The 57,671-nt window shown below is 37.7% G+C and carries 60 protein-coding genes and 2 pseudogenes (2 of these 62 only partly in view); 36 read left to right on the top strand and 26 right to left on the bottom strand.

Going from position 1 to position 57,671, the window contains the following annotated elements:
- The 16 genes and pseudogenes from nuoF to ACQ86H_RS26465 form a co-directional block, all read left to right on the top strand.
- Positions 1–809, top strand: the 3' portion of a protein-coding gene (gene nuoF / locus ACQ86H_RS26540; protein WP_138819659.1) for an NADH-quinone oxidoreductase subunit NuoF. 559 nt of this gene lie to the left of the window's left edge; only the last 809 of its 1,368 coding nucleotides appear in the window; the start codon falls outside the window, past its left edge; the stop codon is at positions 807–809.
- Between the two features lie 88 nt (positions 810–897).
- Positions 898–1,437 carry an ORF6N domain-containing protein gene (locus ACQ86H_RS26535; protein WP_138819660.1) on the top strand — a complete coding sequence of 180 codons (540 nt, stop codon included), beginning with the start codon at positions 898–900 and terminating at the stop codon, positions 1,435–1,437.
- Positions 1,438–1,503: 66 nt separating this feature from the next.
- Positions 1,504–2,514, top strand: a complete 1,011-nt coding sequence (locus ACQ86H_RS26530) for a 2Fe-2S iron-sulfur cluster-binding protein (protein WP_025146330.1) — start codon at positions 1,504–1,506, stop codon at positions 2,512–2,514.
- A complete protein-coding gene (gene nuoH / locus ACQ86H_RS26525; protein ID WP_138819661.1) occupies positions 2,514–3,551 on the top strand; it encodes an NADH-quinone oxidoreductase subunit NuoH in 1,038 nt (345 codons plus the stop codon). The genes ACQ86H_RS26530 and nuoH overlap by 1 nt, the downstream gene beginning before the upstream one ends.
- Before the next feature lie 2 nt (positions 3,552–3,553).
- Entirely contained in the window at positions 3,554–4,057 is a 504-nt protein-coding gene (locus tag ACQ86H_RS26520) for a NuoI/complex I 23 kDa subunit family protein (RefSeq protein ID WP_025146332.1), read from the top strand.
- A gap of 162 nt (positions 4,058–4,219) precedes the next feature.
- The gene (locus tag ACQ86H_RS26515; protein WP_138819662.1) at positions 4,220–4,723 is read left to right on the top strand and encodes an NADH-quinone oxidoreductase subunit J family protein; all 504 of its coding nucleotides are present in this window, start codon (positions 4,220–4,222) and stop codon (positions 4,721–4,723) included.
- Positions 4,723–5,052 carry an NADH-quinone oxidoreductase subunit NuoK gene (gene nuoK / locus ACQ86H_RS26510; RefSeq protein WP_055908793.1) on the top strand — a complete coding sequence of 110 codons (330 nt, stop codon included), beginning with the start codon at positions 4,723–4,725 and terminating at the stop codon, positions 5,050–5,052. Before ACQ86H_RS26515 ends, nuoK begins: the two co-directional genes overlap by 1 nt.
- A 13-nt stretch (positions 5,053–5,065) precedes the next feature.
- Positions 5,066–6,966, top strand: a pseudogene (gene nuoL, locus ACQ86H_RS26505) (NADH-quinone oxidoreductase subunit L).
- A 20-nt stretch (positions 6,967–6,986) separates the two neighbouring features.
- Positions 6,987–8,450, top strand: coding sequence for a complex I subunit 4 family protein (locus ACQ86H_RS26500; protein WP_138819663.1), 1,464 nt, complete (start codon positions 6,987–6,989; stop codon positions 8,448–8,450).
- A 3-nt stretch (positions 8,451–8,453) separates the two neighbouring features.
- Positions 8,454–9,827 carry an NADH-quinone oxidoreductase subunit N gene (locus ACQ86H_RS26495; protein WP_138819664.1) on the top strand — a complete coding sequence of 458 codons (1,374 nt, stop codon included), beginning with the start codon at positions 8,454–8,456 and terminating at the stop codon, positions 9,825–9,827.
- 47 nt (positions 9,828–9,874) lie between these two features.
- Entirely contained in the window at positions 9,875–10,534 is a 660-nt protein-coding gene (locus tag ACQ86H_RS26490; protein WP_138819665.1) for a DedA family protein, read from the top strand.
- A 2-nt stretch (positions 10,535–10,536) separates the two neighbouring features.
- A complete protein-coding gene (locus ACQ86H_RS26485) occupies positions 10,537–11,088 on the top strand; it encodes an inorganic diphosphatase (RefSeq protein ID WP_055908779.1) in 552 nt (183 codons plus the stop codon).
- Positions 11,088–12,512, top strand: coding sequence for a hemolysin family protein (locus ACQ86H_RS26480; protein ID WP_138819666.1), 1,425 nt, complete (start codon positions 11,088–11,090; stop codon positions 12,510–12,512). The genes ACQ86H_RS26485 and ACQ86H_RS26480 overlap by 1 nt, the downstream gene beginning before the upstream one ends.
- 8 nt (positions 12,513–12,520) lie before the next feature.
- The gene (locus tag ACQ86H_RS26475; protein WP_431293032.1) at positions 12,521–13,225 is read left to right on the top strand and encodes a 16S rRNA (uracil(1498)-N(3))-methyltransferase; all 705 of its coding nucleotides are present in this window, start codon (positions 12,521–12,523) and stop codon (positions 13,223–13,225) included.
- Between the two features lie 89 nt (positions 13,226–13,314).
- Positions 13,315–13,932 carry a DUF4159 domain-containing protein gene (locus ACQ86H_RS26470; protein ID WP_138820798.1) on the top strand — a complete coding sequence of 206 codons (618 nt, stop codon included), beginning with the start codon at positions 13,315–13,317 and terminating at the stop codon, positions 13,930–13,932.
- Between the two features lie 3 nt (positions 13,933–13,935).
- Entirely contained in the window at positions 13,936–14,436 is a 501-nt protein-coding gene (locus tag ACQ86H_RS26465) for an acetyl-CoA carboxylase biotin carboxyl carrier protein subunit (RefSeq protein WP_138819668.1), read from the top strand.
- Between the two features lie 272 nt (positions 14,437–14,708).
- Here ACQ86H_RS26465 and ACQ86H_RS26460 read toward each other — a convergent pair whose 3' ends face one another.
- A complete protein-coding gene (locus tag ACQ86H_RS26460) occupies positions 14,709–16,385 on the bottom strand; it encodes an SUMF1/EgtB/PvdO family nonheme iron enzyme (protein ID WP_138819669.1) in 1,677 nt (558 codons plus the stop codon).
- Positions 16,386–17,045: 660 nt separating this feature from the next.
- Between ACQ86H_RS26460 and porV the strand changes: the two genes are divergently transcribed.
- The 3 genes from porV to ispF are packed head-to-tail and all read left to right on the top strand — an operon-like array spanning position 17,046 to position 18,730.
- Positions 17,046–17,810 carry a type IX secretion system outer membrane channel protein PorV gene (gene porV / locus ACQ86H_RS26455; RefSeq protein ID WP_431293031.1) on the top strand — a complete coding sequence of 255 codons (765 nt, stop codon included), beginning with the start codon at positions 17,046–17,048 and terminating at the stop codon, positions 17,808–17,810.
- Positions 17,783–18,232 carry a PorV/PorQ family protein gene (locus ACQ86H_RS26450; protein ID WP_431295482.1) on the top strand — a complete coding sequence of 150 codons (450 nt, stop codon included), beginning with the start codon at positions 17,783–17,785 and terminating at the stop codon, positions 18,230–18,232. Before porV ends, ACQ86H_RS26450 begins: the two co-directional genes overlap by 28 nt.
- A 21-nt stretch (positions 18,233–18,253) precedes the next feature.
- Positions 18,254–18,730, top strand: a complete 477-nt coding sequence (ispF, locus tag ACQ86H_RS26445) for a 2-C-methyl-D-erythritol 2,4-cyclodiphosphate synthase (protein WP_138819671.1) — start codon at positions 18,254–18,256, stop codon at positions 18,728–18,730.
- Between the two features lie 155 nt (positions 18,731–18,885).
- On the opposite strand, the gene ACQ86H_RS26440 is transcribed toward ispF, so the two are convergent.
- The 12 genes from ACQ86H_RS26440 to ACQ86H_RS26385 form a co-directional block, all read right to left on the bottom strand.
- A complete protein-coding gene (locus ACQ86H_RS26440; protein ID WP_431293030.1) occupies positions 18,886–22,149 on the bottom strand; it encodes a glycosyltransferase in 3,264 nt (1,087 codons plus the stop codon).
- A gap of 1,380 nt (positions 22,150–23,529) precedes the next feature.
- Positions 23,530–24,399: a pirin family protein gene (locus ACQ86H_RS26435; RefSeq protein ID WP_431293029.1), complete on the bottom strand. Its 870-nt coding sequence runs from the start codon at positions 24,397–24,399 to the stop codon at positions 23,530–23,532.
- Positions 24,400–24,470: 71 nt separating this feature from the next.
- Positions 24,471–25,001, bottom strand: coding sequence for a YceI family protein (locus ACQ86H_RS26430; protein ID WP_431293028.1), 531 nt, complete (start codon positions 24,999–25,001; stop codon positions 24,471–24,473).
- 218 nt (positions 25,002–25,219) lie between these two features.
- Positions 25,220–25,729: a Crp/Fnr family transcriptional regulator gene (locus tag ACQ86H_RS26425; protein WP_431293027.1), complete on the bottom strand. Its 510-nt coding sequence runs from the start codon at positions 25,727–25,729 to the stop codon at positions 25,220–25,222.
- Between the two features lie 75 nt (positions 25,730–25,804).
- Positions 25,805–26,047, bottom strand: a complete 243-nt coding sequence (locus tag ACQ86H_RS26420; protein ID WP_431293026.1) for a FeoB-associated Cys-rich membrane protein — start codon at positions 26,045–26,047, stop codon at positions 25,805–25,807.
- A 413-nt stretch (positions 26,048–26,460) separates the two neighbouring features.
- On the bottom strand, positions 26,461–27,645 hold the full coding sequence (locus ACQ86H_RS26415; protein ID WP_431293025.1) for a hypothetical protein: 1,185 nt from the start codon (positions 27,643–27,645) through the stop codon (positions 26,461–26,463).
- 300 nt (positions 27,646–27,945) lie between these two features.
- Positions 27,946–28,344 (bottom strand): glutamine amidotransferase-related protein, encoded by a 399-nt coding sequence (locus tag ACQ86H_RS26410; RefSeq protein ID WP_431293024.1) that lies wholly within the window; start codon positions 28,342–28,344, stop codon positions 27,946–27,948.
- A gap of 17 nt (positions 28,345–28,361) precedes the next feature.
- On the bottom strand, positions 28,362–28,673 hold the full coding sequence (locus ACQ86H_RS26405; RefSeq protein WP_431293023.1) for a hypothetical protein: 312 nt from the start codon (positions 28,671–28,673) through the stop codon (positions 28,362–28,364).
- A gap of 5 nt (positions 28,674–28,678) precedes the next feature.
- A complete protein-coding gene (locus ACQ86H_RS26400) occupies positions 28,679–29,779 on the bottom strand; it encodes a carboxylate-amine ligase (protein ID WP_431293022.1) in 1,101 nt (366 codons plus the stop codon).
- A gap of 29 nt (positions 29,780–29,808) precedes the next feature.
- Positions 29,809–30,363: a hypothetical protein gene (locus ACQ86H_RS26395; protein ID WP_431293021.1), complete on the bottom strand. Its 555-nt coding sequence runs from the start codon at positions 30,361–30,363 to the stop codon at positions 29,809–29,811.
- Complete coding sequence (locus tag ACQ86H_RS26390; protein ID WP_431293020.1) at positions 30,363–30,887, bottom strand: ATP-grasp domain-containing protein; 525 nt, start codon at positions 30,885–30,887, stop codon at positions 30,363–30,365. Before ACQ86H_RS26390 ends, ACQ86H_RS26395 begins: the two co-directional genes overlap by 1 nt.
- A gap of 124 nt (positions 30,888–31,011) precedes the next feature.
- A complete protein-coding gene (locus ACQ86H_RS26385; protein WP_431293019.1) occupies positions 31,012–31,719 on the bottom strand; it encodes an esterase family protein in 708 nt (235 codons plus the stop codon).
- 182 nt (positions 31,720–31,901) lie between these two features.
- Between ACQ86H_RS26385 and ACQ86H_RS26380 the strand changes: the two genes are divergently transcribed.
- Both ACQ86H_RS26380 and ACQ86H_RS26375 read left to right on the top strand, forming a co-directional pair.
- A complete protein-coding gene (locus ACQ86H_RS26380) occupies positions 31,902–32,417 on the top strand; it encodes an alpha/beta hydrolase (protein WP_431293018.1) in 516 nt (171 codons plus the stop codon).
- The gene (locus tag ACQ86H_RS26375; protein WP_431293017.1) at positions 32,414–32,713 is read left to right on the top strand and encodes a hypothetical protein; all 300 of its coding nucleotides are present in this window, start codon (positions 32,414–32,416) and stop codon (positions 32,711–32,713) included. The genes ACQ86H_RS26380 and ACQ86H_RS26375 overlap by 4 nt, the downstream gene beginning before the upstream one ends.
- 104 nt (positions 32,714–32,817) lie before the next feature.
- Here the strand turns inward: ACQ86H_RS26375 and ACQ86H_RS26370 are convergent, their stop codons facing one another.
- Positions 32,818–33,495, bottom strand: coding sequence for a TIGR02117 family protein (locus ACQ86H_RS26370; protein WP_431293016.1), 678 nt, complete (start codon positions 33,493–33,495; stop codon positions 32,818–32,820).
- Positions 33,496–33,636: 141 nt separating this feature from the next.
- Here ACQ86H_RS26370 and ACQ86H_RS26365 point away from each other — a divergent pair, with 141 nt between their 5' ends.
- On the top strand, positions 33,637–34,083 hold the full coding sequence (locus ACQ86H_RS26365; RefSeq protein WP_138819683.1) for a VOC family protein: 447 nt from the start codon (positions 33,637–33,639) through the stop codon (positions 34,081–34,083).
- Positions 34,084–34,089: 6 nt separating this feature from the next.
- Here the strand turns inward: ACQ86H_RS26365 and ACQ86H_RS26360 are convergent, their stop codons facing one another.
- Positions 34,090–34,449: a DUF4180 domain-containing protein gene (locus ACQ86H_RS26360; RefSeq protein WP_431293015.1), complete on the bottom strand. Its 360-nt coding sequence runs from the start codon at positions 34,447–34,449 to the stop codon at positions 34,090–34,092.
- 225 nt (positions 34,450–34,674) lie between these two features.
- Here ACQ86H_RS26360 and typA point away from each other — a divergent pair, with 225 nt between their 5' ends.
- From typA to ACQ86H_RS26325, 7 genes are all read left to right on the top strand, one after another.
- The gene (typA, locus tag ACQ86H_RS26355; protein ID WP_138819685.1) at positions 34,675–36,480 is read left to right on the top strand and encodes a translational GTPase TypA; all 1,806 of its coding nucleotides are present in this window, start codon (positions 34,675–34,677) and stop codon (positions 36,478–36,480) included.
- 368 nt (positions 36,481–36,848) lie between these two features.
- Positions 36,849–37,409 (top strand): Crp/Fnr family transcriptional regulator, encoded by a 561-nt coding sequence (locus tag ACQ86H_RS26350; RefSeq protein WP_431293014.1) that lies wholly within the window; start codon positions 36,849–36,851, stop codon positions 37,407–37,409.
- A 63-nt stretch (positions 37,410–37,472) separates the two neighbouring features.
- On the top strand, positions 37,473–38,051 hold the full coding sequence (locus ACQ86H_RS26345; protein WP_431293013.1) for an NAD(P)H-dependent oxidoreductase: 579 nt from the start codon (positions 37,473–37,475) through the stop codon (positions 38,049–38,051).
- A 158-nt stretch (positions 38,052–38,209) separates the two neighbouring features.
- Entirely contained in the window at positions 38,210–38,899 is a 690-nt protein-coding gene (locus ACQ86H_RS26340; protein WP_431293012.1) for a lysophospholipid acyltransferase family protein, read from the top strand.
- Complete coding sequence (locus ACQ86H_RS26335) at positions 38,803–39,135, top strand: hypothetical protein (RefSeq protein ID WP_431295481.1); 333 nt, start codon at positions 38,803–38,805, stop codon at positions 39,133–39,135. The genes ACQ86H_RS26340 and ACQ86H_RS26335 overlap by 97 nt, the downstream gene beginning before the upstream one ends.
- A 168-nt stretch (positions 39,136–39,303) precedes the next feature.
- Positions 39,304–39,699 (top strand): lysophospholipid acyltransferase family protein, encoded by a 396-nt coding sequence (locus tag ACQ86H_RS26330; RefSeq protein WP_431293011.1) that lies wholly within the window; start codon positions 39,304–39,306, stop codon positions 39,697–39,699.
- Positions 39,696–40,139 (top strand): lysophospholipid acyltransferase family protein, encoded by a 444-nt coding sequence (locus ACQ86H_RS26325; protein ID WP_431293010.1) that lies wholly within the window; start codon positions 39,696–39,698, stop codon positions 40,137–40,139. The genes ACQ86H_RS26330 and ACQ86H_RS26325 overlap by 4 nt, the downstream gene beginning before the upstream one ends.
- Here the strand turns inward: ACQ86H_RS26325 and ACQ86H_RS26320 are convergent.
- Both ACQ86H_RS26320 and ACQ86H_RS26315 read right to left on the bottom strand, forming a co-directional pair.
- Entirely contained in the window at positions 40,125–40,622 is a 498-nt protein-coding gene (locus ACQ86H_RS26320) for a hypothetical protein (protein WP_431293009.1), read from the bottom strand. The two genes, ACQ86H_RS26325 and ACQ86H_RS26320, sit on opposite strands and share 15 nt — an antisense overlap.
- Before the next feature lie 193 nt (positions 40,623–40,815).
- The gene (locus ACQ86H_RS26315; RefSeq protein WP_431293008.1) at positions 40,816–41,016 is read right to left on the bottom strand and encodes a hypothetical protein; all 201 of its coding nucleotides are present in this window, start codon (positions 41,014–41,016) and stop codon (positions 40,816–40,818) included.
- 119 nt (positions 41,017–41,135) lie between these two features.
- Between ACQ86H_RS26315 and ACQ86H_RS26310 the strand changes: the two genes are divergently transcribed.
- On the top strand, positions 41,136–42,326 hold the full coding sequence (locus ACQ86H_RS26310; RefSeq protein ID WP_431293007.1) for a serine hydrolase domain-containing protein: 1,191 nt from the start codon (positions 41,136–41,138) through the stop codon (positions 42,324–42,326).
- A 119-nt stretch (positions 42,327–42,445) separates the two neighbouring features.
- Positions 42,446–43,489, top strand: a complete 1,044-nt coding sequence (locus ACQ86H_RS26305; RefSeq protein WP_138819692.1) for a hypothetical protein — start codon at positions 42,446–42,448, stop codon at positions 43,487–43,489.
- Positions 43,490–43,646: 157 nt separating this feature from the next.
- Here ACQ86H_RS26305 and ACQ86H_RS26300 read toward each other — a convergent pair.
- The 5 genes and pseudogenes from ACQ86H_RS26300 to ACQ86H_RS26280 all read right to left on the bottom strand — a co-directional run bounded on the left by ACQ86H_RS26300 (position 43,647) and on the right by ACQ86H_RS26280 (position 48,216).
- A pseudogene (locus ACQ86H_RS26300) lies at positions 43,647–44,206 on the bottom strand (type 1 glutamine amidotransferase domain-containing protein).
- Positions 44,207–44,280: 74 nt separating this feature from the next.
- A complete protein-coding gene (locus ACQ86H_RS26295) occupies positions 44,281–44,970 on the bottom strand; it encodes a hypothetical protein (protein WP_431293006.1) in 690 nt (229 codons plus the stop codon).
- Between the two features lie 3 nt (positions 44,971–44,973).
- Positions 44,974–45,720: a glycosyltransferase family 2 protein gene (locus tag ACQ86H_RS26290; protein ID WP_431293005.1), complete on the bottom strand. Its 747-nt coding sequence runs from the start codon at positions 45,718–45,720 to the stop codon at positions 44,974–44,976.
- A 3-nt stretch (positions 45,721–45,723) separates the two neighbouring features.
- Positions 45,724–46,815 (bottom strand): PDDEXK nuclease domain-containing protein, encoded by a 1,092-nt coding sequence (locus tag ACQ86H_RS26285; protein ID WP_431293004.1) that lies wholly within the window; start codon positions 46,813–46,815, stop codon positions 45,724–45,726.
- A 120-nt stretch (positions 46,816–46,935) separates the two neighbouring features.
- The gene (locus ACQ86H_RS26280; protein WP_138819696.1) at positions 46,936–48,216 is read right to left on the bottom strand and encodes a glycosyltransferase family 4 protein; all 1,281 of its coding nucleotides are present in this window, start codon (positions 48,214–48,216) and stop codon (positions 46,936–46,938) included.
- A gap of 169 nt (positions 48,217–48,385) precedes the next feature.
- Here ACQ86H_RS26280 and ACQ86H_RS26275 point away from each other — a divergent pair, with 169 nt between their 5' ends.
- From ACQ86H_RS26275 to ACQ86H_RS26260, 4 genes are all read left to right on the top strand, one after another.
- Positions 48,386–51,583 (top strand): S41 family peptidase, encoded by a 3,198-nt coding sequence (locus tag ACQ86H_RS26275; RefSeq protein WP_431293003.1) that lies wholly within the window; start codon positions 48,386–48,388, stop codon positions 51,581–51,583.
- Positions 51,584–51,767: 184 nt separating this feature from the next.
- Positions 51,768–52,517, top strand: coding sequence for a class I SAM-dependent methyltransferase (locus ACQ86H_RS26270; RefSeq protein ID WP_431293002.1), 750 nt, complete (start codon positions 51,768–51,770; stop codon positions 52,515–52,517).
- Positions 52,518–52,524: 7 nt separating this feature from the next.
- Positions 52,525–52,995 (top strand): hypothetical protein, encoded by a 471-nt coding sequence (locus ACQ86H_RS26265; RefSeq protein ID WP_431293001.1) that lies wholly within the window; start codon positions 52,525–52,527, stop codon positions 52,993–52,995.
- A 65-nt stretch (positions 52,996–53,060) separates the two neighbouring features.
- Positions 53,061–54,044 (top strand): rhomboid family intramembrane serine protease, encoded by a 984-nt coding sequence (locus ACQ86H_RS26260; protein WP_431293000.1) that lies wholly within the window; start codon positions 53,061–53,063, stop codon positions 54,042–54,044.
- On the opposite strand, the gene ACQ86H_RS26255 is transcribed toward ACQ86H_RS26260, so the two are convergent.
- Positions 54,045–55,538, bottom strand: coding sequence for an alpha-L-fucosidase (locus tag ACQ86H_RS26255; RefSeq protein WP_431292999.1), 1,494 nt, complete (start codon positions 55,536–55,538; stop codon positions 54,045–54,047).
- A 120-nt stretch (positions 55,539–55,658) separates the two neighbouring features.
- Between ACQ86H_RS26255 and ACQ86H_RS26250 the strand changes: the two genes are divergently transcribed.
- Entirely contained in the window at positions 55,659–56,219 is a 561-nt protein-coding gene (locus ACQ86H_RS26250; protein ID WP_431292998.1) for a hypothetical protein, read from the top strand.
- Positions 56,220–56,405: 186 nt separating this feature from the next.
- Here the strand turns inward: ACQ86H_RS26250 and ACQ86H_RS26245 are convergent, their stop codons facing one another.
- The 3 genes in view from ACQ86H_RS26245 to ACQ86H_RS26235 are tightly spaced (at most 39 nt apart) and all read right to left on the bottom strand, a layout consistent with a single transcriptional unit that may run on beyond the window.
- Positions 56,406–57,173 (bottom strand): ThuA domain-containing protein, encoded by a 768-nt coding sequence (locus ACQ86H_RS26245; RefSeq protein WP_138819702.1) that lies wholly within the window; start codon positions 57,171–57,173, stop codon positions 56,406–56,408.
- Positions 57,174–57,212: 39 nt separating this feature from the next.
- Entirely contained in the window at positions 57,213–57,647 is a 435-nt protein-coding gene (locus tag ACQ86H_RS26240) for a low molecular weight protein-tyrosine-phosphatase (protein ID WP_138819703.1), read from the bottom strand.
- 2 nt (positions 57,648–57,649) lie between these two features.
- Positions 57,650–57,671, bottom strand: the final stretch of a protein-coding gene (locus ACQ86H_RS26235) for a hypothetical protein (RefSeq protein ID WP_431292997.1). It continues 419 nt past the right edge of the window; 22 of the gene's 441 nt are visible here — the last part of the coding sequence; its start codon lies beyond the right edge, outside the window; it ends in the stop codon at positions 57,650–57,652.

Below are 57,671 nucleotides of genomic sequence, written 5' to 3'. Positions count from 1 at the left end.
ACCCACGTATTAAACCACCATTCCCGGCGATTGCTGGTTTGTATGGTTGCCCTACAGTGGTGAACAATGTTGAATCGATTGCTGCTGTTGTTCCGATTATCAATGATGGTGGCGATGAATATGCAAAAATTGGCATCGGTAGAAGTACAGGTACAAAATTAATATCCGCATCAGGTAATCTAGTAAAACCAGGCGTTTACGAAATCGAATTGGGTTTGCCGGTAGAAGAATTTATCTATTCTGATGAATATTGTGGTGGTATCGCTAATGGTAAACGTTTAAAGGCAACAGTTGCAGGTGGATCATCTGTGCCTATTTTACCTGCTAATTTAACCTTAAAATACGCTAATGGCGAGCCCCGTTTAATGAGTTACGAATCATTATCAGAAGGTGGCTTTGCTACTGGTACCATGATGGGATCGGGTGGTTTTATTGCTTTTGACGAAGATCAGTGTATTGTTAGAAATACCTGGAATTTTGCGCGTTTTTATCACCACGAAAGTTGTGGACAGTGTTCACCTTGTCGCGAGGGTACCGGGTGGATGGAAAAAGTGCTGCATAAAATCGAACATGGTCATGGCAGCATGGAAGATGTTGATTTATTGTGGGATATCCAACGCAAAATTGAGGGTAATACCATTTGTCCGTTGGGTGATGCAGCAGCCTGGCCGGTAGCCAGTGCAATCCGTCACTTCAGAGATGAATTTGAATGGCACATTAAAGAACCGGTTAAAAGCCAGAGTCAAAATTACGGTATTGCTAATTATGCAACACCGATTGAAAAAGCTCCGGTAGCGGAAGAGAAATAAATATTTAGGTATTACGGTTTGTGATACTAAAATTCTAAAGCCGCAATTTGCGATCTTAGAAAAGGAACTTAAGGCAATGAATATGTAAATGAAAGAAGAAATATCACCAGCGATCATCCCCAACGAAGTAATAGTTAATAAAATATATCTTTTTAGAGGAGTTAAGGTGATGTTAGATTCTGATTTGGCAGAACTCTTTGGTGTTGATACTAAGCGATTAAAAGAACAGGTTCGAAGAAACATAGAAAGGTTCCCTGAACATTTTATGTTCGAATTAACAAAAGAAGAAAATGAAGTCTTAAGGTCGCAATTTGCGACCTTAAGACACGGACAACACTCAAAGTATCTTCCGTTTGCATTTAGCGAGCATGGTATTTTGCAACTATCGAACGTTTTAAAAAGTAAACAGGCGGTAGAAGTAAGTATTAAAATTATTGATGTTTTTGTACAGCTTAGAACGATGGTTTTAAGCAATACAGAAATAAGATTAGAAGTAGAAAAAATAAAAAAGAAGGTAGATAATCAAGATAAAAATATTGAAGTCATATTCAGGTATTTTGATGAGTTACTAGAACAGAAAGAAAAGCCAAGAAAAGAAATTGGTTATAAGATCCCGAAAGGGAAATAATATAAAATTGGTTCGTAGAGACACGAACCAGGGCGAGATAAAGAAATAAAAAGAATATCATTAACCATGAGTGAAAAAGTTAAGGTTACGATAGATGGGATAACAGTAGAGGTTGATAACGGAACAACCATTCTGAATGCTGCAAGGCAGATCGGAGGAGATATTGTTCCGCCAGCAATGTGCTATTATTCTAAGTTGCAAGGCAGTGGCGGTAAATGCCGTACCTGTATTGTAAAGGTGACTAAAGGTTCGGAAAAAGATCCTCGCCCTATGCCAAAGTTGGTGGCTTCTTGCCGTACAACGGTAATGGACGGAATGGAAGTGCTTAATATTACTTCTCCAGAAGTTTTGGAAGCACGTGCTGGAGTTGTGGAAATTTTGTTGATTAACCATCCCTTAGACTGCCCTGTTTGTGATCAGGCAGGTGAATGTGATCTTCAGAATTTAGGTTATGAACACGGTTTGCAAAAAACACGTTATGAGTTTGAACGCCGTACTTTTGAACGTATCGATATAGGCGATAAGATCCAGTTGCACATGAACCGTTGTATCTTGTGTTACCGTTGTGTTTTTACTGCAGATCAGATTACTAATAAACGTGTTCATGGTATCCTAAACCGTGGCGATCATTCTGAAATTTCTACTTATATCCAACAAGCTGTTGATAACGATTTCTCAGGAAACGTAATTGATGTTTGTCCTGTTGGGGCTTTAACCGATAAAACTTTCCGTTTTAAAAACCGTGTTTGGTTTACCAAACCAGTTGATGCACACCGGGATTGCGATCACGAAAAATGCAATGGTAAAGTAACCCTTTGGTACAAGGGAGCAGATGTTTTACGTGTTACGGCCCGTAAAGACCAGTTTGGTGAAGTAGAAGAGTTTATCTGTAATACTTGCCGCTTTGATAAAAAAGCAACTGCTGATTGGGTGATCGAACACCCAACTCATATTGATGATACTTCGGTAATTGCATCAAACCACTACGAAACATTAAAACCTTTGCACGTAATTCAGCCAAATGAGGCTTTACAGGCTGCAAATGAAATTGAATTACATAAAACAGTTAAATACTAATGGATAGCGCTTTTGTTATAGAAAAATTTATCCTGGTAGCTGTAATTTTCGGCATCAGTTTAGTTATTGCCATGTATTCTACTTATGCAGAACGTAAGGTTGCTGCGTATTTACAAGATCGTTTAGGACCGGATAGAGCTGGTCCCTTTGGTATTTTACAGCCTTTGGCCGATGGTATCAAAATGTTTATGAAAGAGGAAATTATTCCGACAACATCAAGCAGGTTTTTATTTATCGCCGGTCCGGGTTTAGCTTTGCTTTGTGCCTGTATCGGTACAGCCGTTATTCCATGGGGTAGCCCTGTTTTAATCGCTGGCAAAACTATTTCCTTACAGGTTTCAGATATCAATGTTGGTGTTTTATACATTTTCGGTGTGGTATCTTTAGGTGTTTATGGTGTAATGATTGGTGGGTGGGCCTCAAATAACAAATATTCTTTGTTGAGTGCTATCCGCGCAGCTTCGCAAAACATCAGTTATGAAATTGCAATGGGATTATCGATTATCGCTTTGCTTTTAATGACAAATACCTTAAGCTTAAAAGAAATTGTTGGTCAACAGCATGGATTAAACTGGAATGTTTGGTATCAGCCGCTTGGATTTTTAATCTTTATGGTTTGCTCTTTTGCAGAAACCAACCGTGCACCTTTCGACCTACCTGAATGTGAAACCGAGTTGATCGGTGGTTATCATACCGAATATTCATCAATGAAATTAGGTTTTTACCTTTTTGCAGAATATATCAACATGTTCGTATCATCGGCAGTAATGGCAGCCTTATATTGGGGCGGTTATAACTATCCTGGAATGGATTACGTTGCTGCACATTTAGGTCCAACCTGGGCTCCACTTATTGGTACGGCTGTTTTCTTCGGAAAAATTGTAATGTTCATCTTTTTCTTTATGTGGGTACGTTGGACAATCCCTCGTTTCCGTTATGATCAATTGATGAATTTAGGTTGGAAAGGTTTAATACCTTTGGCGATTGCCAATATTATAATAACAGGTGTTGTGATTGCTATTATTGAGAAGTTTTAATTATGGAATCATTAAGTAATAAGAAAAAAGTACTGGAACAAAAGCCGTTGAGCTTTATGGAGCGAATGTACCTGCCGGCAATTGCCAAGGGTATGGGCATTACCATCAGTCACTTATTTAAAAAAGAGGCTACAATAAGATATCCTGAAGTGGAACGCGAATTCTCGACCAACTTCAGAGGGATGCACTCGCTAAAACGCGATGAGAATGGTAAAGAACGCTGTACTGCATGTGGTTTATGTGCTTTATCTTGTCCTGCTGAAGCCATTACTATGATCGCTGCAGAGCGCAAGCCGGAAGAGAAAGATTTATATCGCGAAGAAAAATATGCAGCAACTTACGAAATCAATATGTTACGCTGCATTTTCTGTGGATTATGTGAAGAAGCTTGCCCTAAAGAGGCGATTTATTTAGATGGGCCGATTGTACCTGCTGACTATTTACGTAAGGATTTCATTTACGGGAAAGACAAGTTGGTAGAGGCTCCATTGGAAATGAAAAAATAATTAGATAGAATCATCATGCTGAACTCGTTCAGTATCTATCAAACCAGATCCTGAAATAAATTCAGGATGAAGAAAGCATAATAAAATTGCACCCCCAATAAAATGGGATAACAGTACCACGATAATGATGGTACAGAAAACAAATAAATAAACAATTAATTAATGAGTACACAAGTATTCTATTTCGTAGCCACATTAAGTATCATCTTTTCGCTGCTGGTGATTTTTGCAAAAAATCCGATCCACAGTGTATTGTACTTAATCCTTACCTTTTTTACCTTCACTGTTCACTATGTGTTGTTAAACGCACAGTTTTTAGCGGTGGTAAACTTTATTGTTTACATGGGCGCAATAATGGTACTCTTCCTTTTTGTACTGATGTTGCTTAACCTGAACAAAGAAACCGAACCAAGTAAATCTCCATTGATCAAAATCGTAGGCGTAATTGCCGGAGGCTGTTTGGTGATAACCTTAATCGGTTCTTTAAAATCAGCTAGTATTACAAGCCCGTTGATCTTGAAAAACCCGGGATTGGGATTGGTAGAAAATTTAGGTAAGGAGCTTTTTGGCCCATTTTTATTACCATTCGAATTATCATCTCTATTACTGTTGGCAGCAATGGTTGGAGCCGTTTTATTATCTAAAAGAGATGAGGTAGAAGCATAATGGAAAATTTAACATCACAACTTCAGGGCGTTCCGCTAAATCACTACATCTATTTAAGTGCCATTATTTTCTCTATCGGCGTAATCGGTGTACTTACCCGCAGAAATGCCATCGTAATCTTTATGTCGGTTGAGCTGATGCTTAATGCAGTTAACTTACTTTTAACTGCGTTTTCGGTTCACAGTAACGATCCATCAGGACAGGTTTTCGTATTCTTCATTATGGCTTTGGCAGCAGCAGAGGTTGCAGTTGGTTTAGCTATTATCGTAATGGTTTACCGCAATACGAAATCGATAGATATTAATGTTTTAAATCGCCTTAAGTGGTAAATATATAATAAGAATGACAATAGAACAATTGATTTGGTTGGTTCCTTTACTTCCTTTTTTAGGATTTGTAATTAACGGACTAGGCAGAAACTCTTTATCTAAAGGACTAGTTGGCATCATTGGAAGCGGAGTAATCCTGGCATCCTTTATCATCAGCGTAGTTATTTTCTTTAGTTTACAAGGCGATACACAAAAAGCTCACGAAGTATTTTTATTCGATTGGATTACTGCAGGTGCATTGCACATTCCTTTATCTTTCCTGGTTGATCCTTTAAGCTCAATCATGCTTTTGATCATTACCGGGATCGGTTTCCTGATCCACCTGTATTCTACCAGCTATATGCACGATGATGCTGGTTTTGGTAAGTTTTTCGCTTACCTAAATCTGTTTGTGTTCTTCATGCTTTTATTGGTATTGGGTTCAAACTATATCGTGATGTTTATCGGTTGGGAAGGCGTTGGTTTATGCTCATACCTGTTAATCGGATTCTGGTATACCAATAATGCTTATGCATCGGCAGCAAAAAAGCTTTCGTGATGAACCGCATCGGTGATTTAGGTTTTTTATTAGGTATATTCTTAATTTTCAACACTTTTGGCAGTGTAGAATTTGCTAAAGTTTTCCCTCAGGCAGCTAATATGTTGCCAGGTAATGATACTTTGGTTTTAATCACCATTTTATTGTTTATCGGTGCCTGCGGTAAATCGGCACAATTACCATTGTTTACCTGGTTACCTGATGCGATGGCCGGACCAACACCAGTTTCAGCTTTAATCCACGCAGCAACCATGGTTACCGCTGGTATTTATATGATTGCGCGTTCTAGCGTATTGTTTGATTTGGCACCACTTACCCAGCACATTATTGCCATTGTAGGTGCAGCGACTGCTTTAGTAGCTGCAATTATTGCCTTAACACAAACAGATATCAAAAAAGTATTGGCTTACTCCACCGTGTCTCAACTGGGATATATGTTTTTAGGGCTTGGCGTTGGTGCTTATACAGGTTCATTTTTCCATGTATTAACTCACGCATTCTTTAAAGCATTATTGTTCCTGGGAGCAGGGTCGGTTATACATGCCATGCATCATGAGCAAGATATGCGCCAGATGGGCGGATTGAGAAAAAGACTTCCGGTTACTTTTTTAACCATGTTGATCGGGACCATTGCTATTTCAGGTTTACCACCGTTCTCTGGTTTCTTCTCTAAGGATGAAATTTTAGCACATGCTTTCCAGGCTAGTCCAATTTTATGGGGAGTGGGGGTATTGACTGCATTCTTGACCGCATTTTACATGTTCAGAATGATGTTTTTAACTTTCTCTGGTAAATATCGTGGAACACACCATGAAGAAAGCCATGTACACGAATCTCCTACAGCGATGACTTTCCCTTTAATCATTTTAGCTGTTCTTGCAGCAATTGGTGGAGTAATCAACTGGCCTCACGTTTTTGGTGGTAACGAGTGGTTGGCACATTGGTTATCAGGAGCAGGTGTTGCACAGCATGAGTTGGAATTAAGTCACTCAACTGAATATTCGTTAATGGGTGTTTCGGTAGCAGCGGCTGTTATAGCTTTATTATATGCTTACACCAGGTATGTAAAGGGAGCACGCGTTCCTGTTGCTGATGAAGCACCGCGTTCACCATTGGCAAAATTATCATATCATAAATTCTACCTTGATGAAATTTATGATTTCATCATCACAAAACCTTTGGATGCATTATCGAAATTCTTCTATAGGATTGTCGATAATAAATTGATTGATGGAATTGTGAACGGATTAGGATGGAGCACCAACGAAGCCAGTAAAGGTGTACGTTTGTTACAGAGTGGAAACGTAGGTTTCTATATATTTATGATGGTATTTGGTATCATCGCATTGCTTGCATATACATTTTATTACATATAAAAAGGGTTCAAAATTAAATAATGGAACAACTTTTACTACTTATATTTCTTCCGCTTGTAGGTGCAATGATCACTGCACTTGCTGGTAAGTCGGCTAAAATCGTTTCTACCGTATTTTCGGTGGCTTCTTTGGTGCTGGCTTTGGTTATCGCCTGTAATTTCATTCCAAATGCAAGTACCCAGTTTGAGGTTAACCTGCCATGGATTGCTGATTTGGGTATTAATTTCCATGCGGGCATTGATGGCATTAGCCTGTTGGTGGTATTGCTTACCAACTTACTGGTACCGGTTATCATCTTATCGAGCTATAACCATGAATATAAAAATCCTGCTGCATTTTATGCATTGATTTTGTTCATGCAATGTGGCTTATTACTGGTATTTACAGCATTGGATGCTTTCCTGTTTTATATTGGATGGGAAGCCGCATTAATCCCGATTTATTTTATTTGTGCCGTTTGGGGAGGGAAAGACCGCATCCGCATCAATATGAAATTTTTTGTGTACACCATTGCAGGTTCACTATTTATGTTGATGGGTATTATCTATCTATATCTTCAAAACCCGGCACACAATTTTGATATTCATGCATTTTATGCTTTAAACTTAGATAGTGCACAACAGGGATGGATTTTCTGGGCTTTCTTTATCGCTTTTGCCATTAAGATGCCGATTTTCCCTTTCCACACCTGGCAGCCCGATACCTATACAGCAGCGCCAGCACAGGGAACGATGTTGTTATCAGGTATCATGTTAAAAATGGGTATTTATGGTGTCATCAGGTGGTTATTGCCAATTGTACCAGCAGGCATTCACGATTGGGGCCAAGTGGCTATTATTTTATCGATAATTGGTATTGTTTATGCTTCGCTGATTGCTTTTACACAAAAGGATGCTAAACGTTTAGTCGCCTATTCATCCATCGCTCACGTTGGATTAATATCGGCTGGTATCTTCGCTTTCAACCAGCAAGGTATGCAAGGTGCGATGGTACAGATGTTAAGCCACGGTATTAATGTGGTTGGTTTATTTTTTGTTTTAGATATCATCTTTTCTCGTGTTAAAACCAATAAAATTGAAGAGTTGGGTGGGATAGCAAAAGTAGCACCACAGCTGGCGCTTACTTTTCTGATCATTGTTTTAGGTACCGTAGCTTTACCGGGAACAAACGGATTTATTGGGGAATTTTTATTACTGATGGGTGTTTACAATTATGGCATCTGGGCAGCTGCAATCGCCGGTTTAACCATCATCTTTGGTGCCGTATATATGTTGCGCATGTACCAGAATGTAATGCTTGGCGAAACCAACAGTTTAACCATCACTTTCACTGATATTAAAGGAACTGAAAAATTGGTTCTTTATATTATATGTGCATTAATTATTGTTTTGGGAGTTTATCCGAAACCAATTTTGCACTTAACAGAGGCATCTGTACAACATTTATTAGAACAGGTAAATCAAAAATTAAACACAGTAAATTAAGCAATGAATATTATTATAACCATTAGTATAACAGCTTTTATAGTGCTTTATGCAGGTTTGTTTAAAGCAAATAAAGCATTACTACCACTTACCGTTGTTGGCTTACTTACTGCATTAGGATTTACTTTCTGCGCATGGAACGGCAATGCCGTTCATTTCGGAATGATGCAGACTGATAATTTTGCCCTCGCATTCTCAGGTGTTTGCATTGTGGGTACACTTTTAATCTTCTTATTAACACAGAACTATTTCCATTCTAAAAGCGATAATATAGCTGAATATTATACCCTCATTCTTTTCGCACTTGCCGGAATGATCATGATGGTGTCGTATAAAAATATGGCCATGTTGTTTGTAGGCTTAGAAATCATGTCGGTGAGTTTGTACATTTTGGCAGGTATCCGTAAAAAGGATTTTGCCTCTAATGAAGCTTCTTTAAAATATTTCTTAATGGGTGCTTTTTCAACAGGATTTTTGTTGTTCGGTATTACCTTGATTTATGGTGCAACAGGCTCATTCGATTTAGATAAGATCCAGGCTTACCTGGTTGACCATACCACCTCGGTTTCGCCGATATTTTATCCAGGTGTTATCTTGATGATGATTGGTCTTTGCTTTAAAGTTGGTGCCGCGCCTTTTCACTTCTGGACACCAGATGTATACGAAGGTTCGCCAACATTGATCACTACTTTTATGAGTACAGTGGTTAAAACTGCTGGTTTTGCTGCTTTTTTAAGATTATTTGCGGGTTCACTTGCCCCACTTCACGATTTTTGGGTTGCCCCGCTATTGGTTATCGTTTGTTTGACCTTATTTATCGGTAACGTAACGGCCTTGTTCCAAAAAAACTTCAAAAGGATGCTGGCCTATTCCAGTATCTCACACGCGGGTTACCTGTTGTTTTCATTAATTGTTTTAACCAAAAGTTCTGGAAACAATGTGTTGGTTTATGCAGCGGCTTATACCTTTGCATCAATTATCGCTTTTGCGGTATTAATATTAGTGAAACAAAAAACAGGTAGCGATAGCTTCGAAAGTTTTAATGGTTTAGGTAAGAAAAATCCTTTAGTAGCTTTATCACTTACTATTGCCATGCTATCTTTAGCCGGTATTCCATTAACTGCGGGTTTTATTGGAAAGTACCTGATGTTCCTTAATGTAATGACCCAGTATAAAACTTTGCTGGTTGCATTTGCTATTTTAAACGCACTGGTAGGCTTTTATTATTATTTTAAAGTAATTGTGGCTATTTGGTTTAAAGATGGAGCAGAAACAGAGCTTTCTACTCCTTTACAATATAAAGTTGTATTGTTGGTATCAGTAGTAATCACACTTATTTTGGGTATTTATCCTGCAATTATTTTAAACCTGATATAGGTATGCTGTTGTTTAATAATTATTTGTAGTTTTACGAATAATTGAATATGCACGATTTTTGGAATAACCTGCATCAACTACTTGACCCCGAAAAATTATTGAGGGAGGGCGGATTCTATCTAGTCGTATTTGTTATCTATGCAGAAACAGGCCTGTTTTTTGGTTTTTTTCTTCCCGGAGATTATTTATTGTTTTTAGCGGGAATGTTTGTGGCAACAGGCAAGCTTGATGTGAACATTGCGGTTCTCTTAGCTGGTTTATGTGTAGCGGCCATTTCCGGGAATTTTACCGGCTATTGGTTCGGGCGCAAAACTGGCCCGGTATTATACACCAGAAAAGACAGTTTCTTTTTTAAGAAGAGATATTTAAAAGCTGCAAAGGAGTATTATCATAAACAAGGTGCCTTTGCATTAATAATGGGCAGATTTGTACCTATTGTTAGAACTTTTGCACCGATTTTTGCAGGCGTTGTAAAACTAGACTTTAAAAAATTTGCTTTATATAATATCCTGGGTGGAGTACTTTGGATCTGTTCCTTAACTTTGCTGGGTTATTTTTTAGGCAGAAGATTTGAAAAAGAAATAAACGATTATTTATTATATATTATTATTGGCTTTATCCTTATTACAACTATCCCATTATTAATTACCTTTGTAAAAGGTAAAGTAGTGAGTAGCCCTGAAGAGGATAAAACAGATTTAAATTAAAAATGGCAAAAGACGATCATCACGCGTGGCATAGCGTATCTCCTGGTTCAAACCTTCCAGAGGTTGTAAATGCAATTATTGAAATTCCAAAAGGTTCAAAAGCAAAATACGAAATAGATAAAGAATCAGGTCTGATTAAATTGGATAGGGTTCTTTTTTCGTCAGTAATGTATCCGGCAAACTATGGTTTTATTCCACAAACTTATTGTGATGATAAAGATCCATTAGATATTTTGGTACTTTGTTCAGTAGATGTTTATCCAATGACATTGATTGAAGCTAAAGTAGTTGGTGTGATGCATATGGTTGATAATGGAGAACAGGATGATAAAATCATTGCTGTAGCTGCTCACGATATGTCGGTAAACTATATCAACGATTTAGATGAGTTACCTCCACACCAAATGAAAGAGATTGTTCGTTTCTTTCAGGATTATAAAGCATTAGAAGATAAAAATGTAACTATCGAACATTTACTTGGTGTTCGCTATGCGCATAAAGTAATAAAAGAAAGCATAGAACTTTATAACACAACATTTAGAGAATTGGCTTAATGGATTTACCCACGGTATGTTTGTTTTTAAATTTTGAGTTAAGTGCAATCCTGCCCACAAACGTAGTTTTGGCTGCTTTACAAGAACCTGATACAGGTTCCGTTGGCTGGCGATTATTCTTTGCATTATTTTTGGTGTTGCTTAATGGTTTTTTTGTTGCTGCAGAGTTTGCAATTGTAAAGGTTCGCGCATCACAAATCGAGATTAAGGCAAAAACAGGCAGCCGTGTTGGCAAAATGGCCAAAGGCATTATTCACAACCTTGACGGATATTTGGCCGCCACACAGCTAGGTATAACGCTTGCATCTCTTGGCCTTGGCTGGGTAGGTGAAGGCGTTATGCATACCATCTTTAAAAATCTTTTTGATAGCTTACAATGGGGGTTAAGCGATGCTTCAATCCATACTGCATCTACAATCGTTGCTTTTTCGCTCATTACCATTATGCACATTGTATTTGGTGAGCTTGCTCCGAAATCGTTCGCTATCCAAAGACCTGTAGCTACAACGCTTTTCGTTTCCATCCCACTTCAATTATTCTATGTAGTGTTTAAGCCATTTATCTGGACACTAAATAGTCTTGCAGCCATTATTCTTAAGCCATTTGGTATTGATACCTCTGCTGGGCATGAATCTATCCACAGTACTGAAGAGTTACAATATCTGCTTGATCAGGGAAAGGAAAGTGGTGCACTAGACAATAATGAACATGAACTGATTAAAAACGTATTCGATTTTAACGAGCGCGTGGTTAAGAATATCATGGTGCCGAGAACCAAAATTTCCGGTATTGAGCTTACTTCTCCTAAAGAGGAAGTAATTGATACCATTATTAAGGAAGGTTATTCGCGTTTACCTGTTTATGATGAGATCATGGATAAAATTGTAGGGATTATTCATGCTAAAGACATTTTACCACTAGTTGCTGCAGGCAACCAGCATTGGACATTAAATGATATCATCAGAAAACCATATTTCGTTACCGAAACTAAAAAGATTAATGATCTGATGAGCGAACTGCAAAGTAATCGCATACAGATTGCCATTGTATTAGATGAGTTTGGTGGTACAGCGGGTATGGTTACCTTAGAAGACATTGTAGAAGAGCTTGTAGGAGAAATACAGGATGAATACGATGAAGAAAAACCACTGGTAGAAAAGGTTTCTGATAATGAGTTTATCGTAAATGCTTTTGCTACAGTATATGATGTGAATGAACATCTGCCTCATGATTTGCCGGAGGATGAAGATTTTGATACGGTTGGAGGATTGGTTTCTCATGTTTTTGAACGTATTCCCGAGGTAGGCGAAAGCAACGAATCTTATGGTTACCTGTTTACCATCCTTAAAAAGACAGAACAGAACATAGAAACCATTAAATTAGAATTGGTAATCAATAAAGCAGATATGGTTGATAATCATTAATTTCAACTATGCATATTTTTTATACACCAGATATAACCCAAAATACTTACACACTAAACGAAGAAGAGAGCAAACATTGCGTTAGGGTGCTTCGGCTTACTACCGGCTCAATTGTTAATTTAGTTGATGGTAAAGGTGGCTTTTACACTGCTGAAATCACTTCCGATAATCCAAAAAAGGTTTCTTTAACCATTTTAAAAATAGAAACGGAGTTTCATAAAAGAAATCATTACTTACACATTGCTGTTGCACCGACTAAAAATATCGACCGTATCGAATGGTTTTTAGAAAAAGCTACAGAATTGGGCATTGATGAGATTACTCCAATAATTACCGATCGATCGGAACGTAGGGTGGTTAAAGAAGACCGTCTTAATAAAGTAATCACTTCTGCCGTAAAACAGTCCATTAAAGCTTATCACCCCAAATTAAATGACGCCATTGCTTTTGATGCTTTTTTAAAAGAACCATTTGAAGGCAATAAATTAATTGCACATTGTATCGATAACGGAGAAAAACAATATATTTCCAAACTTGTAGCTCCATATCAAAAATATTTAGTTCTTATTGGTCCCGAAGGAGATTTCACGCCGGATGAAGTTAATTTAGCTTTGAACAAAGGTTTTAAAGTATTAACTTTAGGTGATAACAGATTACGCACAGAAACTGCTGCTTTATCTGTTTGTTTTGAAATCAATTACCTTAACCGTTAGGAAGCTTGAAGTTTTCAATTCCCAGTTTTCAGTTTTCAAAAAAGGCGAGGCTTTTATTTTTCTCCTTTGGTCTTTCGGTTTTAAGCTTTATGCTTTTCGCTTTCATTCCACCTACTTACCGCATGGCCAAATTAAAATACAGCGGTGGTGGCGATTGGTATGCAGACAGAACAGCTTTACCTAATTTAATTGCATACTGCAATGCCAATCTGAAGACTAATTTTTATGCTGACGAAAGCATAGTAGAAGTAGGCTCAAAAGAGATTTTCAATTTTCCCTTTATTTATATGACTGGCCATGGAAACGTCGTTTTTAGTGATCAGGAAATTAAAAATTTAAGGCAATACCTTACCGGCGGAGGATTTCTTCATATAGACGATAACTATGGTTTAGATAAATTTATCAGGCCACAAATGAAAAAAGTATTTCCAGAGCTTAGTTTTGTTGAATTGCCAGCGAACCACGCAATCTATAATCAGAAGTTTAAGTTTCCTGGAGGCTTGCCAAAAATCCACGAGCATGATAATAAACGTCCGCAGGGATTTGCTTTGATTTACAAGGGAAGAGTAGTTTGTTATTACACCTACGAGTGCGATTTGGGCAACGGTTGGGAAGATTTTGGTACTTATCCTGAAGATACTCAGGAAACGAGGACAAAAGCACTTAAAATGGGCGCTAATTTAGTTCAGTATGCTTTAACTCAATAAGCTATGTATAAAATAAAGGTAAACGATCAGTTTTTATTTGAGGTTGAGAATAAGGATTCAGCTTTTTTAGTAAATGGAGAGCAGGTTCAACTCGATCTAAGTACGCTTGGACATAACAATATGCATGTGTTATACCAAAACAGGTCTTTTAGTACAGAACTTGTTGAAATAAATAGAGCTGAAAAAATCTGTAAAATAAAAGTAAATGGCAATATTTATCAGATCAATATCGAAGATCAGTTTGATGTTTTATTAAAACAACTTGGTCTGGATAATTTAGCGGCGAATAAAATTTTAGAAATTAAAGCACCTATGCCTGGTTTGGTATTAAAGGTTTTAATTGAAGAAAACGCTGAAGTAAGGAAAGGCGATAACCTTTTGGTGCTGGAAGCGATGAAAATGGAAAATATTTTAAAATCATCAACGGATGGGGTGGTTAAAAAGATATTGATTAAACAGGGAGATAAAGTAGAGAAGAGCCAGATTTTGGTTCAGTTTAGGTAGTTGCTTTTTTAACCATTAAGGAGTTGAGGACATTAAGGTTTTGTTTCTAATCACTGAGTCTATCCATTCCATAGGGTCGTCATTTCGAGCGGAGTGCAACGCAGTCGAGAACCACGTAGTGCTCAGTGAAGCTAAATCTTTCTAGATAGATCTCTCCATTCCACTGCGTTTTAGTCGAGGTGACGATTTTTCTTTGAATCCTTCAAACTTAAATTATCTAACAAAATATAAAACCACAAAAAAAGTCCCGATTTCATGTCGGGACTTTTTTATTATTTACCTCTACTTACCCGGTAAGGCTTTTGTGGAGGGTTTTTAAAACTTCTTTTGCCTGCGGTACTAATTTCTGGAGCACCAAGCATGGTCATTGCGCAACGGAAACCCACTTCAGCAGATGATTCATCTTGTTGCATAAAACGACGTGTTGCCGGGTTTAACCAATAAGCCATGTCATTCCAGGAGCCACCTTTATAAACTCTGGATTTATCGTTTACAAGCGTTACACCTTCTTCATTTAGTAAAGTGTTTTGTCTATCGCGATACCCTCTTTGATCGGCTTGATAAGTGCCAGATGCTACTGGCGATTGTGGATCAGTTGATTTAGAAATCGAATCAGAACGCTTCGCCTGTGCCTGTTTTTCAGCCCAGGTTTGTTTTCTTCCAGCATAAGCGTTTTCCTTAATCGGATTACCATATTTATCTAATGCAATTTTTCCACTTTGTGAGTCTTCTAATTTCTTGTTTGTGAAATAGTTACCGCGATAAGGGTTAAATGCATCAGCATCAGTAAATGTAGCTGTTCTGTAAACATCGTTAACCCATTCATTAACATTACCGGCCATGTTATATAAACCAAAATCGTTTGGTGCGTACTGAATCACCGGAACAGTTAAATCTCCCTTATCATTCAATGAACCGCCAACCCCCATGTAATCTCCAGGTGCTCTTTTAAAGTTGGCCTGAATCATACCTCTGGTTTTCTTTTTGGCTGAACTCACGCCTAAACCATTCCAGGGATAGATTTTATTCTGGTTAATGTTTTCATATTCGGTGTTACCAATTAAACCTAAAGCTGCATATTCCCATTCGGCTTCTGTTGGTAAACGGTAAGGTTGCATGATTACACCATCTTCTAATGTAGCAGTTCTTCTAGGTTGATTGTTTCTGCCTCCGGTTGTTGCTGTTGTTCCTCCTGCAGTTGATGTTGCTGCGCCGGATTTGGTATTATAATCAATAGGTGCATTTTTACCTATGTCATTATATTGGCCGTTTTGGTATGCTGCATCGTTATATGGCTTATCAGGCCTAGGTGTAGCTGCCATAGTAGCAGTATTCCCTCTTCCGTTCCCAGCTAATGTTCTATAATCAGTTAAGATTCCTTTTTCGCGTAAGATAAACTCGTTTGCCCTGGATGTTCTCCATTCGCAATAGCGGGAAGCTTGCTCCCATGAAACACCTACTACAGGGTAATCACGGTAAGCAGGGTGTCTTAAATAGTTATCTACATAAGGTTCGTTGTATGATAAAGCCTGGCGCCAAACCAATGTATCAGGAAGTTCATTGTAATAAAATTCGCGGTCTTCAGGGAAGTTATATCTGATCCAGTGTAAATATTCCAGCCAATCGGTATTTGAGACTTCTGTTTCATCCATATAAAATGATGGAACGGTAACCTGTCTTTTATAGTTGTAAATACTTGGCTCAACTCCCGGTACTTCGATAGCACTACCACCCACAACTAAAACTCCGCCTTCAATTGGAATTAAGCCAGGCCCTGGTGCCCTTTTATATTGGGTAGCCACCGCAAAAGCACCAGACTGGTTGTTTTTGCTTTTCCTATCGGCATAAGGAATGCCTGTTTTGCTAGAACTCCCGCTTTTTGAACTGCAACCCGAAAGCAAGGCGGCTAATGATAAACAAGTAAAAGAATATAGTAATAGTTTTTTCATATAGTACATGGTGGAATATCGTCCTTGTAGGGATTCAAGCCATAAAATTAAACAATTATAAATGAATATATAAATAATATGAGAATAAAATATTGATTATATTTTTGAGCCTTAACGTATCATTTTTTTAATATGGCGTCTGCTTTTCTTTTAAACGAAATTCTTGCTAAATAATTATAAATAAGCGAGATAAAATTTTTAAACTAAAATTGTAGATTGTTTTAGTAGCAAATAAAATATGTTTACATGTGAAATTTACAACTTTATAATTTGAGTAAAACTGGAGAGAAAATTAGCCTATTTACACGAGGTTCGATTAAGGTTATAATAATCGGGAAGTTAGTATAATACACTAATATTTTGATAATGATGATCAATAAATTATCCATTTGGTGTATTGCTTAGTCACGATTAAATCGGGTAAATCAATACATAAAGATATAAAATCTGGAAAAATATGGATTAAATTGTTTTATTAAATGGTTAATAACTTTGTCCTTACAGTTTTGCAGTAACACCCATATGTAAAAATCGTAGGTTTAATTAGTAAATAATCATAGAATTCGTAATTTGGTGAAATATAAGTTTTGGTTTTACGTTACTGATGTATTCTCCAGTTATTGCTAAATACCAAGATCTAAAATTACGTACCTTTAAAGGATGAATTTCAAGTACATCAGTAAACTTGCTTTTTCTGCACTCTCAATGGCCTTGGTGTTTGGTAAAACAAATGCCCAGGTAACCATAGGCAATACCCAAACGAATGGTAGCGAGGCAAACAACATTGTAACAGCAGTTCCATTTCTGCTTATTACACCCGATGCCCGTGCAGGCGCAATGGGCGATGCCGGTGTGGCTGTTGCGGGAGATGTAAATTCGGCCAGTATTAATGCTTCTAAACTTGCTTTTTTAGACAAACCTTATGGTTTTTCAGTGTCATATAGCCCATGGTTAAAAAGCCTTGTGCCTGATATTAATCTTGCTTATTTAAGTGGTTTTTATAAATTGGACGACCGCAATACCATTGGCGCATCTTTAAGGTATTTTTCTCTAGGCTCCATCCAGCTTACAGACATTAACCAACAGGATCTTGGGATCTCCAATCCTAATGAATTGGCTTTTGATGTTTCTTTTGCCCGTAATTTTGGTAAAGAGTTTTCACTGGGAACGTCATTAAGATATATTTATTCAAATTTAGCTTCCGGTCAGTTTTCATCTTCAGGACAGGTACGCAGTGGAAATGCAGTAGCAGTTGATGTTTCAGGTTTGTACAAAACAACCACAACATTATTTGGTAAACAGGCTATTCTTTCGGCTGGTGCTAATATTTCCAATATCGGAACAAAAATGAGCTATTCTGATGGGGGAGAGAACTTCTTTTACCTACAAATTTTAAAATCGGAGGTGCATCGACATTTACTGTAGACGATTTCAGCACTTTAACCTTTGCGCTTGATTTTAACAAATTGCTGGTACCAACTCAACCTATATACGATTCGAACAATAACATTGTAAGCGGAAAAGATCCGAACCGTTCGGTACCCGCCGGAATTTTTGGTTCATTTAGTGACGCACCAGGTGGTTTTAGCGAAGAACTCAAGGAAGTTGGAATCTCAACAGGTCTTGAATATTGGTACAATCAACAATTTGCGGTTAGGGCAGGCTACAACTATCAGAGCCCAATGAAAGGCGATAGTCGCTATTTTACCTTGGGCCTTGGCCTAAAATACAACGTATTTAATATCGATTTCTCTTATTTAATTGCAAATGCACAGACTAGTCCACTTGCAAATACCTTACGTTTTGGTCTATTGTTTAACTTTGGCGAAAGTAAAAGCAAAAGATAAAAAAGATTAAAGCAAATAAACATGAAAATTAGAGTAGGTTTCGGATTTGATGTGCATCAATTAAAAGATCAGCATCCTTTTGTTGTTGGTGGTGTTACATTAGATCATCACAAGGGTGCTTTTGGACATTCGGATGCTGATGTTTTACTTCATGCCATTTGCGACGCACTTTTAGGGGCCGCCAATTTACGTGATATCGGTTTTCATTTTAAAAATACAGATGACAGATGGAAAGGCATTAGTAGCTTAATCCTGCTGAAAGAAACCGTTAAATTACTGGCTGAAAAAGGATGGCATATTGGGAATATTGATGCCATGCTTTGTTTAGAAGCGCCAAAAATTAATCCACATATTCCGGCCATGCAACAAAACATTGCTGATGCCATTGGAATTTCTACCGAAGATATTTCAATAAAGGCAACCACCAACGAGCAAATGGGCTTTATCGGTAGAGAAGAGGGCGTTGTTTCTTATGCGGTTTGCTTAATCGAAAAGTAAAAACTTCTGTTTTTAGAGAGTACAGGAGTTTGGTTAAATATCTTTCCATTAATAATGATGTTATTATTATGGATGAGATGGTTAGCCAAGGAAGTCAAGTTTTTTATAACACATTGGCTATTAAAACCTGACTTCTTTTAAAGGACCGGATTGTACTAGGCTATCTGCTCCTTAACATTTCCTGTTCTTTTTATTGTACCCCAGGTTTCCAGTTCGCCTTTTATTGCTTTCCTGAAAGAACGGAAGAGTACAACATACATTAATTGTCTCCAGAAAAAACGCTGAGGGAAAATGTAAAGTAAATTGGTGTACTTTTCTTTCTCCATCCGGAAAGCAATTGCAGCAAAGATCATATCAACAAAGATGAAGATAATGTAATAGAAGAGTACCTGGCCAAAACCATTATGAAGACTTAAAATTCCTGAAAATCCGGTTAGCGTTAAATTATTAATGGCGCTTAGAGAGAAGAGACCGCTGATTAAAGAAATAAGCATAAAAAGATCGGCAAGTGGAGAAAATAATGGCAAAATAATCTGATAGATCAGGATATTTGGCATCCCTACCATTCCAAAATAGCTATACTTCTTGTTAAGCAATGTTTTTCTGTTTTTCCAAAAACTTTGCATTACCCCAAAACTCCAGCGGAAACGTTGTTTTAGCAGCATATTTACTGTCTCTGGTGCTTCTGTATAGGCAATTGCACTATCACAGTTTTTAACTTTGTAACCTGCCCTTAAAATGCGCATGGTTAGATCACAATCTTCAGCAAGGGTATCAATAGTAAAACCACCGACTTCAAGAATCACATTTTTTCTAAAGGCACCTATTGCCCCAGGCACAACAGTAATTGTATTTAATAAATCGAAGGCTCTTCTATCCATATTTTGAGCTGTGATGTATTCGATCGATTGCCATTTAGTAATGATGTTGTTGGTATTTCCAACTTTCACAGTTCCGGCTACGGCTGCTATTTTATCGTTATAGAAATAGCGCATCAGTTCGGTAACCGCATCTTCTTTTAGTTGCGTATCGGCATCTATACAGACTACAAATTCAGAAGCAGCTTTTGATATACCATAATTTAATGCAGATGCCTTGCCTCCATTTTCTTTACGGAAAACCTTTACCAAAGGGTGATTGCCAAAGTGTTTATTAATGATATCAAAGGTTTTATCTTTTGAACCATCATCAACAAAAATTAATTCAAAATCAGGGTAGGTGGTTTTTAAAAGACTATTAATGGTTTGAACTGCAGTAACTTCTTCATTGTAAGCCGGAATGATAATGCTTACCTTTTCTGCAGGATGCTGTATTAATTTACTCACATTGCGTTTTGCTCTTTTTCGCTGTCTGATGGCTAAATAAGCGATAAATATGGTCCTTAAGATCGCAAGTACAATTGCAACAGAAAATATAATGTTTAAAATCATGTTTCCGTAGTAAAAGAAATTGATGAAAAAGTAATCACCAGAGCCTGAAAAGCCACTGTTTGCGGTAGATTTTACTGCAGGCATGAGTTCTGATCTCTTTTTGCCCATTAAATCGCCTACCGTGGTGAAAGTATAGCCCTTTGCTTTAAAGAATTTTATAATGCGGGGTAAGGCTGCAACGGTAGCTTCACGGTTTCCGCCGGCATCATGCAGTAAAAGGATATTGCCGTTGTCTTGCTGTTTTACCACCTCGTTAAAAATCTGATCGGCAGTTTTACCCGGCTGCCAATCTTCGGGATCGATATATTCACCGATATTGATGTAATTCTCTTTGCGGCTTTGTGCAACGGGTAAAATTTCAGAAATGTTTTGTGGTTCGGCATCGGCATTAAATGGCGCACGGAATAGGATTGTGCTATGTCCGGTAACGGCTTCAATTAACCTACGGGTTGCATTCAGTTCAAATTTTACCCGCTTTGGGCCAATAGCAGACATATCTGGATGAAAAAAGGTATGGTTTCCAATTTCGTAACCATCATTATATTCCTGCCTTAACAATTCCATGTTCTTTTCAGCCATAATGCCAACCACAAAGAAACAGCCAGGTACTTTTTCCTGTTTCAAAATATTCAACACCTGTGGGGTATAAACAGGATCGGGGCCGTCATCAAAAGTTAAAGCAATTTTTTTGTCGGCTTCTCCAAACCTTTTAATTACGTATTGTTCTGGAAGTCTGGTATACTTTTGATCGGCAATGGAGAAATTTTCTTTATTTAAAGTGAATTTTACGCTGCCTGGTGTAGGAGTGGAAATGAGATCCAGTATTTCGCCATCACCTAAATAGGAGATTCCGCCCATATTTAACGAAGCAATTTTGCGTAAATCGAAGGGCTTTTTCTTTAGTGTATCCAGGCTAAGATCATCAGAAATAAATGACCATAAGCGTTTATCTTCCGAGCCTAAACGCCATAAGGCTATACCAGCAATATCCCAGTCATCCGCTTTGCGGATTAAGTTAAAATAAGTGGCCGCATCAGTAAAGTAAACTTCATGTTTAATTCCACTGCCATCGTTGTAAGTGTAGTTTAAATTGGCAGAAGCAGGATTGTAGTTTATTTTGCTTTTATAATTAACCGCTATTGTCATAGCCTGCTCGTAAGTAACGGGTTGTCCAATGCTATTTTTTGGCCAATCATAACCGTAACAAGCTAAGGCAAGGATTACTTTGCTGGCATCAACTTTATTGCAAATGTCATCAAGCTTTTCTTCTACCCATTCCTGATGGGAAATATCGCCTGCGTTACTTTGTTCGGTATGCTGATCATAAGCCATTAATACGAGGTAATCATTATATTTTTGAAGGATTTCTGGCTTATAATCGTCATTTTCGGGTGAAATATCCTGAGAAACAATCAGTTTTTTTGCGTGAAACTGAGTATATAGATTCTTCATAAAAGCGTTAAAGCTATCGTTGTTTTGAAGGTTGAGTTCTTCAAAATCTATGTTGATTCCACTATAACCATACTTTTTGGTGATCGCTATCAGATCGTAGATCAATTTTTGCTGAGCGGGTTGATCATTTAATAACCTTCTTACTGCTGCACCATCCCAATGGTCTTTATTATAATTTGAAACCACTGCAAGAGCCGATTTTTTGCCAGCGTGTATTACTTTTAAGGCCGCAGTATCTGCCTTATCTACAATTGAATCACCATTTAAAAAGAACGATTCTGTAGCCACCATATCCAAATGGCTGATGTTGCGTTTTAAATCTGATATTGACGATTCTTTACTTGCTGCCCAACTTACGTAAAAGGCCATGTTGATGCGCTTGTTATTGCCACGATGAGTTAAAATGCGGTGTTCACGATCTTTTTTGATCTTTTGCAGCTTAGATTTTTCTATAGTGAAATCTTTATACCGTTGCGATTTTTTTAACTTCTCTAACTGTTTTTGTGTTAATGGTGCATTCGTGTTTATAAAAGGCAAACTGGGCGACTGTACTGAAGACAGTGTGTAGGCTACGCAGATGATTGCGACAATGAAGACTAAAAAAAACGTACGGCTTACCCATGTAAATGCGTGCCAGCGCCTTTTAGTTTCAGTCTGAAATATTTGTTTTCCGGACATTTTTCTTTTCTGATTTATTGATCAAATGTCACTAACGAATATGAAGATTGAATGAATGATTTTAAATTAAAGCGCCGTGAAATTAGATCGTTAGTTCTACTCTAAGATACTATTTTATTGATTGAAGAATGAATTTTTGGATCCTCTTTATCATTAATAGATTTAGGATTTTAATTATTCCGGGTATGGCCACTTTGAAGAGTTTTCGTTGACAGAAGCCCTAACTAATTTAGCCCTTGGCGAGCGGTATCCTGCAGGCTTGGAGGTACGACGGCCGAAGCGTACAAGCATAGCAAAGGAATAAACGATGTTTCTTGCACGGTACTTGCGCTCCTAAAATCATTTTTACAGAAAACAATTTAATTAGCGCCATATAACTTCCCGCGCCAAATGGATAAAAGGTTTTTTGGAAATGAATACCTTCTGTGCTTTATAGAGGACTGCAGCCCCGCTATCCCTACTGCCGATAGAAAAATCGGCATTCGTACTATCGGGTTTAGATAACTCCTGTTCTTGCTGCTATGAGGGGTTTTCCTTACCGGAGGCCCAACCAATTTAGCCCTTGGCGAGCGGTACCCTGCAGGCTTGGAGGTACGACGGCCGAAGCGTACAAGCATAGCAAAGGAATAAACGATGTTTCTTGCACGGTACTTGCGCTCCTAAAACTATTTTTACAGAAAACAATTTAATTAGCGCCATATAACTTCCCGCGCCAAATGGATAAAAGGTTTTTTGTAAATGAACACTTCTGTGCTTTATGGAGGACTGCAGCCCCGCTATCCCTACTGCCGATAGAAAAATCGGCATTCGTACTATCGGGTTTAGATGATTCCTGTTCTTGCTGCTATGAGGGGTTTTCCTTACCGGTGGCCCAACCAATTTAGCCCTTGGCGAGCGGTACCCTGCAGGCTTGGAGGTACGACGGCCGAAGCGTACAAGCATAGCAAAGGAACAAACGATGTTCATGCACAGTCCTTGCGCTCCTAAAACCATTTTCGCAGAAAATAATTTAATTAGCGCCATATAACTTCCCGGGCCAATTGGATAAGAGGCTTTTTGGAAATGAACAGTTCTGTGCTTGTGGAGGAATGTAGCTTATCATAACGCAATGATTGGACTCTGTTGTAATATAAAGTCGAAAAAAGCCGACAATTACAAAAATGCCGGCTAATTTTATCTATTCAGTATGATGGATGCTGAAACCAATCCGATAACTATCGGATCAGCATGATTTTCCGTTTACTCTTCTAAGTAGCCAAACCTGCCTTGGTTATAATCTTCAATGGCCTGATGGATTTCGGCTTCAGTATTCATTAAAAAGGGGCCATACTGAGCAACCGGCTCGTCGATTGGTTCTCCGCTTAAAACTAAAATTACACTGTTTTCTAAAGCTTCGATCTTAATCTCTGTACCTTTGTTACTGAAGTGGACAAAATTATCTGCTATTGCGGTTTCCGATCCGTTTATTTTAATCGAGCCTTCAATCACCATAAATCCGGTATTAAAATTTTGAGGAAAGTTAAAGGTAACTTCGCCACCTTTATTTAGTCGGGCATTATACATTTCTATGGGGCTAAAAGTGTTTGCATTGCCCTTTATGCCTTTATAATTACCTGCTATAATTTCAATTTTTCCTCCATTCTCCGGAAGTTCAAAAAGAGCCATATCGGCCTGTTTAATGGCCTGATAGCCGGGTTTACCCATTTTATCCTTTGCAGGTAGATTAACCCAAAGCTGAATCATTTGAAAGGGACCTCCGGCTAAGCTGTAGTTGGTTTCATGATATTCTTTATGTAATACACCGCTCGCTGCAGTCATCCATTGTACATCTCCCGGATAAATCACTCCACTGTTTCCAGAACTGTCATGATGTGCAACCGCACCATGATAGGCAATCGTTACTGTTTCGAAGCCACGATGGGGGTGAATACCAACGCCCCGTGGTTCTTTCCTTGCAGAAAATTCGATCTTTGAGCCATAATCCATTAAGAAAAAAGGACTCATATTGATTTGATATCCGCCTGGAAAAAAATTGTGTACCCTAAACCCATCGCCAACCATGTGCGGCGCCGGAGCTTTTAGTACTTTTTCTATTTGTTTTGTTTCCATTACCTTCAAGTTAAATAAGGCATGGTGCATAGGGCATGGAGTAAAAACCCCATGCTTAAATTCCCTTTGCTCTATGCTTGTTTCACAAACTGTAATTCGCCTAAAATGCGAACTTCTTCACTTACCATTACGCCACCAGTTTCCAGCGCAGCATTCCATGTTAAACCGAATTCAGAGCGGTTAATTTTTCCGCTTAAGGTAAAACCTGCTTTGGTATTTCCCCAGGGATCGGTAGCAATGCCACCAAATTCTGCGGTTAATTTTACCGGTTTAGTTTCGCTTTTAATCGTTAAATCACCTTTAACGATATAATCGCCCCCATCTTTTTCTACTGAATTGGATTTAAATTCGATGTGCGCAAATTTTTCAGCATCGAAAAAATCACCACCTTTTAAATGGTTATCGCGGTCAGTATTTCCGGTATCAAGTGAACCGATATCACCTTTGAAAGAAATCTCTGCATTTTCAAATTCATCACCATCAGACAATAATTCTGCGGAGAAAGATTTTAAACTACCTGTTACTGTAGTAATCATTAAGTGTTTTACTTTAAATTGTAACTCGCTGTGGGTTGGATCTAATGTCCATTTTGTAGTTGCCATATCTTTTGTTTTTGAGATGTTTAATATTTACAACACAAAAGTACAGCGCAGGGTTTTACTACATATTGATGTATGGTAAGAAAGGGAAATAATTGAATGAGAGAAGGATAGGTTGATGGAATGAGAGAATTATGGAATGCGAGAAGGTTGAAACGTTGAAAGGTTAGATTTGACGATACCAATCACTCATTCAAAATTCAGTCATTCACTAATTAAAGCTAAGGTCTGAAATGTTTGTTAGCAAGTTCTTTTCTTACGCGGCTTAGCGATTCGGGTGTAATACCCAGATAAGATGCAATCATCCATTGTGGTACGCGGAGCGTAAGGTTAGGGTAAAGTTTAATAAAATCGAGGTATCTTTCTTCCGCCGTTGCGCTCAATAACATATTTATTCTTTTCTGCATAAAGCGGATCGAATTATTAAGTAGCTTAATTTGCATCGGCTGTAAGCATGGTACTTGCCTGGCCGCTTCTTCCATAAAATTGTTGGGCATTAACACCGCTTCGGTTGCTTCTATGGCATCAATAAAAAATATCGAGGGTTCGTTATTCATGTTATTACGGTCGGAAACCAACCAGTTTTCTGGTGCGAACTGAAGAATGTGTTCTTTACCTTTTGCATCAATTGAATAGGCACGTAACAATCCTTTGCCTACAAAATATCCGTGTTTGAAATTATCGCCGGTATATTGAACTATTTCGTTTTTCTCGAATTTTTTAATCTTCAAAACAGAAGATATGCTTTCGAACTGTTCATCAGTGATCTCTATTTTTTCCTGTAAGTATTTTTTGAAACTGATGAATCATAAAGGTGGAATGTTATTTTTTACGGGCTTAATATCGGAAAAATCTACACCACATTTGCAATTACCGCCACATCCGTCTTTTTTTGCCTGTAAAGATTTAAACACCAAACGGCCAACATATACCAATGCTACCGCAAAAAGTAAAAAGACTAAAATCGTTTGAATATCCATAGTACAAATATAAGGGCTTTTAGTGTTTTGGTGTTCAGGTGAATGTAAATATATCGGATTGCTATCCATAATTAACCGCAAAATACGCAAAGCATTTCGCAAAGAAACGCTAAGTAGAATACGTTTTTTATCACAAAGATAACCGATTTTTACACGGAGTTCACAGAGCGGGTTTTGAGATATTTTGCCGCGGAGTCACAGAAAACACGGAGGGATCGTATAGCTTGGTACTATCCTTTTTTCTTTGGCAAATCTTTATACTGGGATTATTTAGCATAGTTTTTCGTGCCATCCGTGTCTCTGTGCCTGAATGATTATTGAGTTAATAATTATTTATGTTCGTGGAGATACGAACCTTGGCTTAAGAAAGATCATTCTCTGTGATCCTCTGTGCCTTTTCTCCGTAGGCTCGATGGTTAAATAAAATGATCTTTGCGTTCTTTGCGCCTTCCCTTCTCGCTCTTTGCGGTTAGAAAGGGGAACTATTCCATAAAACCTACAGTACCGCCAACCCAATCAAAGTCGGCATTGTAACGGACACCAATCATTTTTCCTTTGCTTAACCTTGCCAGATTAATACAAAGCTGAGGCTCACCATTGTCAGGCCATAAATACATCATCCTGATTTCGGCCTTTACCCCACCATCCGGCGCCTGTACGGCTGGTTCATAGTTTACTTTCCGCTGCAGAATCCAGTTTTCAGGATCTTTAATATTGGTAATGTCCGCTTTGCTTACGTCAATAATAACACCCATGCCTGCGAAAGAAAATAATGGCTTAAGTACATAGTTTTCTAAATCACCAGGAATCGTTTTTACCTCATTTAAAAAACGTGTTTCAGGCACAAATTCGCTTTTTAGAAATGGCATGGTGTACTTGCTGATGCGATAGAACCAGTTGGGGTGCGTTACCCACTCCACATCGATTTCTTCACGTGGATCGAAACTGTTTTTAAAGATCCCGGTGTTATTTGCCACTTCGTCGAATATCAGACGGTTATAAATTCTTTTCAACTGGATCTTTTTGCCATTTTCTTCGTAAAAGAGGAATTTGCCTGCTTTTTTAATGTTTTCCAGTGCCAAAATTTTAATACCCAGCATTTTTTGGGTTACAAAAAAATCAATGGCTGTTTTTTGATTAGGCGCATCTACATCCATCAGGGCCACTTCTTCTGGCTGGTGGGAGCCAATAATAACTTCTTTAAGTAGTTTAATGTATTTTTCTTCGTTAAAGCCGGTTAAAAAATAATTTACGGAAGGATCTATATCGAAATTCGTTTTAAAAGTTTTTGCCAAGTGATGCTGAAAACCATATAACGAGGGGAAACCCTGCATTTCGATCAACATAGGAGTGAGTTCTCCATTTTTATCTTTACAAATACCGAAATCAAAGGTTAAAAAGTGTGGCTGCTCATTTTCATTAGGTACATTCCAGTCTGAAGGGATTGCCTTTTGAGTTAGCGCTTTAAAATTGGGCTGCTTAATCAGCTTTATAATTTCTTCTCCTGCTGCAATTAATTTCTCTTTTAAGGCTTTCGGAACAAAAATAGGTGTTTCTGCAACCCGGAAAGGGATTGAGGGATAGCCATTTTCCAATTCGGTAAGGAAGTTTTGATACTTCTCTTCGGTAAACTGCTGGTTGTATTTTTGGCGTTGGGCAGGTATCATAGGTTTTTGTGTTTTATTTCTGTTGCCGAATCCGTCATTACAAAGAGTGATCGTCCTTTCGACCGTAGTGGAGAAATCTATCGGCGATTATCATATACTTTTTAATAGATTTCTCCATTCCGCTGCGCTCCAGTCGAAATGACGAATATATGCGAGAAAGATTGCTTCACTCATTCGCTCAATCTACCTCTTCAGTTCGCAATGACGACTGTTTTTGCAAATGCCTAATTGCTTTTTGTAAAAAATTAGGTAAAATAACACTTTGCGTAAGCACAATCCTTGCAGGATCGTCTAAACTGTTTAACATATCCAGGTATTTTTGCTCCCCGTGCATATCAACAATTGCTTTTTCTTTTCTTCCTGAAGCAAGTACATTTTCATGCCCGCCGGATCGGCCTCAGGATGAAATTGTGTACCGATAATTTCATCTGAAAAGCGGATCGACATCATACAGCGTTCTAAATTGACATGTTTGCGTTCTTTTTCGATGGCCAATAATTTGGCACCTTTTCGCTCAAAAGCTGCAAAATCTGGTTCAATCACCTGCCAATCTCTGCTGTCGACCGAAAAGAAAGGATTGGTGATGCCGTTAAAAATTTCATCTTTTTCTCCGTATTCAGTTAAGGTAATCGGGAAAATACCAAAAGCATTAGACCGTCTTTCAGTTACGTTACCCAATTCATACTTTCTGCAAGCCAATTGAAAGGAATGGCAGATTAAAAAGCATATTTTTTTCTTTCGTTTCTATAGTTAAAAGCTTCTATCTGATCTAAGAGATTAAAGAAATCATTTTCCCATTGTTCGCCTTTACTTTCAATCGGACTCCCTGGTCCGCCGCTAGAAATATATGCATCGTAACCAATGCCGGGCATTTCTCCTTTCTGCCTTAAGTCAAAAATATCAAAGCTTAAATCAATATTGTTTTCAATTCTGAAACGGGATAAAATTTCCTGAATTCCCCGCATACCCTGATTAGGTGCGCCGTTATTCATGTCAATAACTGCTACCTTTAAGCTTCTTTTATCCATTTTAATTACTTTGCACCTATAAGTGTTTGAGTGGTAATGTAATCTACCACGGCCTCAAAGTTACCAGTTTGCTGGTAAACAGCCAACTGTCTGTCTGCTCCGGTACCATGCTCCAGGATTTTATGCACATAAATAATGTCTTCGCGGCAGCCCAAATCATCTACTACGTCATCTACAAAATCCAGTAATTCTAAAACAAGGTTCCGGCAGTTAACTTCCATTTCTTTACCAAAATCTATCAAATTGCCATCAATCCCATAACGTGCAGCCCGCCATTTGTTTTCGTTGATCAATGCTCTTGAATAACTGATAAACTCCATATTCTGCAAACGCAGTTTATACAATTTAGCACATAATGCCTGAAATAATGCCGTAAAAGCCATCGTTTCATCAATTAGCATTGGGCAATCGCATATTCTGAACTCTACGGTGTCAAAAAATGGATGTACGCGGATGTCCCACCAAATTTTCTTTGCATTATCCATGCAATTGGTTTTGATGAGCAGTTTTACATAATTGTCGTAATCTTCAATGCTGTTAAAAATATCAGGGATGCCTGTACGTGGGAATTTATCGAATATTTTAGTCCTGAAAGATTTGTAACCTGTATTTCTTGATTCCCAGAATGGCGAATTGGTTGATAGAGCAAAAACGTGCGGTAAAAAATACCTTACCTGATTGGCAATATGAATGGCCAGCTCGCGCGATTGAAAGCCTACATGTACATGCAGCCCAAAAATAAGGTTAGAGCGGGCGGCCTCCTGCAACTCGTTAACGATTTCGTTGTAGCGGGGATGTTCGGTAATCAATTGTTTTTCCCAATGCGAAAAGGGGTGGGTACCAGCTGCACCAATTCTCAAACCCTGTTCTCCGGCAAGTTGCGATACGGTGTAGCGCAGTTGAGAAATTTCTTTACGTGCTTCTGTGGTTGTTTTACAAATACCAGTTCCAACTTCTACTACTGCCTGGTGCATTTCTGCTTTAACCTGGTCTTTGTGAATCTTTTGTGCAGCTTCTACAATTTTTTGGTCATGAGAAGTAAGCTCTCTGGTAACGGGATCAATTACCATGTACTCTTCTTCTATGCCCAGCGTAAACTCATTCATGTTAATATTGATTAGAATTTAAATCCCAATTATTTTTTTGCTGCTGCCTTTTTAGGCTTTGCGGGCGCCTTCTCTGGTGTTGCAGTTTTAGCCTTTTCTGTAGCCGTAATTTTCTTAGGCGTAACTGTTTTAGCCACATTTGATTCAGCTTTAGCTATTAGTGGTTTACCACCAACAGAGGCTTTAATGTATTCGCCCCAGGTTAAATTATCTTGTCCGTCTTTTTGTGCTTTAGCCCTTTCTATGGCATAATTGGCTGTGGTTTCTACAACCCAGTCAAAATTCTCCTGACCAACACTTTTAATATCTGCATCGGGGGCAGGGTTACAGAAATCGATTGCAATAGGCACTCCATCACGCACCGCAAATTCAACTGTATTGAAATCATACCCCAGGTATTTGCATAATTTTAAGGTGTATTCCTCAACTGTTTTAAGCAATTTCGGATCAGGTGATTTACCTTCTGTTGCATAGCGTAAATGATGCGGGTTGCGGGGATCGTATTGCATAATGCGTACATGTTTACCACCGATGCAATAACACCTGAAATATTCTTCGAAAATGATTTCTTCCTGCAAAAGCATTACCAGTTGTTGGGTGCCGCTGTGTTTATCAAAAAATCTTCTTTATCATGAAGTTTATAAACATCTCTCCAGCCACCACCATCGTAAGGTTTCATATAGGCCGGAAAACCAGTGTACTCAAAAATGGCATCCCAATCTAAAGGCATCGTGAGGTTCGAAAACGATTCTCCTGTGGTACCTGTAGGATGCTCACGTGATGGGATTAAGGCTGTTTTGGGCACGGGAACACCGATTTGTTCGGCCAGGGCATTGTTGAAAAACTTCTCGTCTGCACTCCACCAAAATGGGTTGTTGATTACTGCAGTTCCGGTAATGGCTGCATTTTTTAAAGATGCACGATAAAAAGGCACATCCTGCGAAATGCGATCGATGATAACCGAATAGCCAAGGGGTATATTCTGAAATATTTTGTCGATTTTAACAGCTTCGGCGGTGATGCCTTTTTCTGCTTTTTGATTGATCCTTTCGATTACGGCTTCAGGAAAAGAACGCTCCTGTCCGAATAAAATCCCTATTTTTTTCATTGATATATTTTAAGTTTAATTGTTTAAGCATTATGGTTAATTGCTTAACTGGTTAATCGGTTAATTGTTTGATGATTATATCCAAAATCGACTCGGGACTTAAGACTGCCGACTTTGGACTAAACTATAACTGTGCAATATAATTCGGAAACATCTCTCTCCAGATCGGCCAGTCATGGTCAGCATTTTGCCTGATATCCAGCCAATGATCGATTCCTTTTTTACTAAGAATTTCCGATAAACGTTCATTGTCCTGCCTGCACATATCGCGGTCGGTTGTACCCAGCACAATTTTCATATAATGCAGCTCAGGATTACTGTTGTTCAGCAGATAATCAACCGGGTTGTTGAAATAAACATCATCGTTGTAAAAGCCGTCTAATTGACCAGAGATATCAAAAGCTCCACTCATGCTGAACATGTGGCTTACCAACCAGGGATGCCTGAAAGCGAAATTTGCTGCATGATAGCCTCCGAAACTGCAACCAGCAGTAATAATTTTACTGTGCCCTGTTTCCTGGCGGGCCAAAGGGGCAACTTCTTCAAGCAGGTATTTGTCGTACCAGATGTGGTTCTTAACCCGGTCTGCCGGATGGATGCTTTTGTTGTACCAACTCAATTTGTCAACGCCATCAGGACAGTAAATCTTAATTTTTCCTTCATTAATAAATCCCTCAACAGAATCTATCAATTTAAAATCCTTATTTTCAAAATATCGACCCATACTCGTTGGGAACAGTAGGATAGGGGTGCCACCGTGACCAAAGATGAGCATGTCGATTTCGCCACTTAAATTCGGGCTGTACCATTTCTTATGTTCTTCTTTAACCATAATAAAAATTGAATAATTTAAGGTATAAATTAAAATCTACAATAAGAATAGTTTAAGCAGTAAAATGAATCAAATTAAGAGGGGATTGTAAAAATTGACCTATGATAATTAATAGTTTATGGAGATTTGTACCTTTGCACCCTAATTCTGAGGCGATAGCCGTGTGATAGGGGATTTTGATTATGAAGTACACCACAATTTTATCGGTAAAAGTTAATACCAGTAGCTTTAAAATACCCTCAGCTTATTTAAAGCGTGAGGTAGAAATAGATATTTATACACCTGAAGGTATTTTAGGGAATGAGAAAATAGAGCTTCTTTTATTAAATGATGGGCAAGATGTGGCTAAAATGGATTTTAGCACGATTTTGGAAGATGCCCATCATTCCAAAAGAAACCATAGGTTAATTGTTGTGGCCATTAAAGCATCAGAAGATCGTTTAATGGAATATGGTATTGCAGTTATGCCTGATTTTAAAGGTCGCGGTGCAAAAGCTAACCTTTATACCGATTTTGTGATTAAAGAACTTCTGCCTTTTGTTAAAAAGAAAATTGCGATGCCGATTACCGGTAAAGTGGGTTTTGCAGGATTTTCTCTTGGCGGTTTATCTGCTTTTGATATTGCCTGGAATAATTCTTCTGCTTTCGATGTTATTGGTGTTTTTTCAGGAGCATTTTGGTGGAGAAAAAAGATTTGAATGAAGGGTATACCGATGCCGACCGTATTATACATCAGCAATTGGAGAATACTTTTACTAAGCCGGATATGAAATTCTGGTTGATGACCGGTACAGAAGACGAAAAGGCAGACCGGAATAAAAATATGATTATCGATTCTATAGACGATACCATTGACGTTGTTAAAATACTCCTGAATAAAGGCTACAAACGGCCTGATAATATTTTTTATTATGAAAGAGTTGGTGGTAAACACGATGTTCCAACATGGGAAAGTGTAATGCCAGCCTTTTTAGATTGGGCATTTGAGGTTTAGTGATAGAATTGATTAGTATGGTCGTCATTCCCGCGCATGCGGGAATCGTAATACAAGCGCTTTAAGATTCCCAATCGAGTTGGGAATGACGATCGTTCGCATGGCTATTTATACTTCAAAAAAATACCCGTATCAAATATTGTCCATAAGCAGCTTCTTTGATCACACGATTTAAGAGCCGTATTGGCCCAGGTATTGCAGGTTTTAAATATGCTATAACTTCCTTTGGCTTCATAAAACGCATCGCCAATATCATAATGGATGTTTGATTTCACATTGATCAAATGGCCTGCTGCATCTTTTTTGAAACTATTTAAGATATAGCCAATAAGTTGTTTGTATTGGGCATGGCTAATCATAATTTTTTTGCAGCTGGCATCTTCCCGTATGTTTTTGTAATAGGTGGTGTGCATGGCCGATGTGCTTAGTCCGGATATTGCCCGTAGGCCATTGCTTAGTTTAAGATCTGAAAATTCGGGTGTTTCCAGGTAGAATTTTTTATCACCCCAGCCCATGGCCAGGTATCGGTAACTGCTATCGGCTTCTAAAGTATTTTGATAATTGATTTCTTTTGTCCAGTTCATTTCGGCGCTAACAGCCGGAACCACAATATCAGTGTGCACGCCATTGGTCATAATATATATGGCAACTTCTTTAGCATTTGTTGGATTGGCATTTATGGTAATACGCGAGCAGCAAAATGCAGTGAAGAAGTAAATCCCAATCAATGCGATAAAAACAATTAAAAATCTACCTGTATATTTTAAACTCCTTTTGTTCATTCCAATCTCCTTTCTGCAATTAATACAAGAGTAGCATTCCTGGTAACCCAATCTACAGAATAATTTGCCTATCGATTTTATTGATACTGATATTGAAAAACATGATTTTTCACGGCTATAAGTTATCCCTACCTTGACAGCATGATAAAAGGATTATTTGAAACGCACATTTATGTAGAGGATTTAGAAAGATCAATCGATTTTTACCGCAATGTTTTAGGTTTAACACAATGCCACTATGAAGAAGAACGCAAAATTGCCTTTTTCTGGATCGGAAAACCGCAGGAAGCCATGTTGGGAATTTGGGAGAAACCAAAGGCAGAAATCGACATCAGGCATTTTGCTTTTCGTTGCGATGTGAATGATGTGCTGAACAAATCAGTTCAATTTCTTGAATCTAAAAATCTTCAGCCTTATAATTTTCTTAACAATGGAAATCACAAGCCAATGGTTTTCGCCTGGATGCCTGCCCTGGCTATTTATTTTAATGATCCTGATGGGCATGCATTAGAATTTATTGCTATTTTAGAAGGAAAGGCAAGGCCAGAGTTAGGTGTAATTTCTTACGAGGATTGGTTAAGCACATAATAAACTTCATCCAGCTAGCTTTGTCAAGGCTTCAGCTGTCGAACCTAAAAAATTAATATGTTCGCCCTTATTGCTTTCGTAAATAAAATCTTTGATACTTTTGCTTTGATATGAGCTAAAATCGCCAATAATTGCGAGGCTTACCCGGTAATTTGAAAATTTTTGAAGAATTTCTCCTGCTATTACGTTTTTCAGGTCGAAGAAATCGGGGGTGATATTTTGTTTGTGGATGATGATTTTATCAAAACCCTGGTAATATAGATTCCCCAATAAGTCTAAGCCATCTGCTGCGTCATTAATAATAATTTCTTCCGAAATGACTTCTGCAATATTGATGTTGTTTATGGTATGCGTTTCAATTTTCATCTGTAATTATAAATTGGCAGGTGTTTTAATTTACCGCGGCTAATTTAAAGATTATGTTTTTTAAAACATTTGGTTCGAACCTGTAATGGATTGAAAAAAGAATTGCTCTGCCTTTCTATTTAAAAGTGAGATAATTGCAACATTATCATCGTATTAAATAGTGAGCGATATAGTAGAAAATCCATTTCTAAACACTATCTTTGCGCCAAATTTGAGGCGCATTTTATGCAAAAGATTAGAAATATAGCTATTATAGCACACGTTGACCACGGTAAAACCACTTTGGTTGATAAGATTTTACACTCTTGTTCTATTTTTCGTGACAACGAACAAACAGGAGAGTTGATATTGGATAACAACGATTTAGAGCGTGAGCGTGGTATCACAATCGTGTCTAAAAACGTATCAGTTCAATACAAAGATGTAAAAATTAACATTATCGATACACCTGGTCACGCGGATTTTGGCGGTGAGGTAGAGCGTGTTTTGAAAATGGCCGATGGTGTACTTTTACTTTGCGATGCTTTTGAAGGTGCAATGCCTCAAACACGTTTCGTAACACAAAAAGCTTTAGCCCTTGGTTTAAAACCGATTGTGGTTGTAAACAAAGTGGATAAAGAAAACTGTCGCCCGGAAGAGGTTTATGAGCAGATTTTCGAATTGTTCTTTAACCTTGAAGCAACTGAAGAGCAATTGGATTTTCCTGTTATTTACGGTTCATCTAAACAAGGATGGATGAGTACAGACTGGAAAGTACCAACTACTGATATTTTCGCTTTACTAGATGCGGTTGTGGCTAACATTCCACCTGCACCAATTAACGACGGTACTTTACAGATGCAGATCACTTCGTTAGATTATTCATCTTTCGTAGGTCGTATCGCAATTGGCCGTGTACACCGCGGTACTATTAAAGAAAACCAACCGGTTACTTTAATTAAACGCGATGGCAAAGTTGTTAAATCAAGAGTAAAAGAACTTTATACTTTCGAAGGTTTAGGTAAGGTTAAAGCTACTGAAGTAAGCTCTGGTGATATTTGTGCAGTTGTAGGTATTGATGGTTTTGATATTGGTGATACTATCGCTGATTTTGAAGCACCAGAACAATTACCGGTAATCAGCATTGATGAGCCAACGATGAACATGTTATTTACCATCAATAACTCTCCGTTTTTTGGTAAAGAAGGTAAATTAGTAACTTCTCAACGTATTAAAGAACGTTTGTACAAAGAGATGGAAAAAAACTTAGCTTTAAAAGTTGTTGAAACAGCTTCTCCTGATGCTTGGTTGGTTTATGGCCGTGGTATTCTCCATTTATCGGTATTAATTGAAACGATGCGTCGTGAAGGTTATGAGATTCAGGTAGGTCAGCCTCAGGTTATCATTAAAGAAATTGATGGTAAAAAACATGAGCCGATTGAAACTTTAATTGTTGATGTTCCGGGAGAAGTTTCTGGTAAAGTAATCGAATTGGTAACTCAGCGTAAAGGCGAGTTATTAATTATGGAGCCAAAAGGCGATTTACAACACTTGGAGTTCGAAATCCCTGCGCGTGGTATCATTGGTTTACGTAATAACGTTTTAACTGCTACAGCAGGTGAGGCAATTATGGCTCACCGTTTCAAAGCTTACGAGCCTTGGAAGGGTACAATCCCTGGTCGTTTAAATGGTGTATTAGTTTCAATGGAAAAGGGTCAAACTACAGCTTATTCAATCGATAAGTTACAAGATAGAGGCCGTTTCTTCATCGATCCGGGAACTGATGTTTACGAAGGTCAGATTATGGGTGAGCACATTCGTGATAACGATTTAGTAGTAAACGTGGTAAAAGGTAAAGCATTAACCAACATGCGTGCTTCTGGTACTGATGATAACACCCGTATTGCTCCGGCAATTAAATTCTCTTTAGAAGAAGCGATGGAATATATCCAGGCTGATGAGTATATCGAGGTTACACCGCAAAGCATGCGTTTACGTAAAATTTTCTTAACTGAGCAAGAACGTAAAGTTAAAGGAAAGCAATTCGCTTAGACCAATAAATCCCCTAAAAGGGGCTTAAAAATACAGATTAATAAAGCCCCGATGTAAATCGGGGCTTTTTGTGTTTAAAAGGTTTGATCAGAGTTGACGACTTTAATTTTAAACAGGCCCCGAAAGGTGTCAACTCTTAAGTAATAATGATGAAATAATAACAGTTCTCCCAGGATTAGTTTGTGTTTAGTTAGTGATAAAAATGATGAGGAAAGCAGTTACATTACATTTTTTATTGTCAGTCCTTCTTTCCGCTAAATACCCGATGAAGAATCGGGTGATACCGCTCCAATAAGGTTTAGGTTCGTTAAGGATGTGGCAATAGGTTCCTTAAGTTTTGCTTATCTTGCCCGTGCAAAATTTTTATCATGCAAACTTACCTTCAATCCTTTAATATTCTTTCTCCGGCAGAAATTGATGTTTTTACAGCTAATGCTACACCAAGGGCATTAAAAAAAGGAGAATTCTTCACCACGGAGGGTAAGATATGTAAGGAAATAGCTTTCATAAAATCGGGTATTCTGCGTTCTTATTATACTTCGGCCAGTGCAGAAGAATATACTTATTGCCTTACTTTTCCCAGTCAGTTTATGACGGCTTATTCCTCTCTGATTACCGGAAACCCAACCGTAGAGAATATCCAGGCAATGAATGTTGTAGATTTGCTGATTATCAAAAAAGAAGTGATTGATGATTTAGCTGCATCCAGTATAAATGGATTAAAGTTGCTAAAAACTATAGCTGAGCAGCAATACCTGCATTTAGAAAAGCGGATTTTTATGTACCAGAAAGATGCGGCTAAACAGCGCTATCTGGAGCTTCTCAAAAATTATCCCGACTATATTAAAAAAATACCTGTAAAATATCTGGCGTCGTTTCTGGCCATTACCCCGAGGCACTTAAGCCGGCTCCGCAAAGAAATTATTTAAGGACATTTGTCTGCCTGTTGAGCAAAAGATCGGGGTTAATTTTGTGTTGTAAATAATAGCAACATGAAAAATATTTTAATCCTAAACGGGCATCCGGATAAAAAAAGCATCAATTTTGCCCTGGCAGAAGCTTATTATAAAGGGGCGGTGGAAGCGGGTGCCACGGTTTCATTAATCCACATTGGCGATTTAATTTTTAATCCTAACCTTGCTTTCGGTTACCAGCAGCGCATGGAATTGGAGCCTGATTTATTAGCGAGTTTAGAAAAAATAAAAGCTGCTGATCATTTGGTCTGGGTTCATCCTGTTTGGTGGGGCGGCATGCCCGCCTTGATGAAAGGATTTATCGACCGCTTGTTTCTACCCGGCATCGCCTTTAGGTACCGCGAAAACAGTGTTTGGTGGGATAAACTTTTTAGTGAGAAAACAGCCCGGATCATTACTACTTTAGACCAGCCCGCATGGTATTACCGCCTGTTTTTTGGTCGGCCAAGCGTTAACCAGTTAAAGAAAAGTATACTTCAGTTTTGTGGGATAAGTCCGGTTAAAATCACCTACGTAGGAATCATTAAAAAATCTACACAAAAACAGAGAATAAAGTGGGTAAATGAAATACATAAACTCGGAAGTAGTTTGAGGTAAGTGATTATTCCTTAGTGTTATTATTAATCAGCTTAATGCTTTTTTGTCAGTAGTTTTTCATAAAACTTATAGGAATAAAAAATTAACAATTTGATGGCAATTCGTTTTGGTGCAGACTTTAATTTTGCATTTTACCAAACAAACAAATCGTCTCAATCATGATTAATAAAAGATTATCCAAGGTGGGTATATTTTTATTAAATATGCTCTCTCTTTTGCCGCTATTCATTTTATATAGATTGGCAGATGCTTTCTATGTATTAATTTTTTATGTTTTTGGCTACCGTAGAAAAGTGGTTAAAGAAAACTTGCTTAATGCTTTTCCAGAGAAAACCACTACTGAAATTTGTGCGATAGAAAAACGGTTCTATAAATTTTTGGCTTCACTTTTTATCGAAGTGATTAAAATGAAAAGCATCTCCAAAAAAGAGCTTAGTAAAAGGGTAAAATTCAAAAATGTCGATCTGGTTGAAGCTTACCTTAAAAATAACGAAAGCGTAATCTTTTGCTCATCGCATTATGGCAATTACGAATGGGTTTGTATGGCGATTGGTTTAAATTTCTCTGGCGAGCATTACCCCATTTATAAACCTTTGAGCAGCGATGCCTTTGATAATTGGTTCCTGAACATGAGAGGTAAATTCGGTAACCACATGGTGGCTATGCGCCAAACTTTAAGGGCGATACAGGCGAGTAAAAATGAGGCGACCATGTTTACTTTTGGAAGTGATCAGGCGCCTTCTAAGGACGAATCGAACTACTGGACTATGTTTTTAAACCAGGAATCATCGATACAATTGGGTGTAGAAAAAATTGCAAAAAAACCAATCGTCCTGTTTTTTACCTAAAAATCAATCATTTAAAAAGGGGCTATTATGAAGTAGACTGTGTGCCGATTTGTTTAAATCCCGCTGAAACTGTCGAATTTGAAATCACTGAAATGCATACTCACTTTTTGGAAGACATGATCAAAGAAGCGCCGGCTTATTGGTTGTGGAGTCACCGGAGGTGGAAATATAAACCTGAGCAGAAAATTCAGAAAGTGGTGGCAAGGAATCAGAATGCGATGGACGCCATGGTTTAAATTACTTTCTGTATCCCTAACTTAAAATCTAACATTTTTGTGGCATAATTCTTTGCGTTGCTTTTTAATTTAGCAATTCAACTAATTCTGGTATGATTAAAAGGGGATTTCCCATTTGGGAATATTTTTTTAGGCGTATTATCTCTGTTTCCAATATCAGTTTTATACATGCTGGCCGATGGGGCTTATCTAGTGCTTTATTTTGTTTTCGGCTACCGTCGGAAAGTGGTGAGGGAAAATCTGTTAAATGCCCTTCCTGATCAACCATTAAGTGAAATTGTTCTTATTGAAAAACGTTTTTACCGCTACCTGGCTTCGCTGATATTTGAGGTTGTAAAAATGAACAGTATCTCAATGGAAGAAATAGAAAAGCGTTTCATTTTTAAAAATAAGGCCCATGTTCAGGCCTACTTAGATCGTGGCGAAAGCGTATTGATCTGTTCGGCACATTACGGTAACTGGGAGTGGGGCACGCTGGGTATCGGACTCAATTTTCAGGCTGATCATTATCCTATTTACAAACCTTTAACCAACCCCGTATTCGATAACTGGTTTAAAAAGTGAGGAGCAGGTTCGGGAATAAACTTATTGCCATGCGGCAGACCATGCGGGCATTGCAGGCCAGTAAAGGTACACCGAGTATCTTCAGTTTTGGTAATGATCAGGCACCTTCGAAAGATGAATCACATTACTGGACTACTTTTATGCACCAGCCCAGTTCGGTACAATTGGGGATTGAGAAAATTGCGAAACGTACTGGTCAACCGATATTCTATTTCAAAATGAATGTGCTTAAACGTGGTTTTTACAGTGTAGATTGTATTCCATTGTGTTTAAACCCGGCAGACACGGCTGAATTTGAAATCACTGAATTGCATACCCGCTTTCTGGAGCAGATGATTAACGAAGAACCCGCCTATTGGTTGTGGAGTCATAAAAGATGGAAATACAAGCCCAAAACGGAACTTATATTTAGCAAAAATGAAATGTTAAAACAGGCTTAAATGCTTATATTTTGAATGTAAAATAACCTTGTCATTAATAAGGGTATTAGTACATGCGTCTACCTCTTTACTGTAGTAGGTTTTCATAGTGTTTTTGATAATTTCACGTCCAATATTAGACTTGTAGCATTTATTGTTTCGTATAAACATTATGATTTGATTTTTTAAATTTTCCATCAGTTCTAAATGTATTTGGATAGATTTTTGGATTATCTTCGGAGAAAAATCAACGTGGCTGACGCTAAAAGATATTTTTTTGCCTATTTTTTTCAAAAATTGATTGGGGATTCTCAAAACTTTTATTTGTTGGAAAGAATTGTCTTTTTGAATCTCTTCGAGAAATTTATAAAGGTTAGATATTGATATAAAATGGAAGCAATCTTTAAGATCTTCATTTTCATCTCTTTCTATAAATGCGATCCAAACCTGCATTTGCACAGATTTTTGTAATTCGAGCAAGGCGTTAATTTCAGAAATAAACAAAGCAAAAAAGCTTCTTTGTTATTGGCACAGTTCATTTTAGCTCTACATTTAACATCAAAGAGAATCGTACCAAGGTCTTTAATGTTCAATAAAAAATCTGGGCGTTTGGATTCGGAGTGATCTAATAACGTTTTTGATTTTTCTATGCCATATGCCCCCTGACCAATGTATAAATAAGGTATGTTGTTATCATCTAATAACTTTTAAATTTAAGTTCCCCATTAAATCCAATTAATTCGTGCTTAGATAGAAAATCATTTATTTTAGCTGATTTATATTCTTTAGGTATAATATAGGTTTCTTGGTCTGTTTTGACTTCGCTTTTTTTGAATTGAGTAGCACCTTTATGAATTAAAAGGGAATTTTCATCACAATTATATTTTAGATAGCTCATAGCTTTAATTATGGTCTGAAAGTGAAAAAATAATTGACTGAGGATTTTTAATCAAATACAAAATAATAAACAATTTTAACATCTAATTAATTTATTTAGATATCATTTTTAAACTACAAATGAAAACATTTAAAAAGACATTATTAACCCTGATATATTCCTTCTTTTTATTGCTTTTTGCGCTCCTGCTCTGGAAACCATACCTCAGAAGGGTGTTAAGGTATAGAACACCCGGCGCCGAAACTTATAAAATTTTTCCACAGGAAGTTTCGCGTAAAAGTGATTCGGCTTTTCATTTTATCAGACCTCCAAGACAACGCAACGATCTGGATACGCTTCATGTATTAGATGGAAATAACCATTCTATTCCGTTAAAAGACTATTTAAAAAATGGACAGGTCAATGTTTTTATCGTCATCAGGAATGATAGTGTTTTATATGAGCGATATGATAAGGGTTATAGCGATAGTACCTTAACGAGTATATTTTCGGGAGCTAAGAGTATGATTTCTATTGCTATCGGTCAGGCATTGGCAGATCACAGTATTAAAAGCTTAGATGATAAAGTAACAAAATACATTCCTGAATTAAAATCCAACCCTGCCTTTGCCCAAATTACTTTAAAAGACCTCCTGGATATGAAATCAGGGCTTGAATTTCAGGATGCTTTAGGTGGGATTGTAAAGGCATTTTTCTCGGACGAAGCCAAATATTATTATACTGATAATATGAAGGCGCAGTTGATGAAAGTTAAACTGGTAAATAAGCCAGGTAAGGTTTGGTTGTATAAAAGTATCGATCCGATTTTATTGGGCTGGGTTTTAAAGAAGGCAACGGGTAAATCGGTTGCGCAGTATTTTGAAGCCAATGTGTGGAAGCAGATCGGTACGCAATATAACGCCACCTGGGGATTAGATCAGGTAGACGGTTTAACCAATACTGCCAGCCGTTTCCAGGTAACCGCTATTGATTTTGCTAAAATCGGGCGTTTGTATTTAACTAAGGGCAAATATCATGGGAAGCAGGTTGTGCCGGAAGATTGGGTAAATCAATCTATAAATATTGGTGCTGAAAAACCAGCATCGGCAAAAGGCTGGCAAAAATCAGCTCATCATTACCTTTGGTGGATTCCGCAGGAAGGGGATAAGGGAGATTATACTGCTGAGGGTATGCTGGGGCAAAGACTGTATATTGATCCAAAAACGAATACCATTATTGTACAGTTCGCCGATCACGGGGCTGGTAATTATCCTTATAGGAAAATCAGCAGGTATTTAAGTGCTTTGCCATTTAGCTATCCTAGGTCTTAACCCCAAAGTGCACTAAGAAATTGGCGCAAAGGGCACATTACGATATAGAACTTTGCATACTTTGCGTAAAACTTGGTGTCCTTTGCGGTTAATTTTTTAAAATAGTACATTGCAAATACATGGAAAACAACGATGTAAAAATTTCAAAAAAGAAGCCGATTTTTCCGGTTACACCTGCTTTGCAGAAATATTTGCGCACTTACCAACGCGAAGCCAAATTGCCCATCGGTTATAAAGACCTGATGCAATTTAACGAAGCTTTTCCTTTAATGGATAAATTTGGTAAAGATTCGCTTTGGGAAGGGCCAATTTATGCGCAGGATTTAATTGAAAGATTGCATGATGGCTTAAAAGAAATTTATGCCAACTTAAAAGCATCGGGTAACCTACGGATTGTAGAGCATAAATACATCGATAAAATTGAATATTGCACCTTTGGAAATACACATCCCTTCCGCATCCGTATCGTAAACCGTTTAAATGATGTGTACGATTATTTCTATATTAAAAAAGCTGATGCTTCGCGCATTTATGGCCTGGAAATGGAAGAAATCCTTTCGCCAAATCAGGTAAATTACCTGGTTGATGGTGATACTTTGGTAGAAGAGCACATCGCAGGAATTCCAGGAGATGTTTTTACCAAAGGACAATTGTATACGCCTGAGTTTAATCCTACCCGTATTGCAAAAGAGTTTGTTAAGTTTAACGAACGCTGTTTAATTATGCTTTTAGGCGATATGCGTGCTTATAACTTCGTGGTACAGATTACCCCCGATTTTGATGATATCCAGTTCCGCATCAGGGCAATAGATTTTGATCAACAGTTTTATGAAGGAAATTTAAAGGTTTACCTTCCACAGTTTTTTAAAGAAAATTTGCCTTATGTAAAAATGAGCATGGAGCAATTGACAGAGAAAACCGTATTACAGTACCAACAGGAAGAACGCTCGTCTATTGTGCACCGGGTAAGGAGTGAGCGTCATCGATTAACTGATCTCCGCGATGTTTCGAACAAAGAAGAACTCACCACACCGGAAAACATTGCTTTGCTAAAACAGGGCATGAGCGATTATTTTAAGGATAAGAATTATTTGCGCTGTAAAACCATGACGGATATTATTGAACTGAATATAAAAAATATCATCAGGCAGGTAAAGCTATAAGTGGTGTTGGATGTTACTATCAGACACTGAAAAAATCAAAATAAATTTATCCGTCAGATGGTAACATCTGATGACACAAAAAATAGCTCTAAAAAGAAAAACGGCTGGCAAATTGCCAACCGTTTTTGAGTGAATCTAGAAAGAGCGTCCAAAGTTTTTAGGCATGCTGCCCTTCGTGAACACCTTCGGCAAATTCCTCTACAATTTTATCGTTAAAAGCAGGTAAATCCTTTGGTGTACGGCTCGTTACCAAACCTTGATCAACCACTACTTCTTCGTCTGACCATATCGCGCCGGCATTGATAAGGTCCTGCGAAATATTTTTACTGAAGTTAATTTTCTGCCCTGCACTACATCTGTATTAATCAAAGTTTGTGGACCATGGCAAATGGCGGCAACTGGTTTACCATCGGCAAAGAATGTTTTTACAAAAGCCAGGGCGTCTTTGTTAACACGTAATTGATCTGGATTGATTACGCCACCTGGTAAAAGTAATCCGTTGTAATCATCAGCATTTGCTTCTGCAATGGTTTTATCTACATCAACTTCTATCGACCAGTGGTCTTGATCCCAGGCTTTTATTTTTCCACTTTTTGAGGAGATAATGTGAACGGTAGCTCCTTCTTCTTTTAACCTTTTAACTGGTTCGGTTAATTCTACTTCTTCAAATCCGCTTTCTGAAAGTACAGCAATAGTGCGGTTACTTAATTGTCCCATAATCTTTAATATTTTTAATAGGTGATGTATTAAAGACAGTTGAGGAAAATTATTGTTTCAGAAATTTGAGATTACTAGAAAATCTCAATTGTTGTTTCCTTGTCGAGTTCTTGAAAATAGAATGCATCAAAAACTACTCTGCTAACAATAGTTTTGATAAAAATAGCATTTTTAAAATTATCCAAACTATAAGTAAAAACTAGTGAATCAAGGTGCTTTTCTTCTTTAAAACCGATTGATTTAAGTATAGTCCTGGAGTTTTTATCTAAGATGTGCTGTTTTTTAAGCTTTTTAATATTGGTAACTGATAACAAAATTTCTTTATCCTTGCGTTTAAACAATAGGGCCAATTTATTTTCTTTTTTCAAGTTGAAAATAAATCCTTCAATCTTCTGTTCTACCAAATCAAATATAGCATCATCAAACTCTTGTCCATCGTTAAAATAACCCGGTTTATAACTATTTAGTTGGTCTAATTTCTGGTCAATCTGAGCAAGCATGTGAGTTCTGTACTCATTAGATTCTTCCAGCTCACTTTTTTTAACGAAAAAATCGATTGTTCTTTTTAATTGTTCTTTTTCTTGTATATATGGATCAATTAATGATTTAATCAATGCAATCTGGCGTTGTATCCTATTTAGATTTTTAGAATTTATACGAATTGCTTTATAATCATTGTCAATCCGGTCTTCTTCAATTATAGACTCGATTAATTTTTTTTCCTGTTCATAGATAGAGAGTAGCTCGTTAATTTCTTCATTCATAAGCTAATCATTTGTCCTACGGTGTTTAACAAAATATAAGGCTAAATTACCTGCAATGATAATATGATTAAAGATATTCGGTACTAGGCCATAATATTTGTTGAAGATTTTAAACCGCTCTTTTAAGCTCTCGCGGTGTTTTTTCTTGCTCATGCCACCAACCAGGTATTTAGCTACGTACCGGTGAACATTAACGATATTAGATGCCTTTTTTGCTGCTTTGATAATCCAGTCGATATCTGAGCTATATTTATAGGTTAAATCGTAAGGAGTAATAATGCTGCGGCGGATGTAAATGGCCTGGTGGCTAATGTTCATGCCGTATTTAAAGCTGGTCCAATCAAATTCCTCGGGTGCTTCATGCCTTCTGCGGCCAAGATTTTCCCATTTATCATTGTACATTTCCGTTTCCCCGTAGTAAATATCGGCACCGGGAGCAGAGGCAAAAACATCTTCTACTGTTTGCTCGTCATAAATCTCATCGCCAGAATTCATAAACAAAACATAATCGCCTGTTGCCAGGGCTAAACCTTTGTTCATAGCATCATAAATGCCTTTGTCGGGTTCTGATACGATTTTCGAAATCTGATCTTTGTAACGCTCAACAACCTGCAGCGTACCATCAGTTGATGCGCCGTCTATTACAATATATTCGATTTTTTTATAGGTCTGTTTAAGGATAGATTGAATGGTACGTTCGATATCGCGAACGTTATTATATACAATGGTGATGATTGTTAATTTGGACATGGGTTAATCCATTAGTTTTTTTAAGGTTTCAGCATCTGGGATTAAACCTTTAAATGCTTTAGGTAATGTTGCACTGGTTTTGTAGGTAGAAACACCCATTGCTTTGTTAAAATCGCGGAATGAAAATTCTACAATTTTGTTTTTCTTTTCTTTGCAAAGTATGATGCCGATTGATGGCTGCTCGTGTGGCTGTTTAACATATTCATCAAGAGCAGATAAATAGAAATTCATTTTGCCCAAATACTCAGGTTTGAATTTTCCGGTTTTTAGTTCGAAAACAACCAAACATTGTAAACGGCGGTTAAAAAACAAAAGGTCTAAGAAATATTCTTCATCTTCAAGAATTAACCTATATTGATTGCTAATAAAGGCAAAATCGGTTCCTAGCGACATTAAAAACTTTTTAATATTCTGTACTATTCCACTTTCTAAAACCCGTTCATCTTGCTCGTCAGTATCTTCTATATTAATAAAATCCAACAGGTATTCATCTTTGAAAGATTGTAGCGCTTTGTTCCTTATCTCTTCGTTAGAAATCGTTTTTAAAAAGTTATTCGGTAAACTGCCGGAGTTACTGAATGATTTATTTTTGAGTTGGTGCTTTAAGGTACCAACACTCCAAAATTCGATAGCTGCCTTTTGGATATAATATATCTTTTCTTCAACCGATTGTGAATTCTGTAGAATTTCAATGTGGTGGGTAAAACTGATGTTGAAAAATGTCTTTTCCAATTGGTCCGTCACTAACGGTCTAAATTCAATGTACTCAATATCAATTATTTGTAATTGGTCCGTCAGTGACGGACTAATTAAGATTTGTTCTCTCCATGATTCGAAAAAGAACCTCATCCGTTTAATATTTGTGCCTGAAAATCCTCTTAAGCCTGGTAACTCTAACTGTAAATCATTAGAAAGATTATCTATCACTTTGGCGCCCCATTTCTCTTTTTCTACCTTTTCCGAAATGAATTTGCCCACTGTAAAATAGAGCAGCAAAAGTTCTTTATTTACTAAAGTAGCGGCTTTATACCGGCTCGATAAAATAGCCGATTTTAATGCCTTAATACTTTCAGAATAATTTGCGATGCTTTCCATTAAACAGTTTCAGTCGCTATAAATTTAATAAAGATTGACCAAAATTTTATTTGTATAAAAGAAAATAAAATTTTGCCAACCGAATTTTTAAATAGAACTGTAAATTATTAAGATATTGAGTTATTTTGGCTGTAAATCAATCAGTGTTTCGTAAAGATGGATGTGTTCTGTGGCAATAACTTCTTCAGAGAAATCGGTTAAAATACTCAACCTGGCTGCTTTTTGGATATCTTCTTTATTTGGGCGGTGGTACAACCACTCGATGCCGTTTGCCAGATCTTCGGCATTTTGATACTCAGCCAGGTAACCATTATGCATGTGTTTTACCATATCCGGAATCCCTCCTGTGGTAAAGGCAACAACAGGGGTAGCGCAGGCCAGGCTTTCCATTACGGTATTGGGTAGATTATCTTCAAGAGAAGGTGTAATAAAAGCATCAGCTGCAGAATAACATTTCGCTAAATGGTCATCTTTATTAATGGTACCCAAAAATGTGGTTTTGAAAGGGAATTCTGGCATTTCGGCATTTTCCTTATTCCCGAAAATAACCAGTTCAATATTATCTTTTTGTATACCTGCCCTGCGCGAAAGAATTTCTAAAGCTTCGATCAAATAGGGGGTTCCTTTATGTTTGTCGTTTTTTGAAGGCATAAAACCGCTCATCAAAACAAATTTATGCGGATTGATCTTTAGGATTTTCTTGGCCTCTGATTTAACATAAGGTTTGAAAATTTTTGTTTCAATAGTGTTTGGAATTACAGTAGCTTTCCTGGTGCCCAATAAACTGCTGAACTTTACTGATGCCGCCATCCATTTACTCGGCGCCACAATATGAAAATTTAATTCAGTATAGGCTTTTTGTTTGCGTAACCAGGTTTTATGCGAGATATCGTTCTTCCCGCTGATTTTTAAAATCGGGCAATTGCCACATTGGTGATGAAAGTTTTCGCAGCCATAACGCACATGGCATCCGCCGGTAAAAGCATTGCTATCATGAAAAGTCCACACAATCGGTTTTTCCAGTTCATCAAGCTGGGCTAAAAATTTAGGATTAAGAAAACCGTGGTTTACCCAATGCAAATGGATAATATCAGCATTTTTAACGTCGGGATGGTTAATGACCGAACGGCCAAACCATTGCAAACTAAATGGCGTTTTTACTGATTTGCTCAGCCATTTTGCATAATACCTTTCGGATAAGATATTGTAAACGGCTTTTGCTTTCTGCAGGGGCGATTTGCTAAAGGTATCAATGTTTGGGTTTTGGCCAAATTTATAGTAAACCAATACTTTCGAATCGATTCCACTTGCCTTTAGGGCATCACTTAAACGCAAACAGGCTCGTCCTGCTCCGCCATTTCCATCGTAGGTATTTAGGTGTACTACTTTCAAATCAATCAAAAATACATTTTATTGTTTACGAATATAAAATCTGTTGCGTAATTTCATCCTAATATTTTTATTGCTTTTAATTGTAGGATGGAGCCTTTGATGTTTAGGTAATCATATTTGAACTTAATGATTATTTAAACATGACGACTTCAGGCATCCTAAGCCAAACAAATAAATCATGATCAAATCCCTGCTAAAATCGCTTGCGACACTCGCATTTTTACTGCCTATTTATTCATTTGTCCAAGGTCAGACCTACTTTGCGGCGTACCCTGCTTTAACGCCCGATGCGCAAGCAATAGTATTCAGTTACGACGGAGACATTTGGAAAGTTCCGGTAAAAGGAGGTGTAGCATCGCGTATTACAGCTATGCAGGGAGAAGAAATTAACCCGAAAATATCTCCCGACGGTAAGTGGCTTGCCTTTTCTTCCAATCAGTTTGGCAATTATGATATTTATGTAATGCCTTTAACAGGAGGTGATATTAAACAGTTAACTTTTAACGATGCCAGTGATGAAGTAGATAACTGGAGCTGGGATTCGAAAACAATTTATTTTACGTCTGGCCGATACAACTCCTTTTCGAGTTATAAAGTAAGCGTCAATGGTGGTACTGCTGTTCGGTTATTTGATAATTATTTCAATACCACGCACCATATTGCCGAATCGCCAACGGGAGAACTGTTTTTTAATGATACCTGGGAGAGCTATCGTTTCACCAACCGTAAACATTACAAAGGAGCTTATAATCCGGATATCCAATCATATAACCCAAAAACAAAAGGTTACAAACGTTATACCGATTACATTGGGAAAGATTTCTGGACGAGTATTGATCAAAAAGGCAATATCTTTTTTGTATCGGACGAAGGAAACGATGAATACAACCTTTATACTTTTATCAATGGTAAAAAAACTGGTTTAACCAGCTTTGATACTTCCATTAAACGACCTTTTGTTTCGGCCAATGGAACTACAGTCGTGTTTGAGAAAGACTATCAATTGTATACCTATGACGTAGCTTCGAAGAAAGCTGAGAAAATCAATATTAATACCTCACGGAATCAGGTATTGAGTAAAGAGCAGGAGTACGATGTCCGCGGAAATATTTCGGCATTTGATGTTTCTACTGATGGAAAAAAGATGGCTTTTATTTCGCGAGGTGACGTGTTTGTAAGTGATGCTGATGGAAAGTTTATCCGGAAAATTACCAATAGCGGCGAACGTGCTTTGGAGTGTAAATGGCTGGCCGACAATAAAACAATTTTATTTAGTCAAACCACTAATGGTTATCAGAACTGGTTTACCATTACGGGTGATGGAAAAGGTGCTGTTAAACAGCTTACAAAAGATAAAGCAAACGTACGCGATATCACCTTGAACAAAACCAAAACCATGGCAGTGTATTTAAGTGGCAGGAACGAGCTTAAGCTCATGGATCTTAAAACTTTCGATGCTAAAACTATAGTGACTGACGAGTTTTGGGCCATACAAAGCTCAACGCCAGGTTTTTCGCCAAATGATGAATATGTGCTTTTCACGGTCTATCGGAATTTTGAACAGGATATTATGGTGCATCACATTAAAAATAATAAAACCATTAACTTAACCAATACCGGCGTTACCGAAACCGGACCGGCATGGTCGCCGGATGGAAAGTATATTTTCTTTACCAGTGCACGTACCAAACCTTCTTACCCAACCGGTATGCAGAATGCACATATTTACCGCATGGCCTTAAATAATTACGATGAGCCTTATCGTTCTGATAAATTCGACGATCTGTTTAAAGAAACCAAGCCAGCACCAACAGATGTTAAACCTGCTATTACTGCGCCTAAAAATGATAAAAAAGCAAAAGCAGACACAACTAAAAAGAAAACGGATGTTAAGCCTACTCCAAAACCAGCGGAGGTAATTACCATTAACACACAGGATATTTTAGACCGGATAGAATTGGTCGGTCCTTCTTTTGGAGGTCAGTATGGAACTGATGTTTTTGCCAAGGGCGATAAAACCTATGTGTTTTATTCATCTAACCATGAAGGAGGTGCGCCAGGACTTTACCGTACGACTATCGAACCTTTCGAAGCCAATAAAACCGAAAAAGTTGCTGATGGCGACAATTATTCGATTATCTCATCGGGTGATAAATTCTTCGTTTTATCACGTGGAGCAATCAACAAGTATTCATTAGAGGGAAATAAACTTGATCGGGTAGAACATGGTTATAAATTTACAAGAAACCTAAATGCAGAATTTAACCAGATGTTTTACGAAACCTGGGTGGGGTTGGATGAAAATTTCTACGATGAAAAATTCCACGGTGTAGATTGGGATAAAATGAGAACACGTTATGCCGCTTATTTGCCTTATGTGAATAACCGGAGTGATTTGAGAATTTTATTGAATGATATGCTAGGCGAGCTGAATTCTTCGCACATGGGTTTTAATAGTGCAGGTGCAGAGGAACGCAAAAACCTTAATTATATTACCAATGAAACAGGGATCATCTTCGATAACGAAAACCCTTTAAAGGTAGAACGTATTGCCGCTAAAAGTAATGCTGCCCGTACCGGAACAAATATTTTAGCTGGGGATATTTTAACAGAAGTGAACGGCGTTAAAGTAGATGAAAAAATAGACCGCGATTATTATTTCAGTAAGCCATCATTGGATCGGGAAATGACGTTAACATTTAAACGCAATGGAAAAGATGTTTATGTAAATGTACATCCTGAAAGTTCTGGCACTTTGCGCGGAAACCTTTACGATGAGTGGATTAGCCAGAACCATAAAAATGTAGACAAGTGGAGTAACAATCGCATAGCTTATTCTTATATGAAGAATATGGGTAGTGGCGAGCTGGAAACTTTCCTTTTGGATATGGTTGCACAAGAAGAAAATAAGGAAGCCATTATTCTTGATCTACGGTACAATACTGGCGGAAACGTGCATGATGATGTGTTGAAATTCCTTTCTCAGCGTCCTTACCTCCAGTGGAAATACCGTGGCGGTAAGCTGGCGCCTCAAAGTAATTTTGGCCCTGCCGCAAAACCGATTGTACTCCTCATTAACGAACAATCTTTAAGTGATGCCGAAATGACGGCCGCAGGTTTTAAACAACTAAAACTGGGAAAAATTATTGGTACGGAAACTTATCGCTGGATTATTTTTACCTCTGCCAAAGGTTTGGTTGATGGTTCTTCTTACCGTTTACCATCATGGGGTTGTTATACTATGGATGGCAAGAATATTGAAAAGGAAGGTGTTAAACCAGATATCTTCGTTAAAAATACTTTTGAAGACCGCCTGGCAAATAAAGATCCTCAACTGGAAAAAGCAGTAGCTGAGATTTTGAAAGACCTGAAGTAGGGGGAATCTTAAAACGATTGTTTTATTGTTGGATTGTTAATATTGTTGGCAACCGACATAAAACATATAGGCCTGTTTGCTAAATTAGCAATAAAAAAAATAACAATCCAGCAATATAGGCCATTCAATTTTTAACCAATTAACCAATTTTTTCCGTTTCTTTGGGATTGGAATTATTTAATACATGGCAAATTTATTAACCGACAGGGCTTTTTGGGTAAATTATTGGGAAAGTAAAAAAGGACTTGCGGTTCAGTTACCTTCAAACTATTTATTTCATACCCAACTTGGAGATGTTATCCGGAAAGATCATGTTAAAACGGCCATCGAGCTGGGTGGTTTTCCGGGTTATTATGCCGTGTTCCTGAAAAAATATTTCAAACTTGATGTTACACTTTTAGATTATTTTGTTCACCCACCTGTGGTAAATGAGCTCTTGGAGAAGAACGGTTTAACTGAGAAGGATATCCATATTATAGAAACCGACCTGTTTAATTATACGCCTGAAAAACAGTATGATCTTGTACTAAGCTGCGGTTTAATCGAACATTTTAATGATACGGCCGACATTATTAACCGCCATATTGCTTTTGTAAAACCGGGTGGTACTTTGTTTATCACACTGCCAAATTTTAAGGCGGTTAACGGCTGGTTCCAAAAGAATTTTGATAAGGAAAATTACGACAAACACAATATCGATAGCATGGACCCGGCACTGTTGAAATCAATTTGTGAGCAGTCTGGCCTTAAAGAGGTAAAATCGGGTTATTTTGGTCGATTCAGCGTTTGGCTTGAAAATGAAAGCCAGAAATCGGCTGGTGTTCGTCTATTTAAGAAAGCAGTTTGGCTAAGCGGAAAAATATTTACGAAGATTATCCCGTTCGAAAGCAAAAATCTATCACCTTATATTATCTTAGTAGCGAAAAAAATCTAAAAGCGCTATGTCAATCAGTTGGGGTTACTCGCCTAAAATTGAAAAGTATATTCCTTTGGCCGATTTTCCGGCAGATAAATACCTGATCATTGCCCGGCAGGCCATCGAAAATTTAGGGTGGAGCCTTAGCCATATCTCAGAAAGCGGGCTAATTGCTTACACGCCAATATCTTTTCAATCGTATAGTGAAGAAGTATCTATCCGTATCCATGGGAATTTCTCTGTAGTAAAGAGTGAGTGCGTAGGTATCCAGATGTGGTTTAACGATTACGGGAAAAACGATTTAAATCTTGAAAAATTTTTCCATGAATTTGAATATGTCCAGTACCATTTGCAAAATATCTGGGATGAAAGTTTAGCTACGTTCCATGCTTTAATTGCTACTCAGGATGATACTTATTTTGACAAAGCGCCATTAACTGCCAAGAATAAAATTAAAAATATTTTATATCTTTTTTTCCTCAAAAGGGATATTTAGTTACCCCAGTTCTGGTAATTTTAAATGTACTTTATTATGGCTTTACGCTGCTGTTTGTTGCTGCTGTGCTTAAACTGAGGGCTCAAAATTCTCTTATTCCTGAGGTAATTACCAATGCCTACTTAAACATTGGAGCAAATAACCGCGAACTGGTATTGGAAGGGCAATACTGGCGGTTAATTACCCATCAATTTGTTCATTTAGGTTTGTCTCATCTGTTTTTTAACATGTATGCTTTGGTATATATCGGTTTAATGGTTGAGCATAAACTCGGTTCGGCTAAATTTTTGATTACCTATTTACTTAGCGGAATATGCGGTGGTTTGGTGAGTCTCATCTTTCATAAATATGGTTTTATGGCTGGCGCATCAGGTGCTATTATGGGTGTTTTCGGTGCTTTTATGGCTTTAATCCTAAGTAAAGCTTTTGAGAAAAATGCCAATAAGTCCTTATTGATCAGTACCATTCTGGTTACGGCTATTATGCTCTTAAATGGTATAAACGGCAAAGTAGATAATAGCGCTCATATTGGTGGGCTAATTTCTGGATTTGTAATATGTTATATACTTTTTAATGAAAAACTTTGGAGATGGAAAATAACCACCAATTGGCAATACGGTTTAACATGCATTGTTGTGCTGATATTTTCTGCTATTATTTTGATTTTTGCCCCTAACTATCAAAATAGAAAATTCTACAAATTACAGTTCCAATTTGAGCAGAATTCATTTGATTTTAATAAGGTTTATTCTATTCCTTACGATTTATCTAAAGCAGAAAAAGTAAAAACAATTGAACAATACGGTATACGGCTTTGGCAGAAAAACAAACAGATTGTTGCCGAAATGCATAAACTCAATTTGGAAGAAAAAGAAAGCTATCGAAGAGATTTTGATGGCAAAATAACCAATCTGGCCATCAAAATCTCTTCACTTTTACGTAAAGAATATCTCGAAGAATCATCGAAATACCGTTATGAAATAGAACAGCTTACGAATGAAGTTAATAATATTCGGAGCGAAGCAGGTTCTAGTGAGTATAAATGGTAACTAAGCTGATTTTCTGTACAGCCCAATTTCGCTTAAAGTAATGCATACGGGCGACTTAATAAAGTTGATTTTCACCTTATCAGTTGTAACCGGAGTATTGAGTTTAATTAACCTTTTAGCGCCTATGCTCGTGCCATCGTAAACGTTTTTCCAGGCATTGTTTTCAAATATTTCAATCGTATAAGCCTCTATGCGCTGACCTAAAGGAATGTATTCTTGCAGGCTGATGATATCAAAGGTTTTAGCAGTTTTCAAATCAAGTTCTAAACTTGCCTGATGGACATCGTCCTGAGTAGCCCAATAACTCCCTTTTTTACCGTCAAGAAGTGTAGCAACATCATATTTGTTGCCTCTGCTATTGCTCGCTTTAATAGATGCATCTTTGGCCAGGTTATTCTCAAAAGTATGTTTAACCATATCCCCAAAGGTTTTGAGTGCAGCTATATCATCATCATGAAGCTGTCCACGGGTATCGGGTGCTAAACCCAAATCTAAACCTGCGCCACGTCCCACGCTTTTTAAATACAGATCGAATAACGTTTCAGGTGTTTTGGGTTTTTCGCTGGCATGATAGAACCATCCTTTTCTCAGAGGAACATCGCATTCTGCCGGCATCCAGAATTTACCATTTCTAATCCCTTCAGGGCTTTGCGGGTAATTTGCCTGCCCGGGCACTGCTACACTTTTGCCATCCGGGGCCATCGGAGTAAAGGTTGCCCAAGAGGTTGGTGCAGCATGTCCATCTTCATTGCCTACCCAACGGATATCTAAACCAATGTCGCTAAAAATATTCGCCATGGGTTGCATTTTACGTGTAATTGCCCAGGTGTTGTTCCAATCATAATAGGTGGTGTTGTCTATAGAACGTTTTTCTTTTGCTCCACCATAATAGCCATCGCCACCGTTAGCACCATCGTGCCAGCTCATAAAAAGTTCCCCAAAATTGCTGTAAAGTTCTTTTAACTGTGCCTGATAAATAGCCAGGTATTTGTCTGTACCATATAGTGCATTATTCCTGTCCCATGGCGAGCAATAAACCCCAAACTTTAAACCGTTTTTACGTACAGCCTGTTCTACTTCTTTAACTAAATTTCCTTTTCCCCCTCTGAACGGGCTTTTACTGATATTGTATTCCGTAGTTTTAGTTGGCCATAAGGCAAAGCCATCATGGTGTTTGGCTACTAATATAATCCCTTTCAAACCACCTGCTTTAGCGGCTTTAATAATCTGGTCGGCATTAAAATTTGTCGGGTTAAAAATTTTAGGGTCAGCATCACCAAAGCCCCATTCTTTATTTTCGAAAGTGGTGGGAGTAAAATGGATCAAACCGTAAACTTCAATATCGTGCCAGGCCAATTGCCTTTTTGATGGTACTGCACCATAAGGTTGAGGCGGTGTTTGAGCATAAATAGCTGTCGAAAGAAGTAAAAAAGAATCAATAATGGTTTCATAATTGTATAGCTTAGATAAAACTAAAGTACAAATAATTACCATTGGTAAGGTAAGCGTTAATCAATATTTAACCTGTTGGAAATGTAAACATGAAATTATTTTTACATCTTGATCGTTACATAGATCCATGAAACAATTAATTTCTACTTACGTTATTTAAGCATGAGCGCTTTTAACCAGAACCCTCCAGACGGTGGTACAATCTACACCGAAACCAATCTAAGCCAGTTATTTCCAGAGCCTTTTAATACCATAACAAGTTGTTTTTTTTTGGCTATAGCGGTGTATTGGACCATTAAACTATGGAGTAATTTTAAACAACATACTTTTTTAAGTATTGCGCTGGTGCTGCTCTATATTGGTGGGATTGGAGGCACCACTTATCACGGCTTAAGGCGCTGGCCGATCTTTATTATGATGGATTGGATGCCAATTATGCTTTTGTGCCTTTCGGCTGGTGTCTACTTTCTTTCTAAACTAACCAAATGGTACTTTGCCGTTTTAATTGTAGCGGTATATGCCTTTTTTCAATTTTATGTAAGAAGGCTCTTTAGCAATGGCGATTTTCAGATTTTTATCAATATTAATTATGCTTTTATGGCTGCGCTGGTTTTATTTCCTGTGTTTGGCTACTTAATTAAAACAGACTGGAAAAATGGCAAATGGGTAGGGTTTGCTCCTGATTGCTTTCATATTTGCTTTAACTTTTCGAATTGCAGATAAGTGGGATATATTGAGTATCGGCACGCATTTTTTATGGCATACTTTCGGGGCTGTAGCTTCTTTCTGTATGCTGAATTATATTTATTTGGTCAACCTGAAAAAGAATAAATCTTAAAATATTGTTTATTAAGCATAACAGATAGATTGAGCTTGCTGGTCATTATTTCAACAAGCTCAACCCAATTTTTAGAATTTTGAATGTGCTTTACTGTAATCTAGTTTCTTTTGTCCACCTATCGCGTATTCAATGCCTCCCCATAAATGATTCTGGAACTTATCGTCAGCCCAGCCTTCTTTAGTATGGCCCATACAGGTGTAGAAAGCTCTTCCGCCATCAAAATTGTGGTACCAGCTAAAAGGATGGAAATCGCCGTTTTTACCGCCGGTATAAGATTTCTCATCTAAGGTAATCAGCACTTTAATATCCGGGTTAATATTTTTAAAATTATACAGCTCATCTTTTCTCATCCATATCGAATCGGTAAGGAATTTAGTAGCTGGATGTTTTTTATCCTTAATGATGAATCTGGCTTCCTGAACAGCTGGGTGACTTATAAAATAAGCGCCGGCCAATTTACCATACCAAGGCCAGTCGTATTCAGTATCTGTTGCCGCATGGATACCCACATAGCCTCCGCCGGCCTGTATATATCTTTCGAAAGCAACCTGTTGTTTATTGTCCAATACATCGCCTGTAGTGTTTAAGAAAATAACAGTAGCATATTTTTTAAGGTTGTCTTCTGTAAACAGATCGGCATTCTCGGTGGTGTCTACTTCAAAATGATGTTCGGTACCTAATTTTTGGATCACTTCTTTTCCGGTTTCAATAGAGTTGTGCCTAAAACCTTTGGTTTTGGAAAAAACTAAAACTTTTGCCGGTTTCTTCGCTGTGGTATAGCTCTGCAATAAAAAAACGGATGCAATTAATAGACATAATGAGATGTACTTTTTCATTTTTTTGACTTGGTTAGTGATGGATATTAAGCTATAAATTTAAGAAAGTTGTTTGATAATTTCCCTACATCTTTCTTCAACCTGCCTGCAAACAGGGCTAAACAGGGCATTATCCCAATATGGGTCTGTAACTTCATCGTTATCAAGAAAAAGTTTAATCTTTTTTCGCTCTTTATCGGTTTTGGCCAGGGTTTTAATATCAGCTAGATTGTTCTTGTCCATTACCAAAATCAGGTCATAATAATCAAACATCGAATGGTTAAACTGCTGTGCCCGCTGTTTGCTGATATCGTAACCCAAAGCCTTAGCCGCAGAAATACTTCTATGGTCAGGTGCCTTGCCGATATGCCAATTGCCTGTTCCTGCCGAAGCGACTTCCCAATTTAAGTTTTGTTCATCTGCCAGATGGCGCATAATGCCTTCAGCCAATGGCGAACGACAGATGTTACCCAGACAAACCATTAAAATTTTCAATGTTATTTAGATTTTGCTGCAAAT

Source organism: Pedobacter sp. P26 (assembly GCF_050632135.1).
Classification (GTDB): Bacteria; Bacteroidota; Bacteroidia; order Sphingobacteriales; family Sphingobacteriaceae; genus Pedobacter.
The sequence above is the reverse complement of the archived record's forward strand: the minus strand, read 5'-3'. Positions and strand labels throughout refer to the sequence as shown.

Excerpts from the sequence above, each read along its gene's own strand:
- ACQ86H_RS26535 (WP_138819660.1), top strand. The coding sequence starts at position 898 with ATGAAAGAAGAAATATCACCAGCGATCATCCCCAACGAAGTAATAGTT.
- ACQ86H_RS26530 (WP_025146330.1), top strand. The coding sequence starts at position 1,504 with ATGAGTGAAAAAGTTAAGGTTACGATAGATGGGATAACAGTAGAGGTT.
- nuoH (WP_138819661.1), top strand. The coding sequence starts at position 2,514 with ATGGATAGCGCTTTTGTTATAGAAAAATTTATCCTGGTAGCTGTAATT.
- ACQ86H_RS26520 (WP_025146332.1), top strand. The coding sequence starts at position 3,554 with ATGGAATCATTAAGTAATAAGAAAAAAGTACTGGAACAAAAGCCGTTG.
- ACQ86H_RS26515 (WP_138819662.1), top strand. The coding sequence starts at position 4,220 with ATGAGTACACAAGTATTCTATTTCGTAGCCACATTAAGTATCATCTTT.
- nuoK (WP_055908793.1), top strand. The coding sequence starts at position 4,723 with ATGGAAAATTTAACATCACAACTTCAGGGCGTTCCGCTAAATCACTAC.
- ACQ86H_RS26500 (WP_138819663.1), top strand. The coding sequence starts at position 6,987 with ATGGAACAACTTTTACTACTTATATTTCTTCCGCTTGTAGGTGCAATG.
- ACQ86H_RS26495 (WP_138819664.1), top strand. The coding sequence starts at position 8,454 with ATGAATATTATTATAACCATTAGTATAACAGCTTTTATAGTGCTTTAT.
- ACQ86H_RS26490 (WP_138819665.1), top strand. The coding sequence starts at position 9,875 with ATGCACGATTTTTGGAATAACCTGCATCAACTACTTGACCCCGAAAAA.
- ACQ86H_RS26485 (WP_055908779.1), top strand. The coding sequence starts at position 10,537 with ATGGCAAAAGACGATCATCACGCGTGGCATAGCGTATCTCCTGGTTCA.
- ACQ86H_RS26480 (WP_138819666.1), top strand. The coding sequence starts at position 11,088 with ATGGATTTACCCACGGTATGTTTGTTTTTAAATTTTGAGTTAAGTGCA.
- ACQ86H_RS26475 (WP_431293032.1), top strand. The coding sequence starts at position 12,521 with ATGCATATTTTTTATACACCAGATATAACCCAAAATACTTACACACTA.
- ACQ86H_RS26470 (WP_138820798.1), top strand. The coding sequence starts at position 13,315 with ATGCTTTTCGCTTTCATTCCACCTACTTACCGCATGGCCAAATTAAAA.
- ACQ86H_RS26465 (WP_138819668.1), top strand. The coding sequence starts at position 13,936 with ATGTATAAAATAAAGGTAAACGATCAGTTTTTATTTGAGGTTGAGAAT.
- ACQ86H_RS26460 (WP_138819669.1), bottom strand. The coding sequence starts at position 16,385 with ATGAAAAAACTATTACTATATTCTTTTACTTGTTTATCATTAGCCGCC.
- porV (WP_431293031.1), top strand. The coding sequence starts at position 17,046 with ATGAATTTCAAGTACATCAGTAAACTTGCTTTTTCTGCACTCTCAATG.
- ispF (WP_138819671.1), top strand. The coding sequence starts at position 18,254 with ATGAAAATTAGAGTAGGTTTCGGATTTGATGTGCATCAATTAAAAGAT.
- ACQ86H_RS26435 (WP_431293029.1), bottom strand. The coding sequence starts at position 24,399 with ATGGAAACAAAACAAATAGAAAAAGTACTAAAAGCTCCGGCGCCGCAC.
- ACQ86H_RS26430 (WP_431293028.1), bottom strand. The coding sequence starts at position 25,001 with ATGGCAACTACAAAATGGACATTAGATCCAACCCACAGCGAGTTACAA.
- ACQ86H_RS26420 (WP_431293026.1), bottom strand. The coding sequence starts at position 26,047 with ATGGATAGCAATCCGATATATTTACATTCACCTGAACACCAAAACACT.
- ACQ86H_RS26415 (WP_431293025.1), bottom strand. The coding sequence starts at position 27,645 with ATGATACCTGCCCAACGCCAAAAATACAACCAGCAGTTTACCGAAGAG.
- ACQ86H_RS26405 (WP_431293023.1), bottom strand. The coding sequence starts at position 28,673 with ATGGATAAAAGAAGCTTAAAGGTAGCAGTTATTGACATGAATAACGGC.
- ACQ86H_RS26400 (WP_431293022.1), bottom strand. The coding sequence starts at position 29,779 with ATGAATGAGTTTACGCTGGGCATAGAAGAAGAGTACATGGTAATTGAT.
- ACQ86H_RS26395 (WP_431293021.1), bottom strand. The coding sequence starts at position 30,363 with ATGCTTTTGCAGGAAGAAATCATTTTCGAAGAATATTTCAGGTGTTAT.
- ACQ86H_RS26390 (WP_431293020.1), bottom strand. The coding sequence starts at position 30,887 with ATGAAAAAAATAGGGATTTTATTCGGACAGGAGCGTTCTTTTCCTGAA.
- ACQ86H_RS26385 (WP_431293019.1), bottom strand. The coding sequence starts at position 31,719 with ATGGTTAAAGAAGAACATAAGAAATGGTACAGCCCGAATTTAAGTGGC.
- ACQ86H_RS26380 (WP_431293018.1), top strand. The coding sequence starts at position 31,902 with ATGAAGTACACCACAATTTTATCGGTAAAAGTTAATACCAGTAGCTTT.
- ACQ86H_RS26370 (WP_431293016.1), bottom strand. The coding sequence starts at position 33,495 with ATGAACAAAAGGAGTTTAAAATATACAGGTAGATTTTTAATTGTTTTT.
- ACQ86H_RS26365 (WP_138819683.1), top strand. The coding sequence starts at position 33,637 with ATGATAAAAGGATTATTTGAAACGCACATTTATGTAGAGGATTTAGAA.
- ACQ86H_RS26360 (WP_431293015.1), bottom strand. The coding sequence starts at position 34,449 with ATGAAAATTGAAACGCATACCATAAACAACATCAATATTGCAGAAGTC.
- typA (WP_138819685.1), top strand. The coding sequence starts at position 34,675 with ATGCAAAAGATTAGAAATATAGCTATTATAGCACACGTTGACCACGGT.
- ACQ86H_RS26350 (WP_431293014.1), top strand. The coding sequence starts at position 36,849 with ATGCAAACTTACCTTCAATCCTTTAATATTCTTTCTCCGGCAGAAATT.
- ACQ86H_RS26345 (WP_431293013.1), top strand. The coding sequence starts at position 37,473 with ATGAAAAATATTTTAATCCTAAACGGGCATCCGGATAAAAAAAGCATC.
- ACQ86H_RS26340 (WP_431293012.1), top strand. The coding sequence starts at position 38,210 with ATGATTAATAAAAGATTATCCAAGGTGGGTATATTTTTATTAAATATG.
- ACQ86H_RS26330 (WP_431293011.1), top strand. The coding sequence starts at position 39,304 with ATGCTGGCCGATGGGGCTTATCTAGTGCTTTATTTTGTTTTCGGCTAC.
- ACQ86H_RS26315 (WP_431293008.1), bottom strand. The coding sequence starts at position 41,016 with ATGAGCTATCTAAAATATAATTGTGATGAAAATTCCCTTTTAATTCAT.
- ACQ86H_RS26310 (WP_431293007.1), top strand. The coding sequence starts at position 41,136 with ATGAAAACATTTAAAAAGACATTATTAACCCTGATATATTCCTTCTTT.
- ACQ86H_RS26305 (WP_138819692.1), top strand. The coding sequence starts at position 42,446 with ATGGAAAACAACGATGTAAAAATTTCAAAAAAGAAGCCGATTTTTCCG.
- ACQ86H_RS26295 (WP_431293006.1), bottom strand. The coding sequence starts at position 44,970 with ATGAATGAAGAAATTAACGAGCTACTCTCTATCTATGAACAGGAAAAA.
- ACQ86H_RS26290 (WP_431293005.1), bottom strand. The coding sequence starts at position 45,720 with ATGTCCAAATTAACAATCATCACCATTGTATATAATAACGTTCGCGAT.
- ACQ86H_RS26285 (WP_431293004.1), bottom strand. The coding sequence starts at position 46,815 with ATGGAAAGCATCGCAAATTATTCTGAAAGTATTAAGGCATTAAAATCG.
- ACQ86H_RS26275 (WP_431293003.1), top strand. The coding sequence starts at position 48,386 with ATGATCAAATCCCTGCTAAAATCGCTTGCGACACTCGCATTTTTACTG.
- ACQ86H_RS26270 (WP_431293002.1), top strand. The coding sequence starts at position 51,768 with ATGGCAAATTTATTAACCGACAGGGCTTTTTGGGTAAATTATTGGGAA.
- ACQ86H_RS26265 (WP_431293001.1), top strand. The coding sequence starts at position 52,525 with ATGTCAATCAGTTGGGGTTACTCGCCTAAAATTGAAAAGTATATTCCT.
- ACQ86H_RS26255 (WP_431292999.1), bottom strand. The coding sequence starts at position 55,538 with ATGGTAATTATTTGTACTTTAGTTTTATCTAAGCTATACAATTATGAA.
- ACQ86H_RS26250 (WP_431292998.1), top strand. The coding sequence starts at position 55,659 with ATGAGCGCTTTTAACCAGAACCCTCCAGACGGTGGTACAATCTACACC.
- ACQ86H_RS26245 (WP_138819702.1), bottom strand. The coding sequence starts at position 57,173 with ATGAAAAAGTACATCTCATTATGTCTATTAATTGCATCCGTTTTTTTA.